At 48.0% G+C, this 57671-nt stretch carries 59 protein-coding genes and 1 pseudogene (1 of these 60 running past the window's edge); 30 read left to right on the top strand and 30 right to left on the bottom strand.

Translation table 11 applies throughout. The features are described from left to right. From P8O70_09850 to P8O70_09800, 11 genes and pseudogenes are all read left to right on the top strand, one after another. Positions 1-1422, top strand: the 3' portion of a protein-coding gene (locus P8O70_09850; GenBank protein ID MDG2197174.1) for a penicillin-binding protein activator. The gene continues 876 nt to the left of window position 1, outside the view; only the last 1422 of its 2298 coding nucleotides appear in the window; its start codon lies off the left edge, out of view; the stop codon is at positions 1420-1422. Continuing rightward, a complete protein-coding gene (aroB, locus tag P8O70_09845) occupies positions 1422-2531 on the top strand; it encodes a 3-dehydroquinate synthase (protein ID MDG2197173.1) in 1110 nt (369 codons plus the stop codon). The genes P8O70_09850 and aroB overlap by 1 nt, the downstream gene beginning before the upstream one ends. Positions 2532-2563: 32 nt before the next feature. Further along, on the top strand, positions 2564-3418 hold the full coding sequence (locus P8O70_09840) for an Hsp33 family molecular chaperone HslO (GenBank protein ID MDG2197172.1): 855 nt from the start codon (positions 2564-2566) through the stop codon (positions 3416-3418). A gap of 6 nt (positions 3419-3424) precedes the next feature. Then, the gene (locus tag P8O70_09835) at positions 3425-3694 is read left to right on the top strand and encodes an MFS transporter (GenBank protein MDG2197171.1); all 270 of its coding nucleotides are present in this window, start codon (positions 3425-3427) and stop codon (positions 3692-3694) included. 171 nt (positions 3695-3865) lie between these two features. Beyond that, positions 3866-4717: pseudogene (locus tag P8O70_09830) on the top strand (MFS transporter). Between the two features lie 371 nt (positions 4718-5088). Next, positions 5089-6360: an ABC transporter substrate-binding protein gene (locus tag P8O70_09825; protein MDG2197170.1), complete on the top strand. Its 1272-nt coding sequence runs from the start codon at positions 5089-5091 to the stop codon at positions 6358-6360. 41 nt (positions 6361-6401) lie between these two features. Next, positions 6402-7307: a sugar ABC transporter permease gene (locus tag P8O70_09820; GenBank protein MDG2197169.1), complete on the top strand. Its 906-nt coding sequence runs from the start codon at positions 6402-6404 to the stop codon at positions 7305-7307. A gap of 131 nt (positions 7308-7438) precedes the next feature. After that, on the top strand, positions 7439-8167 hold the full coding sequence (locus P8O70_09815; protein ID MDG2197168.1) for a carbohydrate ABC transporter permease: 729 nt from the start codon (positions 7439-7441) through the stop codon (positions 8165-8167). A gap of 12 nt (positions 8168-8179) precedes the next feature. Beyond that, on the top strand, positions 8180-9286 hold the full coding sequence (locus tag P8O70_09810) for an exo-alpha-sialidase (GenBank protein ID MDG2197167.1): 1107 nt from the start codon (positions 8180-8182) through the stop codon (positions 9284-9286). A 60-nt stretch (positions 9287-9346) separates the two neighbouring features. Then, positions 9347-10081, top strand: coding sequence for an SDR family NAD(P)-dependent oxidoreductase (locus P8O70_09805; protein ID MDG2197166.1), 735 nt, complete (start codon positions 9347-9349; stop codon positions 10079-10081). Positions 10082-10377: 296 nt separating this feature from the next. Then, positions 10378-11574, top strand: coding sequence for a phosphoribosylaminoimidazolecarboxamide formyltransferase (locus P8O70_09800; protein MDG2197165.1), 1197 nt, complete (start codon positions 10378-10380; stop codon positions 11572-11574). 12 nt (positions 11575-11586) lie between these two features. Here the strand turns inward: P8O70_09800 and P8O70_09795 are convergent, their stop codons facing one another. The 6 genes from P8O70_09795 to folB form a co-directional block, all read right to left on the bottom strand. Further along, positions 11587-12993, bottom strand: coding sequence for a UvrD-helicase domain-containing protein (locus P8O70_09795; GenBank protein ID MDG2197164.1), 1407 nt, complete (start codon positions 12991-12993; stop codon positions 11587-11589). A gap of 114 nt (positions 12994-13107) precedes the next feature. Next, the gene (locus P8O70_09790) at positions 13108-13755 is read right to left on the bottom strand and encodes a flagellar motor protein MotB (GenBank protein MDG2197163.1); all 648 of its coding nucleotides are present in this window, start codon (positions 13753-13755) and stop codon (positions 13108-13110) included. Between the two features lie 27 nt (positions 13756-13782). Beyond that, the gene (locus P8O70_09785; protein ID MDG2197162.1) at positions 13783-14439 is read right to left on the bottom strand and encodes an OmpA family protein; all 657 of its coding nucleotides are present in this window, start codon (positions 14437-14439) and stop codon (positions 13783-13785) included. A 30-nt stretch (positions 14440-14469) separates the two neighbouring features. Continuing rightward, complete coding sequence (locus P8O70_09780) at positions 14470-15291, bottom strand: MotA/TolQ/ExbB proton channel family protein (protein MDG2197161.1); 822 nt, start codon at positions 15289-15291, stop codon at positions 14470-14472. Positions 15292-15303: 12 nt separating this feature from the next. Then, on the bottom strand, positions 15304-17301 hold the full coding sequence (gene nadE / locus P8O70_09775; GenBank protein ID MDG2197160.1) for an NAD(+) synthase: 1998 nt from the start codon (positions 17299-17301) through the stop codon (positions 15304-15306). A 118-nt stretch (positions 17302-17419) separates the two neighbouring features. Next, entirely contained in the window at positions 17420-17833 is a 414-nt protein-coding gene (gene folB, locus P8O70_09770) for a dihydroneopterin aldolase (GenBank protein ID MDG2197159.1), read from the bottom strand. Positions 17834-17924: 91 nt separating this feature from the next. On the opposite strand from folB, the gene P8O70_09765 reads away from it, so the two are divergent. Genes P8O70_09765 through prmC form a run of 4 tightly spaced genes read left to right on the top strand, consistent with a single transcriptional unit; the run spans position 17925 to position 21007 of the window. Beyond that, positions 17925-19136, top strand: a complete 1212-nt coding sequence (locus tag P8O70_09765; protein ID MDG2197158.1) for a glycosyltransferase — start codon at positions 17925-17927, stop codon at positions 19134-19136. 35 nt (positions 19137-19171) lie between these two features. Continuing rightward, positions 19172-19468, top strand: a complete 297-nt coding sequence (locus P8O70_09760; protein ID MDG2197157.1) for a hypothetical protein — start codon at positions 19172-19174, stop codon at positions 19466-19468. 14 nt (positions 19469-19482) lie between these two features. Further along, on the top strand, positions 19483-20124 hold the full coding sequence (locus P8O70_09755) for a hypothetical protein (GenBank protein ID MDG2197156.1): 642 nt from the start codon (positions 19483-19485) through the stop codon (positions 20122-20124). Further along, entirely contained in the window at positions 20117-21007 is an 891-nt protein-coding gene (prmC, locus tag P8O70_09750) for a peptide chain release factor N(5)-glutamine methyltransferase (GenBank protein MDG2197155.1), read from the top strand. The genes P8O70_09755 and prmC overlap by 8 nt, the downstream gene beginning before the upstream one ends. A gap of 51 nt (positions 21008-21058) precedes the next feature. Here the strand turns inward: prmC and P8O70_09745 are convergent, their stop codons facing one another. The 6 genes from P8O70_09745 to P8O70_09720 all read right to left on the bottom strand — a co-directional run bounded on the left by P8O70_09745 (position 21059) and on the right by P8O70_09720 (position 25316). Beyond that, a complete protein-coding gene (locus P8O70_09745; GenBank protein MDG2197154.1) occupies positions 21059-22339 on the bottom strand; it encodes a citrate synthase in 1281 nt (426 codons plus the stop codon). A gap of 55 nt (positions 22340-22394) precedes the next feature. Beyond that, positions 22395-22622 (bottom strand): hypothetical protein, encoded by a 228-nt coding sequence (locus P8O70_09740; protein ID MDG2197153.1) that lies wholly within the window; start codon positions 22620-22622, stop codon positions 22395-22397. A gap of 104 nt (positions 22623-22726) precedes the next feature. Then, positions 22727-23134 (bottom strand): hypothetical protein, encoded by a 408-nt coding sequence (locus P8O70_09735; protein ID MDG2197152.1) that lies wholly within the window; start codon positions 23132-23134, stop codon positions 22727-22729. Between the two features lie 3 nt (positions 23135-23137). Beyond that, positions 23138-23695, bottom strand: coding sequence for a winged helix-turn-helix transcriptional regulator (locus P8O70_09730; protein MDG2197151.1), 558 nt, complete (start codon positions 23693-23695; stop codon positions 23138-23140). 57 nt (positions 23696-23752) lie between these two features. Further along, complete coding sequence (locus P8O70_09725) at positions 23753-24223, bottom strand: DUF2452 domain-containing protein (protein ID MDG2197150.1); 471 nt, start codon at positions 24221-24223, stop codon at positions 23753-23755. Between the two features lies 1 nt (position 24224). Further along, entirely contained in the window at positions 24225-25316 is a 1092-nt protein-coding gene (locus P8O70_09720) for a phosphotransferase (GenBank protein MDG2197149.1), read from the bottom strand. Positions 25317-25432: 116 nt separating this feature from the next. On the opposite strand from P8O70_09720, the gene P8O70_09715 reads away from it, so the two are divergent. The 6 genes from P8O70_09715 to P8O70_09690 all read left to right on the top strand — a co-directional run bounded on the left by P8O70_09715 (position 25433) and on the right by P8O70_09690 (position 32181). Then, complete coding sequence (locus P8O70_09715; protein MDG2197148.1) at positions 25433-27289, top strand: ABC transporter ATP-binding protein; 1857 nt, start codon at positions 25433-25435, stop codon at positions 27287-27289. 225 nt (positions 27290-27514) lie between these two features. Then, on the top strand, positions 27515-27745 hold the full coding sequence (gene infA / locus P8O70_09710) for a translation initiation factor IF-1 (GenBank protein MDG2197147.1): 231 nt from the start codon (positions 27515-27517) through the stop codon (positions 27743-27745). A gap of 54 nt (positions 27746-27799) precedes the next feature. Then, a complete protein-coding gene (locus P8O70_09705) occupies positions 27800-28843 on the top strand; it encodes a rod shape-determining protein (GenBank protein MDG2197146.1) in 1044 nt (347 codons plus the stop codon). 41 nt (positions 28844-28884) lie between these two features. Further along, complete coding sequence (locus P8O70_09700) at positions 28885-29874, top strand: hypothetical protein (protein MDG2197145.1); 990 nt, start codon at positions 28885-28887, stop codon at positions 29872-29874. A gap of 31 nt (positions 29875-29905) precedes the next feature. Continuing rightward, positions 29906-30901 (top strand): phosphotransferase, encoded by a 996-nt coding sequence (locus P8O70_09695; protein MDG2197144.1) that lies wholly within the window; start codon positions 29906-29908, stop codon positions 30899-30901. After that, entirely contained in the window at positions 30892-32181 is a 1290-nt protein-coding gene (locus P8O70_09690) for a phosphopyruvate hydratase (GenBank protein MDG2197143.1), read from the top strand. Before P8O70_09695 ends, P8O70_09690 begins: the two co-directional genes overlap by 10 nt. Before the next feature lie 45 nt (positions 32182-32226). On the opposite strand, the gene P8O70_09685 is transcribed toward P8O70_09690, so the two are convergent. The 12 genes from P8O70_09685 to P8O70_09630 all read right to left on the bottom strand — a co-directional run bounded on the left by P8O70_09685 (position 32227) and on the right by P8O70_09630 (position 42501). After that, the gene (locus P8O70_09685) at positions 32227-32757 is read right to left on the bottom strand and encodes a hypothetical protein (GenBank protein MDG2197142.1); all 531 of its coding nucleotides are present in this window, start codon (positions 32755-32757) and stop codon (positions 32227-32229) included. 356 nt (positions 32758-33113) lie between these two features. Beyond that, positions 33114-34019 (bottom strand): polyphosphate kinase 2, encoded by a 906-nt coding sequence (ppk2, locus tag P8O70_09680; GenBank protein MDG2197141.1) that lies wholly within the window; start codon positions 34017-34019, stop codon positions 33114-33116. Between the two features lie 12 nt (positions 34020-34031). Continuing rightward, positions 34032-34952 carry a hypothetical protein gene (locus tag P8O70_09675; protein ID MDG2197140.1) on the bottom strand — a complete coding sequence of 307 codons (921 nt, stop codon included), beginning with the start codon at positions 34950-34952 and terminating at the stop codon, positions 34032-34034. Positions 34953-34962: 10 nt separating this feature from the next. Next, positions 34963-35865 (bottom strand): succinylglutamate desuccinylase/aspartoacylase family protein, encoded by a 903-nt coding sequence (locus P8O70_09670; protein MDG2197139.1) that lies wholly within the window; start codon positions 35863-35865, stop codon positions 34963-34965. Next, positions 35865-36290 (bottom strand): DUF1499 domain-containing protein, encoded by a 426-nt coding sequence (locus P8O70_09665; protein ID MDG2197138.1) that lies wholly within the window; start codon positions 36288-36290, stop codon positions 35865-35867. The genes P8O70_09670 and P8O70_09665 overlap by 1 nt, the downstream gene beginning before the upstream one ends. Before the next feature lie 48 nt (positions 36291-36338). Continuing rightward, positions 36339-37511 (bottom strand): phosphoserine phosphatase SerB, encoded by a 1173-nt coding sequence (serB, locus tag P8O70_09660; protein MDG2197137.1) that lies wholly within the window; start codon positions 37509-37511, stop codon positions 36339-36341. A gap of 6 nt (positions 37512-37517) precedes the next feature. Further along, entirely contained in the window at positions 37518-38267 is a 750-nt protein-coding gene (locus P8O70_09655) for a uroporphyrinogen-III synthase (protein ID MDG2197136.1), read from the bottom strand. A 46-nt stretch (positions 38268-38313) separates the two neighbouring features. Then, positions 38314-38652: a PspC domain-containing protein gene (locus P8O70_09650; GenBank protein MDG2197135.1), complete on the bottom strand. Its 339-nt coding sequence runs from the start codon at positions 38650-38652 to the stop codon at positions 38314-38316. Between the two features lie 27 nt (positions 38653-38679). Next, positions 38680-38877 carry a hypothetical protein gene (locus P8O70_09645; protein ID MDG2197134.1) on the bottom strand — a complete coding sequence of 66 codons (198 nt, stop codon included), beginning with the start codon at positions 38875-38877 and terminating at the stop codon, positions 38680-38682. Positions 38878-38893: 16 nt separating this feature from the next. After that, positions 38894-39895, bottom strand: coding sequence for an aspartate-semialdehyde dehydrogenase (locus tag P8O70_09640; GenBank protein MDG2197133.1), 1002 nt, complete (start codon positions 39893-39895; stop codon positions 38894-38896). 114 nt (positions 39896-40009) lie between these two features. Beyond that, the gene (locus P8O70_09635) at positions 40010-41671 is read right to left on the bottom strand and encodes a glycosyltransferase family 39 protein (GenBank protein ID MDG2197132.1); all 1662 of its coding nucleotides are present in this window, start codon (positions 41669-41671) and stop codon (positions 40010-40012) included. Positions 41672-41796: 125 nt separating this feature from the next. Further along, on the bottom strand, positions 41797-42501 hold the full coding sequence (locus P8O70_09630) for a FadR/GntR family transcriptional regulator (GenBank protein ID MDG2197131.1): 705 nt from the start codon (positions 42499-42501) through the stop codon (positions 41797-41799). 221 nt (positions 42502-42722) lie between these two features. On the opposite strand from P8O70_09630, the gene P8O70_09625 reads away from it, so the two are divergent. The 5 genes from P8O70_09625 to P8O70_09605 all read left to right on the top strand — a co-directional run bounded on the left by P8O70_09625 (position 42723) and on the right by P8O70_09605 (position 48621). After that, complete coding sequence (locus P8O70_09625; protein ID MDG2197130.1) at positions 42723-44198, top strand: FAD-linked oxidase C-terminal domain-containing protein; 1476 nt, start codon at positions 42723-42725, stop codon at positions 44196-44198. Continuing rightward, complete coding sequence (locus P8O70_09620; protein ID MDG2197129.1) at positions 44195-45421, top strand: FAD-binding oxidoreductase; 1227 nt, start codon at positions 44195-44197, stop codon at positions 45419-45421. The genes P8O70_09625 and P8O70_09620 overlap by 4 nt, the downstream gene beginning before the upstream one ends. Next, positions 45418-46782: a (Fe-S)-binding protein gene (locus P8O70_09615; GenBank protein ID MDG2197128.1), complete on the top strand. Its 1365-nt coding sequence runs from the start codon at positions 45418-45420 to the stop codon at positions 46780-46782. Before P8O70_09620 ends, P8O70_09615 begins: the two co-directional genes overlap by 4 nt. Before the next feature lie 195 nt (positions 46783-46977). Next, on the top strand, positions 46978-48216 hold the full coding sequence (locus P8O70_09610; GenBank protein MDG2197127.1) for a PQQ-dependent sugar dehydrogenase: 1239 nt from the start codon (positions 46978-46980) through the stop codon (positions 48214-48216). A gap of 21 nt (positions 48217-48237) precedes the next feature. Next, positions 48238-48621 (top strand): c-type cytochrome, encoded by a 384-nt coding sequence (locus tag P8O70_09605; GenBank protein MDG2197126.1) that lies wholly within the window; start codon positions 48238-48240, stop codon positions 48619-48621. A 57-nt stretch (positions 48622-48678) separates the two neighbouring features. Here the strand turns inward: P8O70_09605 and P8O70_09600 are convergent, their stop codons facing one another. Beyond that, complete coding sequence (locus P8O70_09600) at positions 48679-49218, bottom strand: hypothetical protein (protein ID MDG2197125.1); 540 nt, start codon at positions 49216-49218, stop codon at positions 48679-48681. Positions 49219-49403: 185 nt separating this feature from the next. Beyond that, positions 49404-49562: a hypothetical protein gene (locus tag P8O70_09595; GenBank protein MDG2197124.1), complete on the bottom strand. Its 159-nt coding sequence runs from the start codon at positions 49560-49562 to the stop codon at positions 49404-49406. 376 nt (positions 49563-49938) lie between these two features. Between P8O70_09595 and P8O70_09590 the strand changes: the two genes are divergently transcribed. The 4 genes from P8O70_09590 to P8O70_09575 all read left to right on the top strand — a co-directional run bounded on the left by P8O70_09590 (position 49939) and on the right by P8O70_09575 (position 54066). Further along, a complete protein-coding gene (locus P8O70_09590; protein ID MDG2197123.1) occupies positions 49939-51795 on the top strand; it encodes an ABC transporter ATP-binding protein in 1857 nt (618 codons plus the stop codon). A 163-nt stretch (positions 51796-51958) separates the two neighbouring features. Continuing rightward, positions 51959-52474 (top strand): phosphoribosyltransferase family protein, encoded by a 516-nt coding sequence (locus P8O70_09585; protein MDG2197122.1) that lies wholly within the window; start codon positions 51959-51961, stop codon positions 52472-52474. Positions 52475-52645: 171 nt separating this feature from the next. Beyond that, entirely contained in the window at positions 52646-53071 is a 426-nt protein-coding gene (locus P8O70_09580; protein ID MDG2197121.1) for a hypothetical protein, read from the top strand. Positions 53072-53625: 554 nt separating this feature from the next. Further along, positions 53626-54066, top strand: a complete 441-nt coding sequence (locus tag P8O70_09575; protein ID MDG2197120.1) for a hypothetical protein — start codon at positions 53626-53628, stop codon at positions 54064-54066. Between the two features lie 164 nt (positions 54067-54230). Here the strand turns inward: P8O70_09575 and P8O70_09570 are convergent, their stop codons facing one another. From P8O70_09570 to P8O70_09555, 4 genes are all read right to left on the bottom strand, one after another. Next, a complete protein-coding gene (locus P8O70_09570; protein MDG2197119.1) occupies positions 54231-55454 on the bottom strand; it encodes an MORN motif precursor in 1224 nt (407 codons plus the stop codon). Between the two features lie 525 nt (positions 55455-55979). Beyond that, the gene (locus P8O70_09565; GenBank protein MDG2197118.1) at positions 55980-56216 is read right to left on the bottom strand and encodes a hypothetical protein; all 237 of its coding nucleotides are present in this window, start codon (positions 56214-56216) and stop codon (positions 55980-55982) included. 2 nt (positions 56217-56218) lie between these two features. Beyond that, complete coding sequence (locus P8O70_09560) at positions 56219-56506, bottom strand: type II toxin-antitoxin system HigB family toxin (protein ID MDG2197117.1); 288 nt, start codon at positions 56504-56506, stop codon at positions 56219-56221. Positions 56507-56636: 130 nt separating this feature from the next. Continuing rightward, positions 56637-57671 (bottom strand): site-specific integrase (locus tag P8O70_09555; GenBank protein ID MDG2197116.1); only part of this gene is annotated, 1035 nt, incomplete at its 5' end.

Here is a 57671-nt window from a genome sequence, read left to right as displayed (position 1 = left end):
AACTTACAGGAGTTCCTGCGACGTCGTGCTCAACTCAAACCCCATCGAGTTGGTGTGCTGCTGCCATTGACGACGACCATTCCTACCGCAGCACGCTTGACACAGCAGACGATTGAAGGGTTGCGGCTGGCTTTACAAGAAGCTCCTCCCCTCCCCAAGGACAACCACACTGTAGAGCCTTTGGTTGACAACCTCACGAAATCAACTCCAGCCGACAATACCAGCGTGACCACGGAAGCAGAAATGGTGGTCACCACTTCGACAGACAATATCACTTCTGTAGGTGATTTCGCAGATCCAGTGACATTTTCTCGGATAGATAACCAGACTACTCCTCAGCCAGACAATCAAACTGAGATCATCAAGGCAGAACCCCTACAACTACCCCTACCACCTCGGTGGGAATTTGTGTTCCGTGACACGAAACTAGATTCCGATACCGCTCGGCAGGGCTTCCGTGAATTGGTAGAAGATGAACACGTGATGGCTGTCATTGGCCCACTGGCTCGTAGAACTTCTGAAGCAGCAGCGGTGGAAGCGGAAGCATTAAAAGTACCGATGATTTCACTCTCGGTGACCACCAGTATCGCTGATCTGGGGGACTATGTTTTCCGCAACAACATCAGCTGGGAACAAGAAGTAGAGGCGCTACTGGATTACGCTACCGAGTACCTACAGGCACGCCGCTTTGTTGTACTCTATCCGGACAGTCGGGAGGGACGTGAGAAACTAAGAGTCTTCTGGGAACAAGCCAGAGCGATTGGTGCCCAAATTCAGAATATTCAGCGCTACGAAAACAGCCAGAACAGCTTCGTGGATGAGTTTGAGTCTTTCACCGGCATCCGTCGCTATCGAACTGATGAAGAAGATGCCCTGATTGAAAAACAAAAAGATCGGGGAGTGCCGGAGCAGAACTTTGATGCGATCTTCCTGATTGCTGGTGACCAGACCCAGGACCTGGAGATTATCTTCCCCTATCTCGAAGTCTACGGTCTCGAAGATTCTCTGATTTTGGGAGACAGCGGCTGGAACAATCCTCTGCTACTCTTTGCCCCCAAACGGGAAACCATCCGTCACGCTGTCTTCACTGATAGTTTCTTTCCTCGCAGTGAAGCCCAAGAGGTACAGCACTTTGTCGCAGAGCACGAGCGGTTCTTCTATCGCTACCAAGGATATATTGGCCCAACTGCTTACACGGCCTATGCGTACGATACTGCCAAGCTGTTGTTGCAACTGCTAACACAATCGGGGAATCAGGATCCGGATGCTCTGAGGGAGGCCTTGCTGAACCAACCACCCACTCAAGGTGTCACTGGGCGCTTTGAATTCCAGCCTAATGGTGAGGTCTGGCACCAAATGAACTTCTGGACGATGGGTCGAGACCGTTTCGTCCCAATTTCTCTGCCTACTGCGGAAGACTGATGCAAGAATTGACTGTAAATCTGCCTGGTCGAAGCTACCAAATCACCATTGGAATCAACCACTGGTCTCAATCTTTGACCAAAATACTCCAGGAGCGTAACACTCATAAGGTAGTTGTGGTGACCAATGATGCTTTACAACGGCTGTATCCAGACCTGCTTGCTACGGAACTTCAGCAAAATGGCTTCGAGACTGCGACCTGTGTAATCCCTGATGGGGAGCAGCATAAAACCCTCACTGACCTGACAAGAATTTATGACTTCCTGCTGGAGCGCTCTGCCAACCGAAAGACCTGGTTGATCGCCTTTGGAGGTGGGGTGATTGGAGACATGACTGGTTTTGCCGCTGGAACTTTCATGCGTGGTATTCCCTTCGTACAGGTTCCTACTACCCTGCTTGCCAATGTAGACAGCAGTGTTGGGGGTAAAACTGCTGTCAATCATCCGCTAGGCAAAAACATGATTGGTGTCTTCAAGCAACCAGAATACGTCTGTATTGATCTAGAATTTCTCAAGACGTTGCCGATTCGAGAGCTCCGAGCGGGTTACTTTGAACTCACCAAACATGGACTGATCCACGACCGTTCACTCTTCGAATTCCTACAACAGCAAACGCTGGAGCCACTGGATTTTGAATTTCTAGAAGAAGCCGTCACCCGATCCTGTGACGTCAAGCGCAGAGTTGTCGAAGAGGATGAGCAAGAAACCGGACTACGGGCTACGCTAAACTTTGGCCACACCCTGGGACACCTGATTGAAACCCACGCTGGCTACGGACAGTGGCTGCACGGGGAGGCCGTTGGTACTGGAATGCTCTTTGCGACCTATGTTTCCTGGCAGGAAGGCCATTTGACTGAAGAGAATTATCAACGCATCCGCGACTTTCTGTTGCCCCTGCTTCCCAAGGTCACCCTACCACAGCTGGATGCTATAGCATTTCGAGCCTTGTTACTTCACGACAAGAAAGCCGAGAACCAGGCTGTCAATTTCATCCTGTTACACAGTTTGGGGGAATGTTTCATTCAGCGCCAAATGTCTGTTGAAACGCTTTGGAAGCACTTTGGCTGCTTCCTGGAAACCTTTCCTCGGGCCTGCCACCTTGCTGCTTGAGTTGACCACTTCACATTGACTAGAGATTCTGCATGGAGCTGCTCGAAAGCCGCATCTACACCTTCGTTGATTCGACCAAACGCTTTGCCTTTTATTTCCTCGAAGGACAGCAACTGATCCAGGAACTGGCCTTGATCCATCCTCTACAGGGGGGGGGCTTTGCTTACTTTCGGGATGTTGTGCTGAGTTTCATGCCCATGCTGGCCTTGCTCAAGCACGGAGAACAGCTTGGCCTGTACCTCGACGCTGAAGATCCGTATCTTCGGGTTAAACTCGAAATCACAGCAGGAGGACATGTTCGTTGCTTGCTGATGCCAGAAGACCTCAAAGAGTTTCCAGAACGCATCACTGGCATTGTCCGAGTGCGCAAGAGTTTCCAGAACGCCAAGGAGCCCTACAATTCAATCATTGAAGTCAACGGAGTTTCTTTACGTAGCATCATCAATCAGGTGCTAGAGCGCTCCTACCAGTTCAATAGCCTGGTACGGGTTTCCCAAAATAGTGATCAGAGCTATCTAGTTCTGCAGCTGCCTGGGCTGCCTGGAGATACCGAGATTGATCATACCAGCGAAGCCTTGCTGCACTTTGATGAACTCTACGGACCACGCCTAGCGGACCTGATGAATCGTGGACTACAGCAACCAGAAGAACTCGCCGTCTACTTTCAGGAATTACAGTTCCAGCCAATGGGAGCACGCACGGTTCAGTATCACTGTAATTGCTCACAGGAACGCATGCTAGCAAACCTCCAATCGCTCTATATCAACGAAGGAAAAGCCCTCTTTGAACCGGGTCAGGCACACCTGGAAGTTACCTGCGAATACTGCAAGAGCCGCTTTGAAATTGCCCGAACAGAGATTGAAGCCATCCCACCGCTCTACAACTGAGCCCCGATGCTGCTAGCTTTGATCGAATGCTGGCAGAAAAATCCGATCCACCAGGCACTGGCCCAGTATCCCTACCGCAAATACGCACTCAGCAACATCCCCAACCTGCTGGGACTCTGGATACAACGTACTAAGGTTGGTTGGCTCACCTGGGAAATGACCCATTCCGGTTTCTGGCTGGGGGCGATTTCAATGGCTGAACTGGCTCCCTCCCTGCTGCTGGCTCCTGTAGCAGGAGTCTTTGCAGACCGGTACAGCCGCATCAAGGTACTTTGAATTACCCAGGGACTGATTTTTCTCCAGGCCTTGCTGTTCTGCCTACTGTTGCTGAATAATTTGCTAATCCTCCCTGTTTTACTTGGTCTGGTTTTGATGCAGGGGGTAGTCACGAGCTTCGCTCAGCCTTCACGGATGGCGCTGGTCTCTTCAATGGTACCTCACTAGCACCTGACATCCGCCGTTTCACTCAACACAATCATCTTCAACCTGGCAAGATTTCTTGGACCCATGCTGGCGGGAATTGGGCTGGTATGGCTGAGCCCAACCATTTTATTGGGCTTCAGCGCAACCGGCTACTGCTGGTTCTGGGGAGTACTGTGGTATTTAAAGATTCAGGAAGAGCACGTAGAGCAAGTTCGTCAAACTGCACCAACAAGCCTAATTCAAAGCATCCGCACAGGCTTGCACTATGCTCGTTAACATCCCTTGCTCGGACCCTGGTTAGCCATCTTTATCATACTCTGCCTTGGCGTTCGACAACTTGCAGAACTACTACCGGGGGTCTCAGATCTGTTGTTTCACCAAGTAGTAGAGGGATTGGCTTTGCTCTCTTCTGGGCTGGGACTTGGAGCCGTTGCTGGTAGCCTCTGGATGAGTCAGCAACCTCACGAAGCGCTGCCAAGAATTTTCCACTTTTCTGCCTGGGGCTTGTGTTTACTGCTAGCCATTCTCTCCTGGAGTCCATCGTTTGCGCTTGCTGTGATCGTTGTAGCGGGGTGTGGTTTGTTGCTGATGGTGAGTGGGATCTCAACCCAAACCATGCTGCAGTTGGAGGTGGAGTCACAGTTCCGGGGACGCCAGCTCGGTCTTTGTGGTCTGGTTCTTCGGGGAGGGCCAGCTACCGGTGCTTTGTTGGTCGGGACCACAGCTGACTGGATCGGGTTGGAATGGCCCCTGACGATTGCTGCGGCCTTAACAGGCTTAGTACTCTGGCGCATGCAGGCTCAGATTCCCAATGATACTACTCAGCCTCCTGGAAAAATGCCTTTTATAACAGCACCACCCTCATCACCCACTTGATCCTTCTTCTGAGCCAACGTTAAAACTTAAGAGTTGTTGGAGCCTATTTGTAGTGTCTGGAACATTCATCAACACACCTGGTAGCAATAGCGTTGGGGCACTCCAATTCATAATCCCAAAGAAAATATAGACTGGCTGATAACAGTAAGGACATTACATCCTTAGATCTCGAAATCTCAGAGATAGATTCATTTGTCTAAACTACCCAATTGCTCCAACTAGTGAATTCATAACTCAACTGAATATTAGCACTTTTATTTGCAAATAAAATAACTTGACATCAAAAAGAGTAAATAATAGAAAGTATTTTTTCAGTTTAATTTTCTAAGAGATTTTAAACTAAATTATCCAAATGATTATATGAGGTCAAAATGAGAATGATTAAATTATTCACAATATTCTTTTTAGTATTTCAATATGCTTCAATAGCATTCAGTGCAGAGACAGAAATAACAATATCAATTGGACCAAGAGGTTTTGGTGAAATGACACCAAGACTAATTGAAGAATTTATGAAAGAAAATCCTCAAATAAAAGTAAATTGGCAAAAGATTTCTGACGTACCTAATGAATCAAGAAAGTTATATGTTACAAATTTTACGGCTGAAAGCGAAAAGCCTGACATCATTTCAGTTGATGTTATTTGGCCAGGTGATTTTGCAAAAAGAGGATGGATAGCACCGTTAAATGATCTATTCACACAGGCAGAGCTAAGCAAGTACAATCAAAGTTTTGCTGAAGCAGCAACAGTAGATGGAAAACTGTATGCAATTCCACTTTATATAGATGGTACACATTTATTTTATCGCAGCGATTTATTGAAAAAATACGGATTTAAAGCGCCCAAAACCTGGGAAGAGTTGATAAGCCAATCGAAAACAATCCTAGAAGGGGAGAAAAATCCTGAATTAGTTGGATTTGTAAATATGTGGGCGAAGATTGAAGGTCTATTTATGAATTGGCTAACATTCTTCTATGGAGCTGGTGGAAAGTTCTTTGACGAGCAAGGCAAAATTGCGGTAAATAGTCCTGAAGGTGTAAAAGCAATGCAAGCAATGGTTGATATATTACACAAGCATAAAATCGCAAATGAAAGCATACTTACATTTAAGCCAAATGATGCAAGGGTTCTATTTCAACAGGAGAGAGCAGTATTTTTGATGGTACAAGATTTTGTAATAAGTCCTCTGAGTGCTGATGATTCTCCAGTCAAGAACAAATTCAAAATAACAAGAAATCCATATTTTGAAGGAAATGAGAATAGTCATTCTACTACGATAGGTGGATATTTATTAGCAATAAATCAGTTCTCAGAGCACAAGGAGGCCGCTGCAAAGCTAATCAAATATTTCACAAAGTATGAATCGCAATTAGAATCTGCAAAAGTTTCAAATAAAGCACCAACAATCAATGCAGTATACCAAGATCCTTCTCTGAAAGGTTCAGTTCTGCAAATTCTTGGAGCAAACTATAAGGTTGGAGTCGTCAGGCCATCAGCTGAAACTGGTGAACGCTATAGTAGAGTCTCCCAAATTATGCAGGCAGAAATTACAGAAGCACTGCATCAACGGAAAACACCAGCAAAAGCAATGGAGGATGCAGAAAACCAGATTAAACGATTCCTTCCTAGTGAAAGAAAATAACCATATGAATTCCGGGCACTGCTTACTACTCAAAGCAGTGCTTGGCACTGAAAAAAAGATCTTACTTGCAACTAGACTACATTAAATTACATCGTAATACTCGAATTGGTTATCTGTTTGTTCTTCCATCACTGCTAGTCGTTATCTTCGTTCTTGTATACCCTGTAATACAAGCTTTCCTCTATAGCCTTAAGCCAGAATATAGTGAAAATAGTGAATGGTCTTTTGAGAATTATGCCAATTTAATCAGCGATGATCGATTTGTTGAGTCGTTCAATAATACATTGATTTTCACTTTTTTCACCATACCAGCAGAATTAATTTTTGGGTTAGTCATTGCAGTTTTATTAAATAAAGAATTCAAATTTAGAGGTATTGTTAGAGTTGCCATCTTATTTCCGTGGGCATTACCAACTGCGTTAAATGCGATAATGTGGAGATGGATGTTTAACACTGAGTTTGGAATAATTAACTACGGATTAATAAGTATTGGATTAATTGAAAATCAGCTAAACTGGCTTGGCAAAGAACCACTGGCTATGATCGCAATGATGTCTGTTTCTACATGGAAGACCAGCTCATTCATGGCACTTTTACTCCTAGCTGGATTACAAACAATCCCCAAAGATTTATATGAAAGTGCAAAAACTGATGGAGCCAGTGATCTTAAATCCTTTTTTTACATTACACTACCCTTGTTAACTCCAGCAATTATTGTTTCTCTATTACTGAGAACTATGGATGCACTTAGAGTTTTTGAACTCCCATTTAATTTTACTGATGGTGGACCACTAAATACGACAGAAACTATTTCATTATATTCATATCGTGTCCTTTTTGAATTTGTTGAATTTAATTATGGATCTAGTATGGTAATTGTTCAATTTATTCTGATTATGATCATGAGTTTGATATATATTAAATCAATAAAAAATATTGATTATTAAGTTTTAATCTAATTCAACTAATAATTTTGATGAAATCAAAATTAAGAATAAAATTTTTGATATATTTCATATCAATTGTAGTTGTATTGATTTCTTTTTTTCCTATCATTTGGTTATTTTTTACGTCTCTGATGCCGGCTAAAGATATTTATGCTTGGCCACCGAAATTATTCCCTTCCCCTGGTACAATTAATAATTATATAAAGATTTTTAATAGTTCCCCTGAACTACTAAGATATATCCTAAATAGTACCATTATTGCTGTATTTACTACAGTCACAATTATTTTATTTGGTGGCCTAGCTGCTTACGCACTTGTAAGAATAAAATTTAGAGGTAGTTTTTCGATTATGCTCGGTATGCTAGGTGTTTCAATGTTTCCGAACATTGCAATACTACCAGCAATTTTTATAGTCTTTAAAAATTTGAATCTTATTAATTCCTATCCATCTTTAATTATAGCTCATACTGGTTTATTTATCACTATGGCCATATGGATTTTAGCAAATTATATTCGTACCATACCTTTTGAAATTGAAGATGCTGCCAAGATTGATGGATGTGGTCCATTTGATATATTTTGGAGAATAATACTCCCTTTATCTAAACCAGGTATTTTTGCTACTAGTCTGATTGTATTTATTTTTTCTTGGAATGAGTTTCCACTTTCATTAGTTCTTCTCCATGACAACGATATGCGAACAGCACCTGTCGGCATATCTCTTTATCCTGGCGAGTACTCATTCCCTTGGGAGACCATTAGTACGGCAACGTTTCTATCTATTATTCCTGTTTTGATCATTACAGGAATTTTTCAAAAGCAAATTATTGGTGGACTTACTTCAGGATCTAACAAATAAAAACATAGTTATATGAAACAAATTAATTCGATTATTATTGAAAAATTAATTCAATTTTCTTCTCAATTAGTTAATCAAGAAAAAGCTAAAATAATTGTACCATCAAATGATCAAAAAAAAGGCTATTGGTTTGGTGGTGGAAATATGATTTCAGATGAGCTTGGCCATTTGTGGTTGATAGGCAGGTACAGAGATCATGGAGATTCTCGAACAGGAGTGGGTGCTGGGCCTCGAGGTCTTGAACTCTCACTGTTTAAGTCCGAAGATAACGCAAGTACCTTTCGGAAAGTAATGAGTTGGTCTAAATCTGCTCTTGAAAATGATCACCTTAGAGTACTTTCGATTGAAGGATCAGCGCTTAATAGGCTTGCTAACGGCACTTGGGAAATATTCTTTTCTGTTGAGAAGTCACGTGAATATCCCGAAAGCCTAAATGATTATCAGAAGCCGGGTACTGGGGTCTGGTCTGTTGGTAGAATCACGTCTAATTCACTTTCTGATTTTCATGAATCATTGATCGATGAAATCTTCATATGTAATGAAAAGTTTGAACACTTGCATGTCAAAGACCCTGTAGTTTGGGGTTCAAAATCTGATCATATTCTCTTTTGTACTCATCCGTTCACTTGGGCTTCTGGTAGTACTGGTTATGCGAGAAGGAACACCTCCAATGGTTTTGACATTGCTGATTGGTGTATTATTGAGAAGGGTCATTCCTGGGATATTGCCACTACTCGTATCACCTCCAGACTTCCTTTACCTCAAATAGGTCCTTTCACAGATTTAGCACCGTGTTCCATTTACTTTTTTGATGGTGCTGAATGCATGAATGAACTACCCCAAAATACTTCTGGACATCAAAGGCCCCGGGGTTATTCCTGTGAAGAACTCGGTGGTATTTATTTTGGTTTTGATCAAGATTTCCCGGCTTTACAGAAGATTTCTATTCTCCATCCCCACTTTATCTCGCCGTGGGGTACTGGCTGTAGCCGTTATGTAGATGCACTTGTAACTAATGAGGGTATTCACGTCTCTTGGCAACAATCTCAGAAAGATCAATCCCAACCATTAGTTCATAACTTCCTTTCTAATAAAGAGATTTCTAACTTGCTCTCATGATCGCTGCTTTGTCTTATCTGACAGTTTTGGCTCTTCCTTGCTTTTTCGTTAAGTCAAGTGATGTTTGAATCTAAGAACATATTAATTACAGGTGCTGGGCGTGGAATTGGACGCGCTCTGGCAATTGCATTCGCCAAAGAAGGTGCATTTGTTGGGTGCCTCGCGCGTACCCATGAGGAGGTCTTCTCAACTGTCAAAGATATAGAAATTTCTGGTGGCAGTGCAGAAGCATTGATTGCAGATGTAAGTGATTTTGATTCAGTTTCTAAATCCATTTCTTCTTTCGGTTCTTCTCATCAATGCATAGACATTCTATTCCTAAACGCTGGGATTTCAGTAGATCGTGAGAGACTTGAAAATAGTAATCCAGCTAACTGGAAAAAAGTTATTGATGTTAATTTAATCGGAGCCTATTACTGTTCTTTTGCAGCTTTGCCTTACCTCAAAAAAGCTAATCATGCTAAAATTATCACGATTGGTTCGGGACTTGGCCACTCTGGTGAGGTAGGCAATTCAGCATATTGTGTTTCGAAAGCTGGTCTCTGGATGTTAACAAAGGTGCTTGGTGAAGAATTAAAACCTCATCAAATCTCAGTCAATGAGTTGATCCCAGGCCCTGTCAAAACATATCAAAGTAGTCAGAGATCTAATGACCCCAATGACTCACTTTTTGATCCAAACAAGGAGTGGATCAAAGAACCTGATGATGTTATCCCCCTAGCTTTTTTTCTAGCCTCCCAACCTCCGCAAGGCCCTTCATCCCAAACCTTTAGTTTGACTCGCCGAAAAATCTAAGTTCTTTTTTATAATCACTCCCATATCAATTCCGCCGCTCCTCTTATCAGTCATAGTTCACGTCAATGTAACTCTGAGTTGTCTGAATGGCCGCATTCCCTGAAAAGTTGAGCTAGATTGAATTTGAGTGTGCGTAATGCCAGTGATAGCAGTTGCACATTAAAAACTTAGCAGATAGATGTTCACAAAATTATTTTCCTGCATACTTAGAAATAGCTTCGTTTGACTGTTTTTACGCACATCTGTTTTACAATATAAATTGCTGAATTTATTATTTTAAAATCTGAAAATTTGTTATGACCATACAACGTTCATATCACCCCCTGTTTCCTCTCAAGTATGGCTGTAATCCACATCAGCAACCAGCAGCCCTGCTATCAACGGGGCAATCTCCGTTACCGTTTGAGGTGCTCAATGGCCGACCAGGCTACATCAACCTCCTGGATGCCCTGAACGCCTGGCAGTTGGTTTGGGAGTTGGATCAGTCCCTGAACCTGCCCACTGCAGCTTCCTTCAAGCACGTTAGCCCAGCAGGAGCCGCTGTCGGCACTCCACTTAGTGAAGTTCTTGAAGAAGTCTATGACTGCCAGGATAAGGACCTGAGTGAGTTGGCTGTGGCCTATCTACGGGCACGGGGTGCCGATCCCTTATCGTCCTTTGGTGACTTCATCGCACTGAGTCGCAAGGTCGACCTTTCGACGGCAAAGATCATTCGTACCCAGGTTTCTGATGGCCTGATTGCGCCAGCGTTTGAACCAGAGGCTCTAGAAATCCTGAAAGCTAAAAAAGGGGGCAGTTATGTGGTCTTACAGGCTGATCCTGAATATACAGCCCCGGATGAGGAATTTCGTGAAATCTATGGAGTGGTCTTTCAACAACAGCGAAATAATCTGCTGCTGAACGCTGAGAACTTACTGGGGGAGCTTGTTACTGAGAACAAGAACCTACCCACCAACGCTCAACGTGATCTGGTACTCGCTGCGATCACGCTGAAGTACACACAGTCCAATTCGGTCGGTTATGCACTGGATGGACAGATGATTGGTATTGCAGCAGGCCAGCAGAGCCGTATTGACTGTACGAAGCTCGCTGGAAGCAAGGCTGATCTATGGTTCCTACGACAACACCCCAAGGTACGATCCCTACCCTTTGCGGATGGAGTGAAAGCAGTGGACCGTACAAATGCGCAGGTAGGGTATATTGAAGGGGAAATGACTCCACTAGAAAAACAAGCGTGGCTCCAGCTCTTCAATCAACCCCCTCTCTTGCTGGATTCTGAGCAAAAACAGGAATGGCTTACTCAACTCCAGGGGGTGGCTCTAGCTTCTGATGCTTTCTTCCCTTTCCGAGACAACCTAGATCAGGCCTCTCGGCATGGTGTGAAATATGTGGTACAGCCTGGAGGAAGCAACCGGGATGAGCAGGTCATTACAGCCGCCAATGAGTATGGAATGACCATGGCCTTCTCCAAGATTCGGCTCTTCCATCATTGAGTTGTAGCGTATTCAGCAAATATCTAGAAAGCTCTGGAGGCGAGAGTTGGGCTGCAAACGGTCGATTGCTCGGGTAGCTGCCACATAGATCATATTGACCTCTTCAGTGGCGAGTTCTTCTCGTGGCAAGGGACGTCCTTCACGTACCAGAACTGGGAAATCATCTGCCAGAAACACTTGGGCAAACTCTAATCCTTTAGCCTTGTGCACTGTAGAGAAAAGAACTTCGGCCTCCTCCTGAGCCACTGACTGTTCCAACATTTCCTTGACCAACTCTGGAATCATTCCCTGATGTTTTTCTACCAACCGGCAGCGTCCAAGCCACTCAAAGTCCTCCACTTGAGTGGCATAATCCCTTAGAGCTTCATAGGAACTAAAAGTCTTCAGATAAGAGTCTCGTACTTCTTTCTTGCGTCCTTCAAACAACTTCCAGGTTTCCGTGATCACAGGCAGCTGATAGCCCTGTACTCCCCCGACAAAGCCAAACTTACGTAGTCCCAGATATTGAGTGGCCTGGTCGAAAAGAGCTGCATTCGTGCGTGCCAGGTAGGCAAAAGGGCTGCCTTGCACTCTACCAAGTTGATCAGTTTTCTCTGCACCTCGGATGGCATTAGATTCTGCTTTGAACTGACGCAGTACACTTGTTGCTGCTTGGGCGATGATAGGGCCGAAGCGAAAGGACTGGGTCAGGTATCGCGTGGCGTTCACTGGTACTTTAGAGAGCACATCGATAGCTCCCCGAAACTGATAGATGGCCTGATGCGGATCTCCCACCATGATCTTGGCACAAGCCTGTTGCAGCAGTAGTTGAGCTGTTACAGGGTTCGTGTCCTGCGCTTCATCCAGTAGAATGATGTGATAGGGCAGCTCGGGTTTTGAAAGCTGAAAAAGCTTGAGGTAGCCATCATGCAGCATCGGTACTTCGTGCTGTGGATCACTCATGTGCACCCATAACTCACGTGCTTGTTGCACGAAATCTGGCAAATGCTTAGGACCAAAGTGAGTCCGAGCGATGGTTGGCACATGGGCGCTATGGAGTCGAGGGTCGGCAGACACAAGAAAATTCTGCAAAGTATCAATCACAAAGCGGGCAACCTCGTGCTGGTCCAGATTCAACCAGTCCATCACTTGATTGGCGCGTATCTGATTAACGAGCTTGTGCCGAAATCGAAGCCCTTCACTACGCCAGGCCAACGAGTGGATCGTGCGACAATGTACGTTTGTAGGAAAACACTGCTCAGCCTCCTGCTGGACAGACTTGTTGAAGGCCACGTAAAGTAGCCTGAGGCTCGGGCGGGCTCGGGCAAATTGTTCAAGGACAGTGGTTTTGCCGGTTCCCGCAAAGGCCACCACTTTAAGGATTTCTCCGTGGCGTAATGGAAAATCGACAATGTCCCGCTGTTCGGCGGTGAGTTCCATGCAGATTGAGCTTAGGAAGGCGTGACTGACAGAGGAAACTTTGAAAAGCTTTATAGGCTAGCAGAAGAGAGCGGAGGTGCGAGTGAAAAAAGACAGGAGTGGATTAGATAGAATTCACTCTTCGACTGGCAGGATGATCAATTCTACTCGATTGTTGAGAACACGCTGAATTTCAGAGTCGTTGCGGAAACGCGGACGATTGGCCCCATAGGCCTTAGCCGTCACTTTATCAGCTTCCAGGCCCGTTTCGATCAAGAATCTTGCAACTCGAGCCGCGCGAGCACCAGACAACTCCCAGCCTGAAGACCATTTCGTCAGTGGGGTGTTGTCGGTGTGGCCTTCAATCTGGATTGGATTGGGCAGTAGAAAGAGCAATTGGGCAAAGCGTTGAAGTTCTTTACGAGCATCTGCTGTCAATTCGCTGGATTCTGGTTCGAAAAAGGCCTGGGCACTGAAGGAAACAACTACTCCACGAGCTTCTGTAGTTACATTAGTACTGTCACCCAACTCAGTATTTTCAACATTCTTGGAGATTTGTTCCACCACGGAGTCATTACCCTCCTCCATGAATGGAGTGCCCGCTGGCAAGGGCTTAAAGCTCTCGGCAACACTCTTAAACTTCTCAATCTCGTATTTGCACATTGAGAAGAGCAGAATGAAGAAGCACAACAGTAGTGTGACCAGATCACCATACGTAAAGATCCAACCATCCTTGAACTCTACACAGACTGGACAATCTTCTTCGTCAATTGGAATACCCATGCAGTTCGTATCAGTTAGTTTGGGGAATCAGCGCTGCATATCTTCAGGCATCAGCAAGATCTCAACACGGCGATTAAGCGAGCGCTTGTAGGCTGTATCAGCGAAAAAGCGTGGTCGGGAATCTCCGAAGCCAGCCACTTGAATCCGCTTGGTTGGAATTTCCTTCGATTCCAAATAGGTCGCAATTGCGCTGGCTCGGGCTATCGACATTTCCCAATTGGAGGGAAAACGGTCATTGACATCCGTTGAATCCGTGTGCCCTGAAATCAATATATCATTGGTCAGTGGACCAATCGTCGGCAGCATTTTGTCGATCGTTTCCTTAACTGCTTTGCTCAGTTCAACTGATCCCTGAGCAAAAGCCACATTACGGCTGAAGGAGACTTCGACACCTTCTTTCCCTGCACTGACATTCACACTATCTGGCATATCCATCTTTTCTAACTCCTGAGCTGCATGCTCCATACTGGCAGAGCGACCACTGAAAAGAAATGGGCTGCCTGGAGGCAGTGAGCGGAAACTGTCAGAGATTTGCTTGAGCTTATGATCATCGATCTTACAGAGTGAAAAGAGCAGGATGAAGAAGCACAGCAGCAGTGTAACCAGATCTCCATACGTAAAAATCCAGCCGTCCTTGAATTCCTCACATATCGGGCAATCGTCGGAATCGATGATTTGTCCCATGCATTCTCCAACTTGGGGTAGTCAGCGAGATCAGCCTTCGCCACCACCACCTTGGTTTTCAAACTTCAGCGCTTCGTACATTGCCTTCTTGTCGGGTGGGAGGTAGTTCATCAAGTCAGACTCGATGAAATCCGGTCGCTCACCACGCTCAATGTACAGCACACCATCCTTGATCATTTCCATCAATGTCTTGTACTCGGCGTTGTAGATGTCGAGTTTACCCTTACACGGATTGAAAATAACATTGGCGAAGAGAGACCCGTAGAACGTTGTGATCAAGGCAACCGCCATCGCAGGACCAATCGCAGAAGGATCGTCCAGGTTCTGGAGTAGAAGGACCAAGCCAACGAGTGTTCCCAACATCCCCCAGGCAGGGCAGAGAGAACCCATTGTTCCAAGTACTTCTGCCTCACTGTCCTTGCCAGCCATTGTGAATTTCATTTCATGACTCATCATGTCAACGATTGCCTGTCGATCAACTCGGTCTACCACCAATCGTAACCCACTACGGAGAAATAGGTTTTCAATACTGGGCAGTGCGTCTTCAATAGCAAGGATGTTCTTTCTGGCAATTTTGGCAACATCTACAATTAAGGTCAGGGTTTCCACCAACTGCACGTTATTGGGCTTCCAAGTTTTTCCAATGCTCTTACCGAAGGTTTTCGCTTCATCCATCGGATGGAGAATAAAGGTAGAGGCGATAGTTCCTCCAAAAACGATCATCAAAGAGGGGACATCAACGAAGTAGCCCAGCTTACCAATATCTAGGCTAAAGTTGACAAAGTCGAAGGTCATTGCGACCACCAGTAACACCCAAGCAAGGATGTTACCGATTAGGGTTCCCTGTTCCATGAAGCAATACTCCTACGAGTCTAGGGAGGTTGGGTGTGCGGCAGCCCTGAGGGCTTCCAACTCAGTCTCAAAGTTTCCCGAAAGGATCGGAAAGCGACACCATGTTTTTGGATCCAGATTTTCTTCGTCCAAATGAAAGGACGGTGCCAGACGCTCTCGTTTCCATTGGTTGCGACACCAGAGACGAAAAAAGCGTTCTGTGTAATGTGCTAGCTGAACTGGTGAAAGCTCTGAAAAACGCTCCTGCAGGTCATGCCAAATTTCTAGTGGCCAGCGATGTTCTCGAATTGCCACACGCTCAATTGTGTCCAACACATGATAGGGCATCAGATCATCTTCGTCAGACTGTGCGGCGGCAAGCGGTCGTAATTCCGCCGTCGGTTCCTGTGCGTTCACGCAATGCAAAAAAGGCAGCGGACCGATCGTTGGCAATCCTTCTTTTTCTAACCAACGCAACCATTCGCGCAGGTAGGCTTTGTCTATTCCCCCAAGCGGGCTCAATCCTCCTGCCGTATCCCCATCCATGGTTGCGTAACCCACAGCAGCCTCACTCCGATTACTAGTGGATAACAGCAGTGCACCGTGAAGATTCGTCAGAAACCAAGCTCCTGGAGCCCGGACCCGAGCCTGAATGTTCTGCAAGGCCAAATCGTCTTGTTGCCAATCCAGTGGTCGTTCTAGTTGCTGCTCCATCCAGCCATGGTGTTGATCCAGCAAGGGCTGAATATCGTATTCGAAGTGTCGGGCACCGACCGATTCACAAACTGTGCGTGCAGCAAACCTTGTAGTTGCTGAAGAATTCTCACTTGACTGGTAGATGGTTAGCAATAAGCGTGACATCAACTCCGTGAGTGAAATATCGGTTGGCAGGTCCATTGACCAGAGCCTTGTTAGGCATTCGACCAACTTGGTACGGCCCATTTCCTCATCAGCAAGACGCAACATTAGGTAAACCAGCGCCACCAGACTAGAAGAATCCGCACCACCACTAGCTGAAACTACAAAACCACGACTGCGACTTTTGCACAGATAGTCCCACAGTCCGAGGCTCACTGCGTGAGTAAATTCCTCATGCTTGCTCGGAGGTGGAGCCAATGATCTCGCTGTGGATTTCAGAGAAATGGGTAAAGATTTCCAGGAAAACGGGCAGAAAATGCAGTGAGGTGAAGGTTCTGATGTAGCCCGAACGGGTAGCTTGCTACGATCCAGACGTGTCAGGCGCAGATCCACAATTGCTGTCGTCATCTGAAATTCTGTAAAGGAAAAGTAACGACCGGATGCTACCATTCCCTGCCGACCGTGAGCAATCAAAGTGCTGCCTTCGTAGATGATTCTTCCAGCCTCATTTCCCAGCAGATTGGCATAGAGGTAAGTCGTAGCCGTTGAACGGGCAGACTCGGTGACCAGTTGTTGCCGCAACTGGATCTTACCAAAACTGAATGGACTGGCGCTTGGATTGAGGATCAGATCCACATCCTGAGAAGCCAAGCGTTGCGCCGGACGGGAGGTGCCCCAAGCGTCTTCACAGATTTCCATCCCAACTCGTACACCCCCCAGATCAAAGCAGATATCTCCAAACAGAACTTGCAGGCCATCCCGCTTCAGCAGGTCCTGCTTGCCTGGCATCCAAGGCTGAAACCAGCGTGGTTCATAAAACAGATCGTGCTGAGGCAACGTCTGCTTGCAGACTAGCCCCACCAACTGCTGGTGCGCCAGTAGTGCTGCCGCATTGTAAGTCTGCTTGCGAATACGCAACGGCACCCCAAGTACAACGACCATCTCGTTGGTGAGCGGTAGCAGCGACAACAGTTGACCCCAAGCATAATCATGCAGTTGTTCCGCATGAAAAACATCTTCGCAGCCATATCCGGTCAAACAAAGCTCTGGCAGCAGTAGCAGTTGCACTTCTTGCTGACGTGCCTGTTCAATTGCCTGACGAATGCGGCGAAGATTACCGGGCCAGTCCAGTGGGGTTTGATTTAGTGTTGCAGCAGCAACTCGGAGTTTCATGACTGCTTCCAAGCGAGAAGATAGTAGGTAAACAAAATCAGTAGATCAGATCTCGATTGGGTCAGCAAGTATCACCTTTTCATAGGCACTAGATCGAGCAAGTTGGGATTTGAAGAAATCAGGAAGAAGCCAGGGAGTTTGGCCATGTCTCACTACACCAGCGAAGTTCTACAGCAGCCTCATCCAATAAGGCTGCTAGAGGAACAGAGGGCTTGTGTAGGCAGACTCGGATGTACTCAATCTTTGGGAATTCTCCGCGGAGACGTTCAACAATCGCATCGGCTAGTGACTCCAGCAACTTGAATCTACGCTGTTCACAAAGCTCACGGATTTGTTCACAAAGCTCTGCATAAGATACTGTGTGCGACAATTCATCAGTCCAAGGCTCTGATGGCGGATGGAATGCACACTCCAAGTCCAGTACAAAGCGCTGTCCCAAAGTGGCTTCTTCTGGTAGTACCCCATGATGGGCATGGAAGCGTAGTTGTTGAAGACGAATCCAGAAGCACTTGGAAGCGGTCAGAGATGGCATAGTTAGAGGGACGATTCTGGTTGCAGATTTGGGCAGGGACGGTTACCTTTCACCGGTTTACAAACTCCAATAATCTTCAGAAAGAAACAGGATGGCGTTACTGGAAGGTCGAAGGATTGCCCTGGTTCACGATTGGTTGACCGGTATGCGTGGCGGAGAAAAGTGCCTAGAGGTGTTCTGTGAACTTTTTCCCCAGGCTGACCTCTACACGCTTGTGCATCAGACAGACAGCGTCTCACCTGCAATTGCAGAGATGCCGATCTACACATCTTTTCTGCAGCACATTCCTGGGGGCATCAAGCACTATCGCTACTTTTTGCCGCTCTTTCCAACAGCGATTGAAGCTTTTGACCTCAGTGACTATGACGTCATCATCAGTTCAAGTCATTGTGCTGCCAAGGGTGTTCGCGTGGGACCCAACACCTATCACTTGTCCTACGTACACGCACCCATGCGCTACATCTGGGACTCTTTCGATCTCTACTTCCGGCGAATGCAGACCTCTCGCCTACAGCGCCTCGGTGGAGAAGCAATGCGGCCTTATCTGCGAGAATGGGACAAGTCCAGCGCCAAGCGAGTACACACTTTCCTCTGCAACAGTCGTAACATTCGTCAAAAAATTCTGGAATATTATGACCGTGAGTCTCAAGTCGTCTATCCACCTGTTGATCTAGAAGCCTTTGTACCACAAGGGCCGGTGAGCAAGCAGGACTATTACCTGATGGTTGGGGCCTTCGCACCAAATAAGCGGGTTGACTTGGCAATCGAAGCCTTCAACCGTCTGGGGCTACCCTTGAAAATTGTTGGTACGGGTCAGGATCAGGAATATTGCCAATCCATTGCGGAACCGAATATCGAATTCCTGGGAGACCGGGCCTCTCACGAACTTCCAGTGCTTTATCAGCAGGCTCGGGCCTTTGTTTTTCCAGGGATTGATGACTTTGGCATCACACCTTTGGAAGCCCAGGCAGCGGGTACTCCAGTGCTAGCTTTTGCAGGTGGCGGTGTACTGGAAACCGTTAACGAACAGACTGGTATTTTTTTCAAGGAAGCCCGTGTTGATGCCCTCTGTGCTGCAATCGAGCAAATGGAGCAGATGTGGGAGGACTTCGATCCAGTTCAGCTGCGCAAGCAGACCCAACGCTTTGGTCGTGACCGCTTCGCCCGCCAGATTGCCAATGCTGTGCAATATGGCTATCGTCAGTGGCGCGTTGACCCTGGCCCTGAATCATCAGGTCCCGTAGACATTCCTGAAGACGAAGAGCTTCCATCAACAACAGCTGTGCAGGAAGCTTCTTCCTGATTTCTCGCCGTTGTTTCTGAGCACAGGCAACGTTCATGTCTTTTCTAAAAGCCCCTTGGCTGGCCATCCTGATTCTTCTCGCTATCGGCGCTTGTCAGCAATCCCCTCGTTCCCTACTCTATCCCACCATGCAACAGCAGCAAATTGATTATCTCTGCCGAGTTGTCTATGAAAGGGAGTTTCGACGCAATGCTGGCTGGGAAGAAAGTGCTCCAGAGTTTCTGTTCATTTCTGAAGAGCGAGTCACTTACCATTTTACAACAGGACAGTCGACAACCATTGTTCGGCATCCCGAATTGATTGTTCCTCCCGGCACCTATCCTTGCCCATAAAATCTAAATCAACCATGACTGATCCTGCCGCTTCCCCCGAGCTATCTCAACAATACTATCGTGAAGGATTCGAACTGTTGAAGCTAGAGCATTTTGTCGAATCTCTCGAAAAATTTGGAAAATCTGCCGAATTACGCAACAAGACCACACCCGATATGTATCGTAACCAGGGTTGGTGCCTATTTCGCCTAGCTGAACAGGATGCCTTTGTGCTGGAGTGGAAAAGTACAGAAGAGAAATTTCAGCAGGCAAAGCGCTTTTACGAGAGGGCTATCGCAGGCTTTCTGCAGATGAAACAACAAGATCAGTCAGAATCTTTCAGCCAACGCCTTAAGCTACGTATGTCCGATTGTCGACGCCGGATTGCTCAGATCTGTGGCTATTTAGAATTTTTTACACGCCGGAAAGTCTGGGTTGCTGTCAATGGGGATATTTCTGTCAAGGAATCTTCGATTACGATTGAAGCCAAACGAACTTCGGATCGGCTGGTGGGGCAGTCCATGGAGCAAGTAAAGCGAGTTCAAGACGCCATGAATAGCCTGATGGGGCGCTTCCTCAAGGAAACCACCCCTAACAAAGCTGCTGCAGAAGAATCCTCAGAAACATCTGAAGAAGCCGACGAGTCAGTTGGAGCAACCGAATCCCAGCGTGCCTGAAACTCCAGACACCTGGACGATTGAAGCCGTTTTGCGTTGGACAACGGACTACTTCCGTGAAAAACAACTGGCTACTGCACGATTAGATGCAGAGATGCTACTAGCTCATGCACTGGGTTATGAGCGCCTGCAACTGTATTTGCAAGCCGATCGGCCCCTGACAGAACCAGAACGAGCGGACTATCGACAAATAGTTCGTGAGCGTGGCCAAGGATGCCCTGTCGCCTATCTCTTGGGCTACCGAGATTTTTGGTCTCTTCGATTGCGTGTTGCACCAGGCGTTCTCATTCCACGTCCTGACACCGAAACGCTGATCGAGGCCGCGCTCAATCAACTTCCCAAACACCCTCTACGGCTACTGGAACTTGGCACAGGTACTGGAGCTATCCCGTTGTCACTCTGTGCAGAACGCACACAACTGGATTGGCTTTGTCTGGAACAAAGTACGACAGCACTCCAAGTGGCTCAGCAAAATTGTAAGGTGCACTCACTGCTCCTTGAACCACGTCAGAATCGGTTACAATTACTCCAGTCCAACGGTTTCGCAACTCTATCTGCGAACCATCAGTTTGACGCACTCCTGAGTAACCCTCCCTACATTCGAACTATAGAGATTACGAGTTTGAGTCCTGAAGTCAGCCAATTTGAACCACATCTGGCGCTGGATGGCGGTGAAGACGGTCTTTTCTGGTATCAGGAATTTCTCCAGCAAGGTCCTCGTCTACTACGACCCGGAGGTTGGCTGATTGTCGAGATTGGGTACGATCAACAACCAGCTTTGACCAGGCTCATTCAAGAAACTGAGGCGTGGAACTTGGTTGAATTTTGTAAGGACCTGCAAGGTCATCCACGAGTTCTCGTAGCACAACTGCGAGTGAAATGAGGGAAAGATAGGATGGAGCCACACAATTGTGTGACTCCTGAAAAGGTAGAATCAGCGCTGGCTGATCTGTTGATACGAACGCTGTGTTGGACCTGTGTAGATCTGTCGAGGGCGCCCAATCTTGGCATCACTGTTGTGCATTTCGATCCAGTGTGCGATCCAGCCCGGCATTCGTCCCATCGCAAATAGGACGGTGAACATGTCAATCGGGAAGCCCATCGCCTTGTAGATGATCCCGCTATAGAAGTCGACGTTTGGATAGAGTTTGCGCTCAACGAAATATTCGTCTTGCAGCGCAGCCTCCTCCAGTTGCTTGGCGATATCCAGCAAAGGATCCTGCACCCCAACAACTTTGAGGATCTCATCGGCATAGCGCTTGATGATCTTGGCCCGTGGATCAAAATTGCGATAGACTCGGTGGCCAAAACCCATCAGGCGGAAATTTGAATTCTTGTCCTTGGCAAGATTCACAAATTTCTGCACATCACCGCCATCATTCTGAATCTGCATTAGCATTTCCAGTACAGCCTGATTTGCCCCGCCATGCAGTGGCCCCCAGAGCGCTGCAATCCCTGATGAAATCGAAGCAAACAGGTTGGCTTGGCTACTACCCACCAGGCGTACTGTTGATGTGGAGCAGTTCTGTTCGTGATCAGCGTGTAAAATGAAGAGCACGTTGAGCGCCTTGGCAAACACTTCAGGAACTTCATAAGGTCCAGCCGGTACGCTGAACATCATGTTCAGGAAGTTGGCACAGTAATCGAGGTGGTTCTTTGGATAAACAAAGGGTTGGCCACTATTTTTCTTGTATGACCAAGCCGCAATCGTGGGCAGTTTGCCAACGAGTCGCCACACTGCGAGATCGACCGCACTCTGGTCACGGTGGCTGAAATCATCGTAGAACGTAGAGAGAGCGCAAACAATGCATGAGAGAATCGCCATTGGATGGGCGTCCTTTGGAAATGCCTCATAGATGTGGCGCAAATCCTCGTGAAGCATCGTGTGCATCGTGACGTTACACCGGAACTCTTCCAATTGTTCCACTGTTGGTAAATCACCATAAATCAAGAGGTAGCTCACTTCCAGAAAGTTGGAATGCTCTGCCAATTCCTCTATGGAATAACCTCGATAACGTAGAATTCCCTCTTCACCGTCCAGAAAGGTAATCGCACTGGTGCACGCACCTGTGTTCACATAGCCTGGATCCAGCGTGATTGCCTTGGACTGCGCACGCAGTTTGCTGATGTCCAGTCCCAATTCACCCTCACTGCCTTCCACAATCGGTAAATCCACTGACTTACCTCTGATATCAATCCGTGCATTGTCACTCATGCGAATCCTTTCATTCGATGAATTCGGTTGAAAATAAGTTTACAGTACAACCCTGTTAGGAGTCGGTTGGCTCCTCATCCCGCCAGTAGGGCAATCGATGACGCAGTCGATAGAGCAGCAGGAAATAGGCGCAAAGCAATCCGAGAAAGGACCAACCGTGATACTCTGCTGGAAAGGTCACCTTAGCCAGTTCACCTAGCGCCAAAGTAGGTACGAACAGTACAATCAGAGCAAAAAGCCCACGGTAGATCCCATCAACTAGTTCGTCCAACCAAGCTTTCATAATTATTTCTTACAGAAAGTAACAAGCAACTATTTGAAAAATAGAAGGGAACGGTAAGGAAGATACCAACAACAGTCAATTCTTCCTCATCAAGCTGGCAGGGATTATTTTGATTCGTCAGACGAAGACAAGCGGCTTGAGAAGGCGAACTTGCGTTGAGAACGTGAACCTTTCCAGGCAGTCAGGAAGAGGGAGTCTTGGGAACCCTTGGGGCTCCCTTGCAGAACAAACTGGCGGCTCATTACCTCAGCGACTTCAGTACTACCTCTTTCGATGCCGAGCACCCTCAACTGTCGTTCCAGCTTGGTCAGCCCAACTGTAGTCAGCCACTGCTTAAGAGCAACCAAATCCTCTGGCTGTACCACAAACGTCGCTTGCTCTGCTGAGAAGGGATCTGCCATCTTGCCACCCCAAAACGGGGTCACACAACCCCAGCCAGCCAGTGCTTCAGTGGGAAGTTTCTTCAGTAGCCCCAAGTGGAGGGAAGGTGAGGTAGAGGTGTCTGAATCCAATGCTCAGTAGAGACAGACAAAATGTTGACCTGCCTTCCAGCCGTTTTGATGCAGATGCAGGATCAAAGGCCCTTGATCTTGTAGAACAGCCAGAAAAATCCGCTCATCCCGAGCCAGAATTGGTAGTGGTCGCTTGAGCAACTCATCAGGACCCGTGGAGGCAGACAATTCCAGTTTGGAAAGTGGCAGGCAAAGACGAATGATTTCTCGTAGATCTCCTTCACTGCACAAGTGAATGCGCTGGCAGCCTTGCAACTCGAGTGCAGTGAAATGCTGGAGGATAAGGGTTTTGAGTTCCTGAAATGAATGCATCGTTCGCCGCAGGTAATTCATCGTCAAACGGCTTTTCTCTCGGAAGCCTTCTGGTGTCAGGAAGTAAGCCCAGCGCCGTGCACTGACCTGACGAGCGCGAACCCAACCCTTGTGAAGCACTATTTGCAGGAAGGCGTTGGTCAATCCCAAGGAAAGCCCAAGCTCTTGGGCCAATTGGCGCTGGCTGATGCGCTCATTGCCATCAACAGCCTCAAAGAGCGAGAGCGTGCGTTGTTCTTCTTGATTCATTTATCCGTGTATTTATAGCTGGTTCAATCTCTGAACAACATAGATGCAAGGGCTAGGCTAAGGTGCGGGCAGTGTCTGGAAAGTTTCGAATGAATCACTCTGCTCCAGAGGTTCCCAGGTTCCATCTCCCAACTGACGCACACAAGCCAGATAGGAGCTATAAGGACAGGAGTTACTCCACTCCTCAGGGCCAATTAGGCTGAGAACATGGCTATTGGATTGGGCAGCTTCGTAGAGATGGTAGGGTTGCAGCAACACTGGTGTGAACCGATACTGCGCCTTGGCGATCTGTTCTGCGAGTCGCACACGTGCTTCAATCTCCTGGGCCTGCCGAAGCAATAATTGGGCTTGTTCCTGAAGTCGATCAATCTGCTCCTGTGCATGATGATTCATCGCCTCCAGTGCTTCACTGCGATCCACAGACAGGGGATCTGGCCGGAAGGCGGGAGCGTTAGTTTCTGTCGGATGCTCTCGCAGGTTGCGATTCTCGACAAAAGAGAGCGGCTTGTCGTTTTCAGCTGGAGGCATGCTAGGGTTTTTCCTTTAGGTTTTGGGAGGTGATCATTTGTGCTTGTTGTTGTAGCCAGTCGCGATCTTGCAGTTCATCGCGATTCTGCCATTCCTCAAACAAGGTACGCAGGGCAGTCCATTGATGTAGTGCCGGACGTTCGTGCAGCATTCTGTGAACATCTCGAATAGTCCCAGGGATGGAATCAAGAAAGTACCACTTACCCTTGATAGCTGAAAGGTATCCATAAGTACCCAAGGAGCGCAATCGACGTAGCAGAACAAACTGCTCCAGTTCGCTGGTAAAATACTTCGGATCAATTAGGCGATGCTGTACACCAAGTTCCTGGTAGTCGTCTCGGAGTTGCTCACGTAGCGCTTCATTCAATCCAGCCTTGGAAGCGTGAAGTAGGGCAGCTAGGTCATAATGTGGTGCTCCAATTCCACCCGACTGGTAATCGATCATATATAATTGATCACAATGCCACATCAAGTTACGGGATTGAAAGTCACGTGAGACAAACACCGTTCTTGGCAGCCTACCCACAGTTTCAGCCAGCGTCGATAGTTCTTCGCTCAGAGTTACAGTAACAGGACTATTGGGTACAAAGGCTTCCCAGAATCTTTGACGAAAGTATTGGAGGTCCGCTTGGAAGAGTGCTGTGTTCGATTCAGGAGCAGCGTGGCACCAGCTGCGATCAAAGCCAACTATTCCCTTGGTTTGCATTTGGATTAGCACCTCGAGCGCCTCTTGGTAGACCTCTCGGATGCGCACGGCAGCTTCGGACACACTCGGATCCAGATTCGTCAGCCAGTCGGCTAGTGTCTGATCACCCAGGTCCTCAAGCAGGTAGACCAGTTGCTGCCGATCTTCCGCATAAATTTCAGGGACAGAGATGCCCTGCTTTCGAAAGTGACGGGACATTGTCAAAAAAGCTCGGTTTTCGTCCTGGGCTGGATTGGTAACACCAATCCATGAACGTCCGTTTCCCGCAGAGAATCGATAAATCTGTCGATCTGACCCATCACCACGCAGGGCAACAGGCGGAGCAAATAATGAAGGTAAGTGGTGAGCCGCCAATTGTTCCAAAAGAGGGAGCAGAGGGTCAGTCATAAGGCTTGGTGCAACGAGTTCTGGCTGGTTTTTACAATCTTTCCGATGTTAGCCTTTTTAAACTAAAAGGTAAAATTGCTTCCAACTGACTCTTTCCCATCTCTAAAAGAAACTTGATGCAAGCAACCCTTGGACGCCTGGTCCGCACGCTAATTCCCTCCAACACACTCAATGAGCGTGGAGGCACTTCCACCGCTTCCGTGCTGGACAGCGACTGGGTGCACAACAAGTACCTTCTGCTGGTCCATTACCTCCGACAGCACTGGGCTTCCTACACAATCGGCATCTTCACCACTTTCCTCACCAATTGGCTGGCGGTCAGCATTCCAGAATATGTTCAACTTAGTATCGACCTGCTTTCAAGCGATCTAAATGGGCAATACGATCTACTCAATGAATACCTTTGGATCATGCTCATACTTGCGGTCAGCATGGTTTTCATTCGCACACTGTCACGCCTACTCTTCTTCAATCCCGGGCGTGCGATTGAGTGCCAGGTGAAGAACGACATGTTCACCAAGCTGATGCAACTACAACGGGACTACTACGATAAGAATCCCAGCGGTACGATCATTTCTCGAGTCAACAACGATATCCATGGAATTCGTATGATCTGTGGCTTTGGTTTCATGCAGGTCTTCAATATTGCCAGCGCACTCTCGCTGACTCCTCTGATGATGTTCCAGCTTTCACCACGACTAACGCTCTACTGCGTCATTCCGATCCTGATTGTCTTCTCCATCGTCCGGATTGGTATGCGCTTTTTGGTTAACAACATGCGGACACGGCAAACGGATCTTCAGAATCTCTCTGGCTTCACAGTAGCTTCCTTGAATGGAATTGATGTGATCCGTAGCAATAATCTTGGGGCTTGGAGCCAGGAGCGCTTTGACAAAGATAATCGAAACCTGACGGAGCGCTCCTTGAACATCGCCTGGATTCGCTCTTTCATCATGCCCGTACTGATGAACCTAGCCAATATCCTCCAAGTGGTGGTGCTGCTCTTTGGGGGAATGATGGTGCTGGAAGAGGAGTTCACAGTTGGTGAATTAACCGCATTCATTGCTTACACCACACTGCTGACATTGCCACTGATGGGGCTGGGTTGGGTTACCACCATGTTCCAACAAGGAATGGTTGGGCTCGCCAGTGTCCAGTCCGTGCTTCAACAACCAGAGCCTTTTGCAGGTCGCCAGTCTCTTCCGGAAGTACAACAAAAGAGCCTATTTCAGGACGGGCTCACTGTGCGTAATCTCCGATTCCGCTACGCCGAGGATCGACCCTGGGTTTTGCAGGACATCAACTTCCACCTAAAGCCTGGTCAAACGCTTGGTGTCCTGGGCCGGATTGGTTCCGGTAAATCAACTCTCGTCAACTGCATTAATCGCTATCTAGTCGCTGAAGACGGACAAATTCGTCTCAATAGCATCGACATCAATCACTTGACCTACCAGGACTTACGTCACGGCATCCGGACAGTGACTCAGGAGCCATTCCTCTTTTCCGATACAGTAGAGAACAATATTGCGTTTGCGATTGAGGATCAGCCTGACGACTGGCAGGAACATTTTCCCAGTTTGCTCCAACAAGCTGCACTCCAGGAGGAAGTCGATAAATTCCCGCTGCAGGAACAGACCATTGTCGGTGAGAAGGGTATCCTACTTTCTGGTGGCCAGAAACAACGAATCAGCTTGGCCCGAGCAATGGCCACATCCTGTGATCTACTGATTCTGGACAATGTCCTCTCGGCAGTGGACTACGAGACTGAGCGCTACCTACTTCAGCAAATCTTTGCTCGCAGACAAGCAAAGAGCTTACTGATTGTCTCCCATCGGGTCAAAGCAGTGGAAAAAGCAGATTGGATCCTCGTTCTGGATGAGGGGCGGATTGTAGCCCAGGGAACCCATGCGGAACTACTTCAACAACCCGGCTACTACCAGGAGATGTGGGCACTACAGCATGAAACATCCTGAAGAACTAAGCACCTTATATTGATCTAAAATTCTCTCCTCAACCAACGACTTTGCCCAAAGTGCGGAGAATCTTGCAGTGCACGCTTGAAGGAAGTGCAAAATCGCTGTAAACTTGTTGGTTTACTGTCAAAGAACCTGCTTTGTTGTCAGAAATTGCCGTCTATTTATACTCAGGTCGGCATGCACTACCCTGACAAACAGGTTTTCCCCTAACAATGGAGGCATTTGAGCGACGACAAACTGGAACTGAAGGGCATCGTGGTTGACTCCTCCAACGGCATTTTTCGTGTGCAGTTGGAAAACGAGCATGTGGTGATTGGTCATCTCTCTGGCAAGATGAAGATGCACAAGATCCGTGTTTTGCCTGGAGACGAGGTTACCATTGAACTGTCTGCCTATGACCTGAGCCGAGGACGCATTGTCCGTCGGGAAAAAATCGTACAAAAATCCAGCTAGCCCTCCCTATCTACCTTTCCTGTCCCTGCCACTTCTGCCCCTGACGAGAAACGCATGTTTGGACGGAAAAAGCTCTCAAATTGGTTTGCAGAAGATCTCACTATTGATCTTGGTACTGCCAATACCTTGGTTTTTTTGCGTGAAGCTGGGATTGTCATTCGTGAGCCCTCGGTAGTTGCTGTCAAGCGAGATCAACGAGGGGCTCTCAAGGTGTTGGCCGTTGGACGTGAAGCCAAGGAAATGGTTGGTAAGACACCAGACACGATCATGGCGATCCGGCCGCTGAAAGACGGGGTCATCTCCGACTTTGATGTGGCTGAGCAGATGCTGCGTCATTTTATTCAACATGTGCAGCAGCGCCAGGGATTCCTGCGCTTCAAACCACGTATTGTTATCGCAGTCCCTTCTGGCATCACCCAAGTCGAAAAACGGGCTGTGCGTGAATCTGCTCTCTCTGCAGGAGCCCGTGAGGTATTCCTGATTGAGGAGCCAATGGCAGCGGCTATCGGTGCAGGACTGCCGATTGCTGAACCTAGCGGGAACTTCGTTGTTGACATTGGTGGTGGTACGACTGAAGTTGCCGTTCTCTCGATGGCCGGAATCGTTTACAGTAGTTCGCTACGCATGGCTGGTGACAAGATGGATGAGGCTATTGTTCAGTACCTGAAACAGAAGTACAATCTACTGATTGGTGAACGAACCGCAGAAGAACTCAAGCTCAACATTGGCTCTGCTGCTCCACGTTCCCAACCGCTACAGTTAGAAGTCAAGGGACGGGATCAAGTTGGTGGCAACCCGAAGGTTCTGCTGGTCAATGACGAAGAAATCCGCTTCTGTCTCAAAGAAATCTGCGATAGCATCGTCCATGCAATCCGGGTTGCGCTGGAGCAGACACCACCAGAATTGGCGGCTGACATCATCGAAAAAGGCATCGTGCTAGCTGGTGGAGGTTCACTGCTTCATGGCATGGATGTCCTGCTCCGCGAACGAACAGGATTGCCCGTCTTCTATGCTGAGGATCCTTTGGATGCAGTGGTCAAGGGAACCGGTGCAATGCTTGATCAGATGGAACTGCTGGCCTCCATCGCTCTCGACTGAATGAATCCTGGCGTTGTCCGCTCTTTCTGCAAGGAGATTTTGTGAGCACACCCGATACCTCCATCTACATTGTCGGTACCAACCGAACCTGGCAGATTCGCGCAAAGACACTCAAGCTGATCCTCACCTCGACTGTCCTATTGCTGATCGGGCTGGCAGCAGCTCTGCTCTACCAAAGCATCTGGCATCTGCAGGTCGTTGGAGGCTGGGAGGAACGTTATGCCACAGAGAATGAGCGCAACGAAAAAATGCGGAGCGTGATTGAAGATCTGCGGGAGCGTGTGGTGGATCGGGGAACTCTGGAGATGCGACAAGCGATTTACAGCAATGGCCCTGATCCCGAAGAACTGCTCCAGAAAAACCAGCGACAGCAGGAAACCATCGAAGCTCAGCAATTGCGTATCGAGCAACTGCAGTCAGAAACCAATGATCAGCAGGTCCAGCTGATTGAGTTGGACGTTCAACTCACAGATGAAATCGCTCGTTATGCCTCACTGCAAGAGAGCCATCAACAACTGGAGATTCAGCGTACTATTTTGCAGGACAACCTGACTTCCCTAAATGAAGAGCTAGTACAGCAGCAGACACAGGGTGCTGTACTACAGAAGCAGATCCTCAGTTTACAAAAGCAACTGGCAGCCATTCCCAAGATTGTTGAAAAACCAACACAAACCTTGGTCTCAACTCCAACTACCCGTTCACCAGCACTTGCTGGCCCAAGTCCCATAGCTATAGAGAAAATACAACTCAACAACCGCAACGGACAGCTCAATATTCGCTTCCAACTGAGCAACCGTGATCGCAAGCGTCAGACTGGGTTCCTACAGACCTTCCTAGTGTCTGCTGATGATGCAGTTACTCCAGTAAAAATCACAGACCATTTTGCTGATCCTTTTGCCATCCGGAATTTCAAGAACGTTCGGGCAGAGTTTAAAAATTGGGACAAGAGTTCCCTACTACGAGTGGTGGCTTGGAATGCGAAAAAGCAGCGAGTTTACGACAAAACCTTCCCTTTGAACAAAGTCAACTAAAGCCCTCCTAACCAACGCCCCCAGAGTGGAGATGCTACCAACGGACTTGAGAAGTTCCCTTGAAATTTTGGGGCTACTCCAAATTGGGCAAGATTTCCAGGCCACACCCCTGACCGGTGGTGTTTCTTCAGACATCTGGCTCCTGGAAACGAAACAACGACGCTTCTGCGTCAAACGGGCCTTGCCCAAGCTGAAGGTAGCTCAAGATTGGTTTGCACCACTGGATCGTAATCGATACGAACACCACTGGTATCAACTAGCTCATCAGATTGTTCCTGGCAGTGCTCCTCAAGTTTTGGCGGCAGACGATGCTGCTCTCCTGTTCGCCATGGAATATCTGGATCCTGAACAGCATCCCCTTTGGAAAACCGAATTACTGGAAGGGCGGATCAAACCTACGTTTGCAGCCCAAGTAGGAGAACGGCTTGGAAAAATTCATTCAGCCACAGCTCACCGTTCAGACCTTGCTGATGCTTTTGCAACAGGTTCCAATTTTGAACAACTCCGACTGGAACCCTACCTGCGAGCAACAGCCCTTCGTCATTCCGAATTCACTACTATTCTACAGAGCCTTGCAGACAAAACTGCTCATCAAAAACTCACACTTGTTCATGGAGATGTCAGCCCCAAAAATATTCTGGAGGGACCTCAAGGACCTGTCTTTCTGGATGCAGAATGTGCTTGGTACGGCGATCCAGCTTTTGACTTGGCGTTCTGTCTGAATCACCTGCTGCTGAAAACCATTGTCCAGCCTGATCGTCTGCCGATTCTGCAGGAAAGCTTTACAATGTTGCAACAAACCTATCTAGAGCAAGTGGACTGGGAATCACCCGCAGAGCTTGAGACCCGAACTGCCGCATTGCTACCTGGCTTACTGTTAGCTAGGGTTGATGGTAAATCGCCTGTCGAGTATCTACAAACAGAGGCACATCGAGAGTTAGTTCACAGTGTTGCTTTTCCTCTCCTTCGAAAAGCTCCCAGAAATTTAGCTGACATTTGTAACGCTTGGAGAAACGTATGGGCCTAGACACCACTATCGCCAAATTGCACGGTCGCCAAGTATGGGATTCCCGCGGTAGACCGACAGTCGAAGTGGATTTGTGGTTGTCAGACGGTTCTTTTGGTCGAGGCGTTGCCCCAGCTGGAGCATCTAGGGGTTCGGCTGAAGCTGTTGACTTGCGTGATGGAGGTTCAGCACTAGGTGGCTTTGGTGTGCGTAACGCACTCAGTCTACTAAACGGAGAAATTGCCGAAAATCTGCAGGGGAAGTACTTCACTAGCCAGGCCAAACTAGATCAAGAATTAATTGAGCTTGATGGAACCCCTAACAAATCGCGACTTGGTGGAAATAGTCTCATAGCCACTTCCTTAGCATTCGCCCAAGCTCAAGCAGCCCATCAGCAGCAACCACTCTGGCAGTCACTCTGTACAGGCATCCCAGCCTACCTACCTTTACCTGAAATTCAGCTGTTTGGTGGTGGTGCACATGCAGCTGGACGAATTGACATTCAGGATTTCATGCTGATTGCGGTAGGTGCCCAAACTTTTGGCGAAGCATTGGAATGGACGGCCGAAGTATACCGTACAGCTGGTGAGCTATTACGTGAAAGTGGGCTCTTGGCTGGTGTAGCTGATGAAGGTGGTTGGTGGCCCCAGTTTTCTAGCAATGAAGAAGCACTGGCGTGGAGTGTCAGAGCCATTGAAGTTGCAGGCTTCAAACCAGGTCAAGACTTAGCGATTTCTCTGGATGTGGCTGCTTCTGAATTTGGGCAATCAGGCAGCTATCGTCTCAGCCGAGATCAACGTGTGCTGAATCGTATAGAGATGCTGGAGCTCCTGAAGAACTGGCTGAAACACTACCCGATCATCTCCTTGGAAGATCCCCTTGCTGAAGATGATGACTGGAAAGCGGTACTTCCGGCTCTGGGACGTCCTGTTCAAGTCATTGGTGATGACTTTCTGGTGACCAATGCCAGCCGGGTTCAGCAAGCTGCAACCCATCAATCCTGTAATGCCTTGCTGGTCAAGCCGAATCAAGCTGGAACTCTGACTGAAACCAAGGCCGCCTTGGATGCTGCGCATGCTGCAGGATGGCAAGCCGTTGTCTCGGCTCGTTCTGGAGAGACCGAAGATGTAGCGATTGTGCACCTGGCTGTAGGTTGGGGAGCCGCTCAATTGAAGGTCGGTTCATTCTCACGCTCAGAACGGATGGCGAAGTGGAATGAGGCTTTGAGGATTGGGGAGGCTTTAGGATCTACTCAACTGCCACCAAAGAATTGGTTTCCTTGGTATCAGCAGAATTTCTGAATGGAATAACAATGTGACACTTAGTGCATCGAATGCACTATAAACTCATTGGGGAGGGAGTAGAAAATCTTCTTTCTTTTCAAGTTCGGTAATCAGTTTGCTCAGTGAAACGACTAATTCTCGCATAATCGCTGCTTGGTCCTGATCACTGCTGGGCGCTCCGGAGTTGGTGATCTGTCTGCTCAACTGCTGAAATTCCTCGTTTCTTTTACTCATCTCAGACTGTAATTTTCTAACCTTCGACAAGTAGTGGTCGTTCAACTCCTTGTACTTGTCATTGTAGAGTTCATAGGCGTCCAGAGAGTTATCCAGATCCGCTCTCATGCGCTCCAATTCCTCTTCCTTGTTTTGAATTTTCTCCTCGCGCTGCACTAGACGATTTTCCATCTCATGGATTTCATGGTGTTGGGCATCCAGTTCTTGTTGCTGCTGCTGCAACCGTTCTGCCCAGATTTTCAAGTCCTCAACACTGAGTTTCAACAAGCTCTCAATTTGTCCCTTGCCTTCGCAAATCCGACATTCCAGATCATCTAATGTCAGGCCATCGCAGACGAAGCACTTAATCTTTATAACCATGTTACCTCTCATTGATCCTGAATATTTGTTTTAAAGCTCTGCTAGACTCCGAGCCCATTCCATCAACAGACTTTTCGCAGATCACCTTTCCCTTGGTTTTGTGACTGATTTTTTAGAATGTGTTAAAATCAACTTGATCTGAATTACGTAGCTTTTTTCAAAGAAATATTTTTGTCTCAATCTCATCAGACAAAATTGCTCTGACCTATGGGTTAGCACTTTTTCTATTTTGTCGACTGGCGACTTAATTGTACTAACTGTTCTATATTCCCACAGTATTCCTAGCAGACAGCAATGTGAAGGTCAGGAACATCTCTGTCCCCGACCAACAAACCCAACAGAGGTCCAACAGGACCCTAGTACACCTCTGGTACATGAAATTGCTCCTCTCGTGGAGGACGCTGATAATCCTTCGGTAGCGGCGGTCTCTCTGGAACCTTGATTACAGATGGCAGGACATCTTTGTAATCCACTTTGCTCAGGACATGATGAATACAATTGAGTCGAGCACGGCGTTTATCATCACCCTCTACTCCAAACCAAGGAGCTTCTGGAATATTTGAGAAGTTGAGCATCGTATCCTTGGCCTTGGAATACTCGACCCAGCGAGAGATTGACTCCATATCCATTGGGCTCAGTTTCCAGCGCTTGCCCGGATCTTTGGCTCGATCATGAAAGCGTCGCTCTTGTTCTTCATCACTGACTGAGAACCAATACTTGAGCAGAGTAATTCCAGAGCGGATCAGCATTCGCTCAAACTCTGGACAACTGCGCTGAAACTCTTCGTACTGCTCATCGGTACAAAAGCCCATTACCCGCTCAACACCAGCCCGGTTATACCAACTGCGATCAAAGATAACAATCTCTCCTGCAGCCGGTAACTCACGCACATAGCGCTGAAAGTACCATTGTGTCTTTTCCTTCTCCGTCGGTGTTCCCAACGCTACCACCCGACAGCCCCGTGGATTCAGTGGTTCGGTAATGCGCTTGATCACACCACCTTTACCAGCTGCATCACGCCCCTCAAATAACATGACAACCTTGAGTCCCTTCTGCTTGATCCAAGTCTGCCACTTAACCAACTCAAGTTGTAGTCTCACCAACTCTGACTCGTAGAAAGACTTGTTTAATCTCTCATGCTTAATATGTACATCCATACGAGGAACTTCTTCTACCGTAGGGGGTGTATCTGCCTTCTTAACCACCTTTGCAACGTCTTGTTGTCCCCGTTGTTCCTTCTTCTTGTCAGCTTTCTTGCCCATTGCTGGTCTCCCTTAGTAGACAGGTTGCGGATCATACGCCGGACGCTTGCGCCAACGACGGTGCATCCAGAAGTACTGCTCTGGATGACGACGAATCGCCGCCTCCATTGCGGTGGTGAAGGCCTGCGACGTCTGTTGCAGGTCTCTTTCCTTATCGCCGCTGTGTGGACATTCCAACCGTTGGAACTCAAGCAAACAGCGATCACCTTGGTAGGTACAGGTAGTGAAAAGAACCGGACTTTGTTTAAGATAATGGAAGCTTCCGAGCCCTTTGCTCATCGAGGCTGCCTTACCAAAAAAATCGACAAAGAGATCGGATTTGTTGTCATTCTGGTCAACAATGATAGTGATGGCCCGATTGTTCTCTAGTGCACGACGGATGCGCAATGGCGCCTGACGGCTACGACCAATCGTCTCCACTCCAAAACTAGCACGCAACGTGTTCTGGTTGTCATCGGAGCTTGGATTGGTCTGAGCACCAACATAGAGTGACACTGGAAAGCCAGCTTCAGCCAACCGAGGGCAGATGATCTCCCAGTTACCAAAATGACCTGACGCTAGAATTACACCTCGCTCCTCTGCCAATGCCTCGCACAAAATCTCTGGATTGCGCACCTCACAGATGCTCTCTGTCCGTCCAATCCAGTCGGACATACGCAACAAGTCCAGCGTAAATCGTGCAAACCATCGATAGTTGTCATAAGCAAGTTGAACACGGTCCTCTTCAGCCCAATTCGCAAAGGCAATACGCAGATTCGGTTCAACCACCTTCCGATAAATCTTCAGTCGTTGGTAGGTCAGCTTGGCAAAACCATGTTCCCACCATCCCAATTGAGGTTTTCGGGTGAGTACGGCCAATCGTTGGGCTAAAACAAGGGCTCCATACTCTACACGCTGTCGGATCTCCCGCTTGGAAGGTATCAACTCACTCATTGAATCCAGCCTACTCCAACAAGAACTTAGCTAACTCCTGACGCTCATGAGGTGCATGAGTTGGATTCTTCAACAATAACAAACCACTGTAGGGTGAGGCTAGTTCCTGCTTACCCTGTCGAGTGTATAATGTAGCCAGTGGTTCTCCTTGTTGGATGTACTCTCCAGCTCGCCGATGCCAGGTCAGCACACCCCCACTCGGTGACAGCCAGCGTTTGAGGTGTCCACGAATCGACCAGACTCGAGCTGCTGGGGCCTTGGGTAACATACCGAAATATCGCTGCAAGGCTTGAATTCCACGCTCTATGTCTTCACCATTAATCGCACGGCTTGCAGACAATTCCAAGGTAAGTGCAACCTTGCCAAGTTGCTGACAGGTATCACAGAAGCTGGTGGAATGCTGTTCCCAAGCCAAAATATGTGGCAATCCCAAGCACTGAGCCTGCTTGACCTGGCTTACATGGGCATAAACATGTGGCGCTGTCTCAGCACCCGCAGTATGCAGATCCAGAACAGTATCTGCTGGCTCGGTCAGGTTCAGCAATAGTTCTACCCATTCTCCTTCCTGGCTACCATCACCTCGTAATTGTCCAATTCTGTTCCAGTTCCAACAGTTTTGCTGATTGGTGTGCAGGTTATTATAGCCTGTCTGTACCCCCATGACCTGACTATCCAGTCCCATTGGATTCGACTGCGGTACACAGATGATCCGATGAGGCAACTGAGCCTCTTCAACCAGCTTCATGAACTCGTAAAGAACAGGGATGCCCGTCAGTTCAATACCATGCAAGCCACCCTGCAGATATACGGTCTCTGTAGGGTTGGGGGGACCATAGCGATACACATCGATTTCATAGCATGCACCACTTGCAGTTTGGTGAACCGGTACGGTCTCCTTTTCAAAACGAACCATCACTTGCCTCCCAACAGCTTCATGCGCAATCCTTCCACCCGACGACGGTTGGCTCCCAAATCAGAGCGACCCAAGCGCGAAGCCGAACGTACATGAATCACCTGTTCCTCTGCAACTGAAAAGAACTCCACATCGTCAACGAATCTCATGATGAGGCTCGTGAATTCCACATGCAGATAGTTTTCACGATCTGTTACGATTTCGACACGCTCCTCGTTCTGAAGTAGTTCTCGTAATTCCGCAAGCGAAACACCACGAAAAGGTTCGATTCGGTGTGTTTCATCTTCATTACCCATGCTGTTGACACAGTTCAGAGAAGATGGACAAGGGCGTAGATAGCCATCTTTCAAACCTAAATCAGTAGGCCGGTTCCCTGTACAGCCAATGATCGAGAAACCTAGTAGCAGAGAGAAAGAAGCGTACATAATTCGTCCTGAGAACCACATGAAGAATCCTGAAGTTGGAAAAGCTTTTCAGCAATTCGCCAGCTCCTGTCCAGAGAGGCCAAGGAAGTAGAGTAGTGCATCCAGATTAGGCTGATTGAGCTGGCCACTGGCCTGTTCCTGCAATACTGGCTTAGCATTGAAGGCGATTCCCAGACCGGCTATCGCCAACATCTGCACATCATTCGCACCGTCACCAATCGCTACAACCTGCTCAGGGACAATGCCTTCACACGCAGCAATTTCCTGCAGCAACTGCGCCTTGCGCTGACCATCGACAATCTCCCCCAGCAGTTCTCCAGTCAACCGACCATCCTGCCATTCCAATGAGTTGGCGAAACCATAATCGAGGTGAAACTCCTCACAAATATAATCAACAAACAGTTGGAATCCACCACTGAGCAGCGCTAGCTTGTAGCCAAGTTGCTTCAGTACATGCACTAGACGCCGTACGCCTGGAGTATAGGGTAGCTGACGAAGCAAGGACTGCAAATCGTCTCGATGAAGGCCTTTCAGCAGCCGCACCCGGGCCCGCAAGGCCTCCTCAAAATCCAACTCACCACGCATGGCTGCCTCGGTCAGCACTTTTACTTCTGCCTCACAACCAACTAGCTGACTCATCTCATTGATAATCTCACACTGGATGAACGTCATGTCTGCATCAAATACAATCAGCCGCTTATGCCGCCGAAACAGCGATTCAGGTTGCAGGGCAAAATCCACGTGATGTTGCTGATGCAACGGCAGTAAATCCCGGAGCAGGCGTGGTCGATCCAGCGGCTGATGTGTCCATAATTGTAGCTCCAGAACACGCAGATGCTGACTCTCCAGTGGCTGAAGCCCATGGACGAGCAACTCTTCCTGCTGAAGGCGTTGTAGAAGTTGCGCCAATAAGCTCGTACTCAGGTGCTCACCAAGTAGAGTCAGGATGAATTTCTGTTCTCTTTTGGGCTGAGACTCGCTTTGGCTGAGCCGGAACTGCATGTCAAATTCCTGCATCAGGGAGCACAAACTCTTTTCCATCAGTTGTGGATCTTGTTCACTGATCCACTCCAGCTGCCATAAGCCAGAGAAAATCTGATCCTGTTCCAGACCATGTAGATCCAGCAACCGCACAGGCCAGCTATCGAGCAGTACACCGAGACGCGACAGAATTTCAGGGTGATGAGGTCCTTGAAAACTCAACAGTAATTGTCGATTCATGCTCTTTCAGCTAACTGGGGTGTTTTGATCTTTGGGAAAGTGCACAATCGCATCAGCCAGACCAGCGAAATTATGCGAAGTAGCGGTCACATCTACTGACAGAGACAGTTCGCGGACAGCCACTGCGGTCGATGGGCCGATGCAAGCAATTCTTGGACGTTGCATCAACTGTAACCACTCTCTCGGGGGTAGCCGGTCAAACCAGTGTTCTACTGCAGAAGGGCTAGCGAAGGTGATCCAATCAACACCCTGTTCAAGGATTTCTCTCCAGGCTCGTGAAGCTGCAGAGGGAGCCGGAAGAATCTGATATGTTGGCGTTGCTAGTACCTTGATGCCAGCTTCTCGGAGAAGTACCCCTAGGACTTCACGGACCTGCAGTGCCTGCGGTAACCAACAACAATGACCGGAGGCTATACCTGTTTGTAGTATCGCTGCTCCCAGGGCCTCAGCGTGGAAAACCTCTGGAACCAACGGCGGCTGACCTCCCAAAGCTACCCAAGCCTCTGCTGTTGAGGGTCCTATGCAAGCAATTTTGCAGTGAGACAGTTCAGCTAAATTCCCACCAAGTGTTGCCAAGCGCTGAGAAAACCCTCGAACAGCCCGCTGGCTGGTGAAACCAACCCAATCCACCTGCTGCCGCTGATGCCAAGCAGCATCAAATACTTTCCAAGAAGGAGGGGGCGCTGTAACCAAGACTGGGTGGTGGCAAACTCGAATTCCTACTGATTGCAGAGCCTGAGACAATGGTCCATTCATGGGTTCTTCACGGGTGACCAGAGCCAGGGCTGATCGAAAATGAGACTCAGTCGTAGTGGATGCTATCAATCTTGGTGATCGTGGCAGGAGGACGTTCTGGCTGCTGGTCAGCTACTTCAGCTTCCCGCTGCCGTCGTCGCTTTAGGAGTATGGAGTAAACTATATAGAAGAGGAGTCCAACAACAAAGGGAGTGTAGATGATGACCAACAGTCGCACCAGGGCAACGTGGACCCTCAAGATTCTAGCAACGTCTGCGCACACTCCAACAAACCAACGTTTGGGAATGTACTCCTCGTCTTCTGAGTCACTGCGCATTATTGCGAACACTCCGAGGAAACCAACGAAGAGTGAGAACCCTCCGATAATCACTAGAAGCAAATTCATGGGCACAGCGCTCTCCAACTCAAAATCTCAAACACCCTCCACCAACTGGCGATATGCTCTGCGAAAGCCATGACGAAGTAACTCCTCTTCAGTAGAATTCAAATGTTCCTGAAGTTCCTGAAGTAGGTGACAGAAATCACATTCCTCCAATGGTCGGCGCTCAAATTCATTCGTCAACCAAGCCAGGATTTGGTTGTAGTGTGGTCGTTTACCATCTTGGTTCAAGTAGCCTATTCTAGATTCAGCTTTCCAGCAGAACCTCAGCGATCTGAATTGCGTTCAAAGCTGCTCCTTTGTAGAGTTGGTCCGCTACACACCAGAAGGTCAATCCGCGTGGGTGTGATAGATCTTCTCGCACTCGGCCAACGTAAGTGTCAAATGTTTCGCTGGCTTCCCATGGCACAGGGTACCCCCCAGGCTTTCGTTCGTCTACCAACTGAATTCCTGGCGCTTGGACAAATAGTTCCCTTGCTCGTATCTCTGAAATCTTGGTCTCCGTCTCAACCCAAATGGACTCCGAGTGGGCTCGCAGCACCGGAACTCGAACACAGGTCGCTGAAATCGGGAGCTCAGGGATTGACATGATCTTGCGCGTCTCCAATACCATCTTCATCTCTTCCTTAGTGTAGCCATTTTCCTGGAAGACATCGATGTGAGGGATCAGGTTGAAGAGAATTTGCTTGGGAAAGGCTTGGGGTGCTAGAGGTTTGCCTTGGGTGTAGTCGCGGACTTGGTCCAACAGCTCCTGCATGCCACTGGCACCCGCTCCAGAGACGGCTTGATAGGTGGAGACGACAACTCGCTGTAAAGGTGACTCCTGATGCAGTGGGTTCAAAGCTACTACCATCTGGATCGTTGAACAGTTCGGATTGGCAATCAACCCCTTGTGTCTTCGGGCTGCCTCTGCATTGATCTCTGGCACGACCAGGGGCACTCCTTCCTCCATACGAAAGGCACTGCTGTTATCAATGACCAGTGCACCCGCTTCTACCGCTGCTGGAGCAAATTCTTTGCTGCGGCCCCCGCCTGCTGAAAAAAATGCAACGTCAACATCTTGAAAAGCCTCTGGTCGCAACTCTTCGACCGTCAGAGTCTGGTCTCGAAAGCGCAATTGCTTGCCCACCGAACGTGCTGATGCCAGCAATTTGAGTTTCTGAAGCGGATAGTTGCGCTGTTCCAGCAGCTTTATGAACTCTGTACCTACGGCGCCAGTTGCACCAGCAATTGCCACGACCTGCGACATCGAACCTTTTCTGATCTGTTGGGGGAGAGCAATCCTGCTAATGACGAAGCAGGAATTACAAAATCAATCTTATCGAAAAGAGGTCAGAAGCTCAAACCGAAAGCGAGGGAGGACTTAAGGGGAATCAACTGGGATGTGATAAAACGCAAAATTACCGGAGTGCTTGACGAACTGGACCCGTGGGTGATCCTTACGCAGGCTATCCTCCATGCGGCGCTCTGTGATAATCACCAGCTCTGTGGAATTTGGAAGATTGAGAATCTCTGGATCATTTGGAAATTTGTAGGTGTGCAACATTTCAATGGGTTTTCCTCCATAGAACAGAGCAGCAAAGGAGACAACGCGATAGAGCACAACCTTAGCCTGCTGCTGACGGGCTTCCCGTACAAGTTCGACCAATGGAGTTTGGATATAACTCTGGATCATCGGCACCTGATAGCGCCAGAGACCTTGAACGCAAAAAATCATGCTTAGTCCAACGACTCCAAGCCCATACCAGAAACGTTGGCGCCAGAGCAGTAGGGATCCCAGCAACATGGTCAACAGCATTCCACCGCTGGTCCAATAGATACCGCTAGACCATTCCAGGTTAAACTCAGGGCTGACTTCAGCCAAGTACCTCTCTGCCAAAAAAGGCACTGCACAAAGCCCCACAGCCAGCAGCACTCCCCAGAGTCCAAGGACAATGCAAGACCAGCGAGGCAATTCAAACTTACGGTCATGCAGTTGAAGGGAAATTAGGAGCGTCAGGGGAAGATACATCGAGGCTGAGTAGTGAGGTAGCTTCGTACTGACCAGAGAAAACAAAACTAGCACAAAGAGAATCCATACCACGGAAAGACGCACTACCGATCGTACATGTACTTCTCCTGATTTCCACAGAAGTCTTGGCTGAAGAAACAGGAAGGGGGTCCAGGGGAATAGTCCAATCAAAGCAACCAACCAATGGTAGAAGAAGGGCCCCTCATGACCTTCCAACGGACGGCTGAAGAGGCTCAACTGGAACCAAATGAAGCCCTGAAGAAACTCTGTTCCGTAAAAGATCCAGTTGAGCAAATACCAGGAGAGAGCAACACCTAGTGAGATGAGCCCACAACTGAAGAAATGTATGAGTGGAACTGTCCGACGAGGAGCCACCAGAAGCTTGTAGCCTGCAAAAGCAATCAACGGAATAACTCCCCCCAAAGGCCCCTTGGTCAGTACCGCAATCCCCATGCAGAGACTGGCAATCAGTAGAGAAAGTCGATGTTGTGGGGTTCTTGTTCCAGGCTGCTGACACCACGCCTCATATTGGCGGTCGTAGCGATATAGAAAAAAGACTGCGATTGCAATGAAGGCGTTGAAGGTGTGGTCGATGACTGCACTACGAGCGAAGACTCCCGGAAGTAGTGATGTCAGATAGACCAGTGACCAGATGGTCCCAAGATACTGATCCTGAATGCGTCGACCCACTTCGAAGCAGAAGATCACCATCACCAGACCAGCCAATACTGATGGGAAACGAGCCGCAAACTCGTTGATTCCCCAAAGATGATAAGAGGCTGCCTGCTCCCAGAAAAAGAAAGGAGGCTTTTCCGCGAAGGGATAGTCGTTGATGTAGATATTCAGATAGTTGTCCCGCTCCACCATCTGTCGGCTGGCTTCTGCGTAGATGTTCTCATCCCAGTCCACCAATGGGGTTTCACCAAGCCCGGGCAGGAGCATGACAATCCCAAAATAGAGCAGGACCAGTTTGAGTCGGATCGGGTTTTGTAGAAAGCGCGGCAGGGCGTCCATGCCTCCGTTCAGATGCAGGGGGAAAGACCACCCTCAGGTGGCCTTTTCAGGGATGGGTAAGTGATATTCTTCGGGGTGCCTTCATTCAAGTCCTATACCCGCTACTAACTAGTGGAAAAAGGCGTTCACCGGTCACTGTTGGGTAGTTGGAAGTAGAGTTCACGCACTTGGCGTAGGTGTTCACCCATGACAGCTTTTGCAAGTGGTGCGTCACGCTGCTCCAAGGCCGAAAGTAAACGGCGATGATCATTCAGAAAGGTTTCAGACATTCCAGCACTCCAGGCTTTCTCCTGAAGACACCGCCACATGGGTGAGTGCTGCATCTGATTCCAGAGGTACTCGGTCATTGCAACCATCGCACGATTCCCCGTTGCTTCTGCAATCAACAAGTGAAAGCGGCGATCTCCATTGGCACCAGCCATATCTTCCACTTCCATCTCTCGAATGGTCTGCTCGAGTTCCTCCAGCAAGTCAGCAGGCATTCGCTGGGCAGCCAATTCTGCGTTGTTACGCTCCAGTTCAAAGCGAGCCTCAATCAATTCAGAAGGACTTGGGCCAGCAGTTGCCTGGCTACCCGGGAGTGGTCCCTCTTCCGTACGGTCAGAAATCACGAAGATACCAGCCCCTACACGCACCTCAACCAGACCAGCTAACTCTAGGGCAATCATCGCTTCACGCACAGTGGGCCGACTCACTCCAAGCTGCTTTGCCAGATCACGCTCCGGTGGTAATCGGCTACCCACCGTGAACTCTCCAGAGCGAATCAATGCGCCCAGTTGGCGAGCCACCTGCTCAAATAAACGCTGCGACTGTACAAGCTTCAGGGGCATTCAGGTCCTTCAGATGATATTGTGAATTGGTCAGGCCATTTTTTCATTTGACAGTACAACCTTTCCTTACTAAGTTTTTGGTTGTGCCTGATAAAAGACTAATTTAGCACAATGATTTCGTAATTGGTCAGGCCCCTTTTTCGTTTGACAACCTGAACACAGCATCCCAAGATAGGGAGCTTTAGACCAATAATCAACCACCTTTGCACGCAGGGAAAGCCATGGCATTCGCACCACGTATTCGGGAAGAGCTAACGCAGATTTGCGGCAGCAAGTGGGTTAAGGATGACGAGGTCACGCTCTACACCTACCGCAGCGACGGACTGACACTTTACACAAAGTTGCCAATGGGCATCGTCTATCCGGCCAATTCAGAGGAATTGGTTCGAGTCGTCAAAGTCTTGTATCGTGAGAAGCTGACCTTCCTGGCAAGAGGAGCTGGCACCGGCCTTTCTGGAGGAGCTGTACCTCAGGAAGATACCGTAATCATCGAAATGGATCGGTTCAAAGAGATTCACAATATTGACTACATCAACCGAACTATCACAGTGGGGCCGGGCGTGGTCAATCTGCGCATCTCCGAAAAGGTCCGCCCAAACGGCTATCATTTTGTTCCAGACCCATCCTCACAGAAAGCCTGCACTATCGGTGGTAACGTCGCTGAAAACTCTGGTGGCCCACACACTCTAAAGTACGGAGTGACCGTCAATCACGTTCTCGGTATGGAGGTTGTCTTGCCCGACGGCGAACTGATTCAGGTCGGTGGAGATTTTCACAATCAGCCCGGTCCAGACTTGCTTGGACTGATCAACGGTTCAGAAGGCACCTTCGGCATTGTGACCAAGGTAGTCTGTAGACTGACACCAAATCCAGAGAAAGCGGTAACTCTATTGGGGATTTTTGATTCCGTCCGTTGCGCCTGCGATGCTGTCTCAGCCGTGATTCGGAGTGGAACAGTACCAGCAGCTCTGGAATTGATTGACAAAACCGTGATTTATGCGGTGGAACAGACCCTTAAACCTGGTTTTCCTCAAGATGCTGAGGCTGTACTGATTGTTGAACTGGAAGACTTAACCGACGGAATCGGCAACGATGCCGCGAAAGTAGAAGAATTGTTGATGCAAAACGGAGCTCAGAAGGTTGAGCGGGCCAAGGATGATGCTGAACGTGCGAGAATCTGGCGCGCACGCAAAGAGAGTTTCGGAGCAATTGGGCGCATTTCCCCAAGCTACTATGTGCAGGATGGGGTAATTCCTCGCAGTAAGCTGCCCGAAGTCATTGAGCAGGTTGAAGCAATTGGCAAGAAGTACAACCTGACAGTAGCCAACGTCTTCCACGCAGGTGATGGCAATCTACATCCGCTGATTCTTTACAACTACAAGGATGCAGACGAAGTGGAGCGCACTCATCATGCTGGAGAAGAGATCCTCAAGGTTTGTCTGTCTTGTGGCGGGGCTCTCTCTGGAGAACACGGAATTGGTCTGGAAAAGCGCAAGTTGATGACCGATCTCTACAGCGAAAATGACCTAGAGAACATGAATTGGGTGAGGGAGTGCTTCAACCCCGAAAGCTTGCTCAATCCCTCCAAGGCCATTCCCACTCCGAGTCGCTGCGGTGAATCCAAACGGCTAGTGCACATTTCTGACGATATAGCCGCATCCAAAATGGTAGCCCGCAAATCCGGAGTGGCCGTATGACAACCCTTACCCCTGCCTCGATTGAAGAAGCCCAAACATGGCTTCAGCAAAGACTAGAGCAACCCAAACCCTTTCAAATTCGTGGCAACCAAACCCACTTCCAAGCCAAAGCGATCCCTTCGTCTGTTGAAAGTGAGGATGTGCTCTCACTCAGCAAGCTAACAGCAACCAACTTCTTTGATCCTGATGACATGGTCGTTGGTGTCGAGGCTGGAATGAACATCTCCAAATTGCAGGAAATCCTGGCTGAAAAGAAGATGGTCCTGCCAGTTAACCCCTGGTTCGGCAACTCCACACTTGGTGGCTTGCTGGCCTGTAACGATATTGGGCCAAATCGGCTGATGATGGGTGGTCTGCGTGACTGCATTATTGGGATCGAATACCTCAACGGCCGCGCAGAGCGTGTTCATGCTGGAGGCAAGGTAGTTAAGAATGTCACAGGCTATGACCTCTGTCGAATGATGCTGGGTAGCTTGGGTGGCCTGGGTGTAATCACTGCTGCTAACTTCAAAGTTATTCCCCAGCCTGTTGAGCCACACAGTCTTTACAATCGTTTTCGTGACACTTCCTGGTTGTTGGGAGTTGCTGCCTTGCAGGAAGCACGGTTGCCCATCGACTGGATTCAGGCTCTCGCACCAGCCACCACCGGAGAGCCAGACTGGATTCTGGGTATTGGCATCTCGGGTAACCCAGAACGACAAGCACGTCTAGAAAAAGAGCTCCAGAGCCTCTTCCAAAATCAACTGAAATCCATCGCCGATGGCAAAACCAATCGCAGCTTGGGCTATCTTCCGGGTACAGACCGCTATACTGGTTGGCTAGAAGGATTGCAGAAGAGGTGGAAGTTGCTGCCTAACCACCTACATGTGATGGTTCTGTTGAACACTCGCGATGCGCTACAACCAATACGGTTGGAAGCCTTGCAACATAGCGATTTGCATCAGGTAATTCATCCTATCGGAGCTGACCTGCACTTCCTGCTGGATGTCGAAGATCCAAATGAACAACTGGATTTCCTAAAAGAGCTCAAGAATCGTTTCCGACGTACAGATGCGAAGATGATCTTTGGCAACGCATATCCTGATCTAAGCCTGCAAGATCTTGGTGAATTTGGACGCTCCACAGCCTACAGCTTTACACAGCGACTGCAACAACATCTGGACCCAGCTGGTGTCTTCCACGCACCCTTTTATCAACTTCCGCAAGCCATGAATGCCTCATGACCACCACGACCATTCAAAAGCCTCTGGGCAATTCTGGTCAGACTATCCAGCAGTTGCTTCGAGGAACCGATTTCGACAACATCCTGACCTGTGTTCACTGCGGTTTATGTCTGGATAACTGCCCGACCTATCGTGAGTTACATGATGAGAAAGAGTCCCCTCGCGGGCGACTCTACCTGATGCGTGGCTTGTACGATGGGGAACTAGACCTGACAGAAGAAATCAAGGGATCCCTGGATCGCTGTCTGGGTTGCCGTGCCTGTGAGACGGCTTGCCCTTCTGGAGTGCCATATGGAGAGCTACTGGAGAAAGCTCGAGGTGTAATCCATGAAACCTCTTCACAGGGTGTGATTGAGCAGACTCTACGAACTGTTTTGCTCAAGGGACTCTTCCGTTCTACCTTTCTACTCTCCACAGCCAGTAAGCTTCTCAAGCTCTATGCACTGACCGGACTACCCAAGCTGATCACCAATACTGCTTTGGGCAAGATCCTACCCAAGTCCTTCGTTTTCCAGCAGCATCTGCTTCCTGACTGCTCCGGACGCTCCTTCAAACAACAGCACACCCACGACGATCTACAAGCCGTAGCAGGAACCAAGTCACTGGGTAGGGCAGGGCTTTTCACCGGATGTGTAATGGATGTCTCCGAGGCTGCAGTGCACAAATCCACTGTGCGTCTGCTGCGTGCCATTGGCTACGATGTCGTTGTTCCAGAAGAGCAAGGTTGCTGTGGGGCACTGCATGTTCACAGTGGAGACCGCATCACTGCAAGAGAACTGGCAGAAACCAACCGCCAGGCCTTTGCTGAGCACAACTTTGATCTAGTCGTTACCAACGCCGCTGGATGTAGCGCTCAACTCAAGGACTATCACCATCTATTCTCGAAGAGTGATCCCGGGCACAACAAAGACTGGAAGGGCCTGAGCAGTAAGATTGTTGACATTCTTGAACTACTTTCTCGGCACCCTGAAGAAGTTACTCAACTCTCCTGGCGACAAGACGAAGACGTCGTACTTTACGATGCTCCATGCCACCTGATGCACGCTCAGAAGATCGACACCAACCCACGTCAACTGGTCAATAGTCTACCTGGAGTGAAACTCGTGCCATTGACGGAGTCCAACTGGTGTTGCGGTTCTGCAGGCATCTACAATTTGCTTCAGCCCGAGTTGGCTGGAGACATACTCCAGCGCAAGATTGACTCAGTCTGTGAAACCCTAGCGGCTAATCCCAAAGCGACTACCCTGGTCACTGGAAATCCTGGCTGCCTCTACCAGATCCGAGCCGGTATTCGTGAAGCCAAGCTCCCCTTGCGAGTGATCCATCCTGCAGTCTATCTCGCTGAACGTCTACAGGGCTAAATCCCTTCTGGGGGCAACCTTCTTTTGTCCCCCATCCACTCCTCGACTGCGCTCTCGGCTGCCAAGTCCTCAAGAATCACGATTCTTCGCCTTGCAACTCCTGACCGACGTTCTCAACTTATCAAAGCTTTACCAAATCACTGATCAAACTAATCATGTACATACGCCAACCTTAATTTGCGGTTACCATTCACCATGACCATCGTCTGGAAAACAACTCGTACTTTGCTAGGCATCTTCTTTTTACTGATATTGGTGCTAGTTCTAACCCACGCATTACTACTTCGTCCCCGTGTAGATTTACAATTATTGGCCCCGGAAGAAAGCTTTGAATTACCTACATCAATGACATTCTTTCCGGGTTCCACCACAGAATTTGTTGTCACTGAAAAAGCTGGACGGGTTAAATGGTTCACCGAGGGGGCCCTTCAGAGTAGTGGTATCATGCTTGACTTGACCGATGCAGTTTATTCCGCAGGTTGGGAAGAAGGGCTCCTCTCACTAGCTTTTGATCCTGATTATGTCAACAACCGCTATGTCTACGTATTTTATTCACTAGACAGTCCCAAACGCTCCCGGCTATCTCGTTTTACAGTGAATTCAGATAATATAGTAGGCCGTTCGAGTGAGCTGACACTGCTGGAGATTCCTAAGACTTCCGACAGCCACAATGGTGGAATGCTTCAATTTGGTACTGATGGGTTCTTATATGTTTCCGTGGGTGATGGATATCGGGGTGATGATGCTCAAGATCTCAGTGACCTAAAAGGTAGTCTACTGCGATTAGACATACGTAACGCCAGTAAAGAGGCTCCTTATAACATTCCGCCAGACAATCCTTTCGCTGATAACAGTGAAGGGATTCGGCCAGAAATCCTAGCATGGGGATTTCGCAATCCTTGGCGATTCAGTATTGATGAATTGACTGGGCACATTTTTGTTGGAGATGTCGGCGACAACCACCAAGAAGAAATCAGCCGTATTGAGGTAGGGAAAAACCACGGGTGGCCGATCGTGGAAGGTGATCAGTGTTATCCTCCAGGTGCAGAAAATTGTGACAAGGAAAGTACTGTTTTGCCGATTGCTTCCTTCGAACACACCTTTATTCGTGCTGTAATTGGAGGTTATGTCTACCGAGGAGAAGATATTCCCTGGCTCCGTGGTCAGTATGTTTACGGTGACTACTTTCGTGGACTCTTTCAACTGGATCCTACCGAACCAGGCATTCAGCATTTCCCTCAGGTTCTAGTCTACAAGCCTCGAATCCAGCATGGTGAAGAACTGGGAGAGGTAATGTTCTTCTCGTCACTGACGGAAGATGCAGTTGGTGAGTTGTACGCAACTAGTCTGAGTGGTGCTGTCTACAAACTCCAGCATTTGTCCCCCAGCAAAGAATTGAAAGGATTTTTCAGGGCTTTTGGAGACTTCCGTTAACTCTGCCACGAGTAGTAATTGATGCCTATACTGATTGCAAAAGTTTGGTCATGGGTAATGAGAGGTTCTTTCTTACTGACCTTGCTTTTGGGAGCTGGTGTGCTTTATGTCAGGCTATTGGATGAAGACACGATCGGCAAATACCAGATTGACACGACTGCAGGGGCTGCTCTCTATCTGCAATACAATTGTCAGACTTGTCACGGTACAGATGGTCTAAACTCTCCCGTGGAAGGCTACCCACACCTTGCTAGACAACCAGCCTCCTACTTAATCAATCAAATGCTCGACATCAAGTACAAACGTCGCAGCAACGGCATGACCACCATCATGTGGCCCACGATCAATCGGGTCAGTGATTCTGAAATTCGTCAGATTGGACAATACCTGGCAAGGATTCAATAAAGATAGGATAACAACACTGAGGGAAAATTTTTGGAATCGACAAGATAAAGAATAGAATTAGCGGCCACTGCGTACGGAACTTTTGAACTGGCTGATGATTTGATTTCGCTTGTGTAGCATTTGCTTGAGTTGAAGATTCTCTTGCTCCAGCATGACAACCCTTGACTTCAATTGACCGACCTCGCTCTCGTCATATTCCACTTCTGCAACCGGATCTTCATACTGACGATCTGTCGGGAACAATTCACCCTGCTCTTCCTCCTTAGGCGCTACCTGAAAAAAGGAAACCTCCTTGTCTAAATCATATACTTCTTGAAACTCATCATCTTTCTCAAGATCGTAGTAGCGTAGATGATCGACCACCTGATCCTCCCTGCGATCCAACAGCAGCCAAATAAGCAGAGCAGGCATGGCGATGATCAAATAGAGCAGCAGCCCTGCGAAAATCGCGACAATCACGTTAATTTCGAGATCTTCTCCACCAATCCCAGAGACAACCTTCTCCGACGAGCCAGAAAACTCAGTAAAGCCGAAATAAACACCGATCAAACACAATAGGGACCAAACGATCAGTAGCCATTTGGCAAAATTTCTCATGCCTTTGTATCCAGATTTTTGAAGGAAGAACGGTGGGGTTTTGAGAGATTGAACATACCAAGATGGAAGTATCGGTTCAAATGATTTCCAGTTTGAACCAAACTTCTATTGAGTGGTTGCTAGCAAGAATCTTGGGGTGTGAAAAAAGGATTTGTATCAGGTGAATTCCCACCCTGTTGTTAAGTTCAGTGCAGGTTATGCTTGGTTCCAAGTTCAGGCTCACTGTCATCAACGACTGTACAGATAACCCACTCAAGGGTCGTGATTCGCTGTTCTAGCTGCTTGATCTTATGGTCCTGCACTTCTAGCAATGCTTGCAGTTCACAGTTAGTTTTACCTTCCATTTACTCCCTCAGTGGTCAGCACTCTTAATGAAGCACTATGGCGCGCCCATCTGCGTAAATTGTGATTTATCTATCGTGTATGCGGCACAATCTGGGCCACTAATCACTCAAAACAAAAGATTTAAAAAAATTTGAATCTCACAACGCCCTAACTGAGAAACTCCAAACTGTTTCTTTCCATAAACAAACTCAGCAACTTTGGCATTCTTGAAAGAAAGTTTTTTTCTGGTTGTCTCTTCACAAACCGAAGTTCATTCTGGAAAATCATCTTTTCACAGCAGATTTCGTTACTCTTTCCACAAAGTTCCAAATCATCTGATCCAAGAATAGTCTCGACAACTCTGCACACTACTACAACCTCACCTCCTGCTTGCCCATGTTTTCCTGGTTTGAAGATCGTCTGAACCCATTTCCTAATGAAGAACCAACTCAGCCACCCCAAGGACTAGTGGCCTTCTGTTGGCACTACGCCAAGCCTGCAGGCCCCTGGTTATTCCTAATGTCGGCTGTCACTGCACTAATTTCCATTGGAGAGGTCTACCTGTTTGGATTTCTGGGCAACATCGTGGATTGGCTAGCGGCAAGTGGACAGGAAGGATTTCTGGAACGTGAGGGAGGCAAGTTGATCTGGATGGGAGTCGTTCTACTAATCGGTCTACCAACAATCGTCCTATTACAATCTCTGCTGATTCACCAGACGTTGCTCGGTAATTTCCCGATGATCGCCCGTTGGCAGATGCATCGCTACCTACTCCAGCAAAGCATGGGCTTCTTCGCTAATGAATTCGCTGGCCGAGTAGCCACTAAGGTAATGCAGACCTCGCTCTCCATTCGTGAAAGCGTGATGAAGCTGCTCGACGTCTTTGTCTACGTGAGTGTCTACTTCATTTCAATGATGGTACTGGTCGCTTCAGCAGACTGGGTACTGGCGTTACCGCTGCTGCTGTGGGTAATTGTTTACACCACACTCATTCGCTACTTCGTACCTAGGCTCAAGAAAGTCTCCAGTGACCAAGCAGACGCTCGTTCGTTAATGACCGGACGAGTTGTTGATAGCTACACAAACATCACCACGGTCAAGCTGTTCTCCCATGCAGGCAGGGAAGCCACTTATGCCAGAGAGAGCATGGAAGGTTTTCTGGGAACCGTGCATCAGCAGATGCGACTGGTGACCCAGTTTCAGTTTGTAGTTTACTTCAACAACGCCTTCCTGGTGTTTGCTGTATCTGCTCTAGCTATTTGGCTCTGGCTTGGATCTGCGGTGTCCGTTGGTTCAATTGCCATTTCGATTGCGCTGTGCCTGCGTATCAATGGGATGTCACAATGGATCATGTGGGAGGTCTCTGGCCTATTTGAAAACATCGGGGTCGTGCATGACGGCATGACGATGATGGTCAAGCCTCATGAAGTCGTAGATCAGCCGAAGGCCCAACCACTCGATGTGCCACGAGGGCAGATTGAGTTCGAACATATCGGCTTTCACTATGGAAAGGCCAGTGGCGTAATTGATAACTTCTCTCTGAAAATCACCTCCGGTGAAAAAATTGGTCTGGTAGGGCGCTCCGGAGCCGGTAAGACTACGCTGATGAACCTACTCCTGCGCTTCTATGACCTGGAACGAGGACGGATTTTGATTGATGAACAAGACATCGTCCAAATGACGCAAGAAAGTCTACGTAGCCGCATTGGTGTGGTCACTCAGGACACTTCGCTGCTGCACCGCTCCATTCGCGAAAACATCGCCTACTCAGCTCCCGAAGCAACTGATGAGCAAGTGATTGAAGCTGCTCACAAGGCCAATGCCTGGGACTTTATTCAAGAGCTGGAAGATTCAGGAGGTCGGAAAGGTCTGGATGCCCATGTCGGTGAGAGAGGCGTGAAGCTCTCTGGGGGACAGCGTCAACGGATTGCGATCGCTCGAGTCTTTCTAAAAGATGCTCCAATTCTTGTACTGGATGAAGCAACCTCTGCGCTGGATTCAGAAGTAGAGGCTGCCATCCAGGAAAACTTATTTCAATTGATGGAGGGCAAAACCGTGATTGCCATCGCGCATCGACTCTCCACGATCGCCCAGCTGGACCGTTTGGTTGTGATTGATACAGGCAACCTGATCGAGTCTGGTAGCCACGACGAGCTGGTCCAGAATTCCCGTATCTACGCCGATCTTTGGGCTCGCCAATCTGGTGGGTTTCTAGCTCCGGAAGAATACGAAGAGAAAACCCAGGCAGCTTGAGGCATTTTATCTGGCTCTTTCAGTTAGTTTATGGGCCCACTCACTTGCGAATTCATCACTTCTCCGTTGATATTGTTTGATTGTCTCCGCTCTCTAGACTGGAGACCTCAACCAAGCTTAGCACATTCAATCCGCAGCGAATTTCAAACGAGGTAGTGAGGAAATGACAGCAGAGAAACAAACTGATCTGTACGTCTCTTGGGACGAATACCACAAAAAGATCGAAGAGTTGGCCATCAAGGTTTATCAAGACGGATATGACTTCAGTCAGATCGTTTGTATTGCAAAGGGTGGATTGCGGGTAGGAGATATTTTTGCACGGTTATTCGACAAACCCCTCGCCATTCTTTCCGTAGAATCATATCGGGGCGATGGTGTGAAGAACGAGCAGGGTTCAATGACATTCTCCAGAGATCTCGCTCAAACCACCCCAAACCTTGGAAGCAGGGTGATCCTTGTGGATGATCTGGCAGACTCAGGCATCACTCTGGAAAAAAGCCTGAAGTGGTTGAATCATTTCTACGGATTCTATCTAGACGAAGTCCGCACCGCCGTGCTCTGGATGAAAGGGGTCTCACAGTACAAGCCAGACTATTACGTAGACTATCTTGAGGACTCTCCCTGGATTCATCAACCGATGGAAAAGTATGAGACGATGAGCGTGACGGATTTGCTTTAAATCTTCCATCGCATACACTGGTAGTTCGGATAGACCAAGGTAAGATTGATCGAAAGTGACTGGAACCTAATAGAACTGCTGGCTAGCATCAAGTTTGTGGTTTCAGTTGCCCTACTGGGCAAAGTTATACTGACTCTCAGTGTTGTTGCTACTTAACCCCAAAGGCGCCTTATGTTCACAAAAAACATCCGATTACAGTATCAAAATCATCTTATAAATAACAAATTTGTTACATATTTTGGGATCACAGCAGGTATTCTTTTACTGAGTTCTGCTGCTGCCTTTAGTAATCAAGCTTCACCAGACTTGAAATCAGACACATGCAGTCGGTTGGGAGGCTTTGCACGGATGGTGATGCAGACGCACCAGGCAGGTGGTTCGTTGGGTGAGTTCAGAACTTCCTTGCAGGCGATGAAGGTAGGTAAGAGCGGAGAGAAAGCAATTTGGGAATCTCGTACAAAATCACTGGGTAACTCTGTAGTTGATGCGGCTCCCAACTACTATCAGAAATGGAAGGATCGCAAAAGAAACTCAGAGATTGCCGTTGCCTTTGGACAGTTCATCCAACAGGGTTGCTTGGAGCGGTTTGTGGAATAGAATTTCAAAGGCTCAGAATAATTCGCCCACCTCCCCTTCTTCGGGAGTTGGATCATTGCAATTAATCTAGGCAAGTGATCTCTTAGCCAATCGCCCTCCTGTTCATAGCCAGAAACACATCAAAAGAGCTTGCTTCATTAGCAGGCTCTTCTGTTCTTTTGACTCGTCCATCTGAATCTCCAAAGAGGGGCTTGTTTAAGGATCGAATCCACTTCTTTTCTGGGTGCGGAGAAATTCTTGCCACGTCCTACTCCTTTCGTTTGCTGAGGTTAAAGAAAACGCCCCACATTACACACTCCATGCCGTTTTCTCAACAAACAACACAAGAAATTCCATTACACACAGACCACCCTGAATAAAAGGATAATGACGTCTAGTCTAACCATCATCATTATCCACATATCTCTATCTTCCCCACAAAAAATCGTAAAACCTAGGTATCATGCTTTTGCCTGAAAAACCTTTTTCAGAAGGGCGCCACCGAGTGTGATCAAAAAAATTCATACCTTTAGAGGGTAAAGCTTATGGAGGCATCACTGATAGAAGTCTTGATCATGTTTGTTGACTCACTCTTCAACGAAGATGGAGTTCGTGAAATCATCCTCGGAATTATAACTGACCTTATTCTAATCATTTTCACCTTTCGAACTTACACTCCCGCTACCTGGAGAGAGATTCGTCAAAGAAAATCCTCATGTGGTTGCTACACCTACCATCTCTATGTTTACGCAGGAAAGATTCTGGGGATCAATATGATCAGTGAATCGTATATCTACAGGAAGTGGTTTGCACATTCTGAATGCATTGATGAAAGCCTTGAGATGACTGCAACTCACTGGAATAACGATGCACGAATGAAGTTTTCTCTGCTTGGTGGTTTGTTTTGGGAACAATACACCGTTAGATGGATTTGGAGTAACCGAGAATCTCTGAACTATTCGCACTGGGATCATTATCATCAAAACGAGTTTCGATACCTAGACATCAGAGACTGAATTCAAAGGCGAGTGGCATCCTCATGAAAACTCAGAACGTTGAGGCAGTGCACAGACTGTTGGGGCATTAGTCAGTTACCAATACCTCTGGATATCTTGGAGCAGAGAATAAGGATGCTTTGAAGTTAGCAATGGGAATTCGGGTTTGAGATTAGGGCCTGCACTTACTGATTGTCCAAAAACTGGTTTTCTCTCCAGAGTCCGCTTTCCACTCGTCCGTCTGGATAAGTCATTGTTCCCCAACCATCTATCTTGCCATACTTGTATTCCCCTACGTATTTCTGACCCGATGGATGAGTCAGAGTACCCTGACCGTGTTCTTTACCGTTCTTGACATCCCCAACGTACTTTATACCACTTGGCAAAGTGAACATCCCTTTTCCGTCTGGTTTACCTTTTTTAAAGTCTCCTACGTATTTCAAGCCATCTGGACGAGTTAATGTACCCTGACCATGCATCCAATCGTCTTGAAATTCTCCAACGTATTTCTGACCTGATTGATGAGTCAATGTACCCTGACCGTTCATCTCGCCGCTCTTGAATGCACCTATGTATACCTGACCGTTTGGGAATGTCTTGGTGCCCTGACCATTGAATTTACCATCCTTAAAAGAACCCTCGTACTTCAAACCATCTGAATCAGCATAACTCCCTTCTCCATCAGGTAACCCATTCTTGAAGGAACCTATGTATTTTGCTCCACTTGGCAAAGCCAAAGTTCCCTCTCCATGCTCTTTGCCATCCTTGAAAGAACCCTCATACTTCAAACCATCTGGTAAGGTCGAGATTCCTTGGCCGCTGAATCTACCATCCTTGAAAGAGCCCTCGTATTTCAAGCCGTCTGGATCAGAATAACTTCCCACTCCGTTCGGCAATCCGTTACGGATTTCTCCAACATACTCATGGTCGCTTTCTGAATTTCTACTTGTTTTCCAGCTGGCTGGATCGGATTCCTGCCCACTCTTGGTATTTTCCTCACCAATGTAGAGCGTTGCTGATGTGATTTTTGGCGGCTTTTGCTCCAATGGTTCTTTACCGATGAACTTTCCATCGCGCCAGAAGCCACTAAACACTCGTCCTTCGGGTAAAGTCATGGTCCCCTGGCCGTTCCTTTTACCGTCCTTGAAAGAACCTACGTATTCAACTCCACTTGGAAATGTCTCGGTTCCCTGTCTGCTCGGCAATCCGTTGCTGACTTCTCCAACATACTCATGGTCACTCACCAGATTTCTACTTGTTTTCCAACTAGTTGGATCGGACTCTTGCCCACTCTTGCTATCATCATCACTGATGTAAAGGGTGACGGTTTTTGCTTGAGACCACAGAGTTGCGTCATTGAAGACCAGCAACACAAGAAGGATGGTCAACAGACTTTTTATTTTTCTCATAACAAATCAGTGAAATGGTTCATCCACCTCATTCTACCGTTACATTCAATTATCTGAAAAGAATATGTAACAAGACAATTTTTTATGAACAAATAGACAATTTATCAGATTTTCTGAAGATCTCTCCACATCAATCACAAAATAGCAGTGTCATAATACGATTGTTCCATCACTTCAATCAGTGCTGTGGTTACCACTGTTAGCACTAACAGCCTTTTTCTCTCAACTAACCTACTACAGACAGAACTCTCACAAGACCAAGGCAAGTGTGATTTTCAAGAAGACACAGAACATTGAAGCTGTGCGTAGACTGATGGGACATCAGTCAGTTGCCAACACATCTAGATATCTTGGGGTAGAGAATGAGGATGCTTTGGAGCTAGCGATAGGCATACGGATTTGATGTAAAAAAATGACCTGAAAAATCGCTCTAGACTATATATTTCCCAGTCTGGAGGTAGTTTACCTCGTGAAGAGTTGGAGCTTGAATTCTCTAGTAATTAAGTCACGAGGTGGTCTACTTTTTCAGGCTACAGTGTCCTCTTCCAACTCAGGGACATATTCCTCTTCGTACTTGGCAACTAGCACACCAACTACTTCCATCATGGAAGCCAAAGGGTGAGACTCATCCTCACCAACCAAGTCAATCAATCTGTCCAGTACTTCAACCAACCGCTGATAATCTTCTTCACGATGGGGCACGAAAACCATAGAAGCAAGATTTCCCCAGCTTTGCTGAACTTGAGATGCTGTGATTTCCATGATTACTCCTTCCATTTCCCTCTATTGTATTCCTCATGAGTCAGAACTGAGCGAATGTAAATTTTTTTGCTGTTGTAGTGGACTGCAGCAATCAGTCTGACCTTATTGCCTCCATTATTGAACACAGTCAATTTTCCAACTTGGTCTGCCTGTGGAAAGATTTGTCTTAATTCTACAAAGGACTCAAATCTCTGTTTTTTGAATGCTTGATACCAATGAGCCAAAGCAGATTTAGCATCAGGGTGCAGGGCAGCAAAGTCGTTGAGTCGCTTACGAGAGATGATATGCATCAGTAATGTCTACAGGATTCTTGCTAGGTGTTTTTGAGTAGATTAAGTGTGCTCCTATGGCTCCTCATCGTCAACAAGAGAACTAATTTGTTGAGGACATGCCAGTGTCAAAGTATACGATATTGCCCCTTCACTTCTTCCTCTCCACCACCAATCTCCTATCCCACCTCACTCTTAATTCCTTCACATCCAAACTCGGATACTCCACACGATTGATTCCCTTCTGCAGCATTGCTAAGTCAAACATATTCGCTGCGTAGTGCTTCTGGGTGAACTCCTGTTCATGTCCTACTAACTTCTTCAACAACGCATCCTCCACTCCATTGACCTTTGCTCTGGTGATGAAGGTATGCCTCGTACTGTAGAGAATCTTGATGTTGGGTTCATAGACTCCAACCTTCTTCAAATAACTGTCATTGAAGAACTTGCTGACTGTCTTGGAATATTTCTCGTTGATGACAGGCAAACTCCAAAACAATCGTTCCTCTCCTTGTTTGGCAACAATCTCCATGTACTTCAGCAGGCCCAGTTCTATCAACTGCTTGTGAATCGGTACTCTACGCACACTGTTCTTCGTCTTTACTCTCCCCTTGATGTCAAAGAACCAGATGCCTTCCTCTTGCTGAACTTCATCCACTCTGAGTTTGCAGATTTCTTCTGTTCGCATGCCTGAGTAGATGCCAATCAGAAAAGCCCAGTAGTAGTTCACTCCATGTTTGATGTAGAAGCGGCTCTCCTTGTCAACACGATGCACTGTGCTGCTCAGATAGTCCTTACCTAATATTCTCTGTAAGTCTCTGTCTGTGAAGTGACCTCGCTCAACCACTTGGGCTTTGTTCGCTAAGTTCATTCCATCAAAGGGATTGCTGCCAATCTCATCAAAGCGATAGACCAACCATTTGAAGAACTGCTTGAGGTAGCTCACCTTCTTGTTGATGTTGGTGATGCTCTGCGGCTCTACACTCTTCATCTTGAGAATCTGCTCTATCGTCTTCTTGGCATAGCGTGGATTCTTCTTGCGCTGTGCTGGCAGCTGCTTCTGCATCTCCAAGTACTTGCGCACCACAGCTTTGGTCACCTCAGTGACGGGCATATCCCTAACCCACCCCACAAAATCCTCACAGCAGACTTGATGAAACAACACTGTGCTCTTGGTGATGTTGGA

Source organism: SAR324 cluster bacterium, assembly GCA_029245725.1.
Taxonomy (GTDB): Bacteria; SAR324; SAR324; order SAR324; family NAC60-12; genus JCVI-SCAAA005.
This window is presented reverse-complemented; position numbering and strand designations above follow the sequence as displayed.

What these genes read in the sequence shown, in the direction of transcription:
- aroB (MDG2197173.1), top strand. Translation starts at nt 1,422, where the DNA reads ATGCAAGAATTGACTGTAAATCTGCCTGGTCGAAGCTACCAAATCACC.
- P8O70_09840 (MDG2197172.1), top strand. Translation starts at nt 2,564, where the DNA reads ATGGAGCTGCTCGAAAGCCGCATCTACACCTTCGTTGATTCGACCAAA.
- P8O70_09835 (MDG2197171.1), top strand. Translation starts at nt 3,425, where the DNA reads ATGCTGCTAGCTTTGATCGAATGCTGGCAGAAAAATCCGATCCACCAG.
- P8O70_09825 (MDG2197170.1), top strand. Translation starts at nt 5,089, where the DNA reads ATGAGAATGATTAAATTATTCACAATATTCTTTTTAGTATTTCAATAT.
- P8O70_09815 (MDG2197168.1), top strand. Translation starts at nt 7,439, where the DNA reads ATGCCGGCTAAAGATATTTATGCTTGGCCACCGAAATTATTCCCTTCC.
- P8O70_09810 (MDG2197167.1), top strand. Translation starts at nt 8,180, where the DNA reads ATGAAACAAATTAATTCGATTATTATTGAAAAATTAATTCAATTTTCT.
- P8O70_09805 (MDG2197166.1), top strand. Translation starts at nt 9,347, where the DNA reads ATGTTTGAATCTAAGAACATATTAATTACAGGTGCTGGGCGTGGAATT.
- P8O70_09800 (MDG2197165.1), top strand. Translation starts at nt 10,378, where the DNA reads ATGACCATACAACGTTCATATCACCCCCTGTTTCCTCTCAAGTATGGC.
- P8O70_09795 (MDG2197164.1), bottom strand. Translation starts at nt 12,993, where the DNA reads ATGGAACTCACCGCCGAACAGCGGGACATTGTCGATTTTCCATTACGC.
- P8O70_09790 (MDG2197163.1), bottom strand. Translation starts at nt 13,755, where the DNA reads ATGGGTATTCCAATTGACGAAGAAGATTGTCCAGTCTGTGTAGAGTTC.
- P8O70_09785 (MDG2197162.1), bottom strand. Translation starts at nt 14,439, where the DNA reads ATGGGACAAATCATCGATTCCGACGATTGCCCGATATGTGAGGAATTC.
- P8O70_09780 (MDG2197161.1), bottom strand. Translation starts at nt 15,291, where the DNA reads ATGGAACAGGGAACCCTAATCGGTAACATCCTTGCTTGGGTGTTACTG.
- nadE (MDG2197160.1), bottom strand. Translation starts at nt 17,301, where the DNA reads ATGAAACTCCGAGTTGCTGCTGCAACACTAAATCAAACCCCACTGGAC.
- folB (MDG2197159.1), bottom strand. Translation starts at nt 17,833, where the DNA reads ATGCCATCTCTGACCGCTTCCAAGTGCTTCTGGATTCGTCTTCAACAA.
- P8O70_09765 (MDG2197158.1), top strand. Translation starts at nt 17,925, where the DNA reads ATGGCGTTACTGGAAGGTCGAAGGATTGCCCTGGTTCACGATTGGTTG.
- P8O70_09760 (MDG2197157.1), top strand. Translation starts at nt 19,172, where the DNA reads ATGTCTTTTCTAAAAGCCCCTTGGCTGGCCATCCTGATTCTTCTCGCT.
- P8O70_09755 (MDG2197156.1), top strand. Translation starts at nt 19,483, where the DNA reads ATGACTGATCCTGCCGCTTCCCCCGAGCTATCTCAACAATACTATCGT.
- P8O70_09745 (MDG2197154.1), bottom strand. Translation starts at nt 22,339, where the DNA reads ATGAGTGACAATGCACGGATTGATATCAGAGGTAAGTCAGTGGATTTA.
- P8O70_09740 (MDG2197153.1), bottom strand. Translation starts at nt 22,622, where the DNA reads ATGAAAGCTTGGTTGGACGAACTAGTTGATGGGATCTACCGTGGGCTT.
- P8O70_09730 (MDG2197151.1), bottom strand. Translation starts at nt 23,695, where the DNA reads ATGAATCAAGAAGAACAACGCACGCTCTCGCTCTTTGAGGCTGTTGAT.
- P8O70_09725 (MDG2197150.1), bottom strand. Translation starts at nt 24,223, where the DNA reads ATGCCTCCAGCTGAAAACGACAAGCCGCTCTCTTTTGTCGAGAATCGC.
- P8O70_09720 (MDG2197149.1), bottom strand. Translation starts at nt 25,316, where the DNA reads ATGACTGACCCTCTGCTCCCTCTTTTGGAACAATTGGCGGCTCACCAC.
- P8O70_09715 (MDG2197148.1), top strand. Translation starts at nt 25,433, where the DNA reads ATGCAAGCAACCCTTGGACGCCTGGTCCGCACGCTAATTCCCTCCAAC.
- P8O70_09705 (MDG2197146.1), top strand. Translation starts at nt 27,800, where the DNA reads ATGTTTGGACGGAAAAAGCTCTCAAATTGGTTTGCAGAAGATCTCACT.
- P8O70_09695 (MDG2197144.1), top strand. Translation starts at nt 29,906, where the DNA reads ATGCTACCAACGGACTTGAGAAGTTCCCTTGAAATTTTGGGGCTACTC.
- P8O70_09690 (MDG2197143.1), top strand. Translation starts at nt 30,892, where the DNA reads ATGGGCCTAGACACCACTATCGCCAAATTGCACGGTCGCCAAGTATGG.
- P8O70_09685 (MDG2197142.1), bottom strand. Translation starts at nt 32,757, where the DNA reads ATGGTTATAAAGATTAAGTGCTTCGTCTGCGATGGCCTGACATTAGAT.
- ppk2 (MDG2197141.1), bottom strand. Translation starts at nt 34,019, where the DNA reads ATGGGCAAGAAAGCTGACAAGAAGAAGGAACAACGGGGACAACAAGAC.
- P8O70_09675 (MDG2197140.1), bottom strand. Translation starts at nt 34,952, where the DNA reads ATGAGTGAGTTGATACCTTCCAAGCGGGAGATCCGACAGCGTGTAGAG.
- P8O70_09670 (MDG2197139.1), bottom strand. Translation starts at nt 35,865, where the DNA reads ATGGTTCGTTTTGAAAAGGAGACCGTACCGGTTCACCAAACTGCAAGT.
- P8O70_09665 (MDG2197138.1), bottom strand. Translation starts at nt 36,290, where the DNA reads ATGTACGCTTCTTTCTCTCTGCTACTAGGTTTCTCGATCATTGGCTGT.
- serB (MDG2197137.1), bottom strand. Translation starts at nt 37,511, where the DNA reads ATGAATCGACAATTACTGTTGAGTTTTCAAGGACCTCATCACCCTGAA.
- P8O70_09655 (MDG2197136.1), bottom strand. Translation starts at nt 38,267, where the DNA reads ATGAATGGACCATTGTCTCAGGCTCTGCAATCAGTAGGAATTCGAGTT.
- P8O70_09650 (MDG2197135.1), bottom strand. Translation starts at nt 38,652, where the DNA reads ATGAATTTGCTTCTAGTGATTATCGGAGGGTTCTCACTCTTCGTTGGT.
- P8O70_09640 (MDG2197133.1), bottom strand. Translation starts at nt 39,895, where the DNA reads ATGTCGCAGGTCGTGGCAATTGCTGGTGCAACTGGCGCCGTAGGTACA.
- P8O70_09635 (MDG2197132.1), bottom strand. Translation starts at nt 41,671, where the DNA reads ATGGACGCCCTGCCGCGCTTTCTACAAAACCCGATCCGACTCAAACTG.
- P8O70_09630 (MDG2197131.1), bottom strand. Translation starts at nt 42,501, where the DNA reads ATGCCCCTGAAGCTTGTACAGTCGCAGCGTTTATTTGAGCAGGTGGCT.
- P8O70_09625 (MDG2197130.1), top strand. Translation starts at nt 42,723, where the DNA reads ATGGCATTCGCACCACGTATTCGGGAAGAGCTAACGCAGATTTGCGGC.
- P8O70_09620 (MDG2197129.1), top strand. Translation starts at nt 44,195, where the DNA reads ATGACAACCCTTACCCCTGCCTCGATTGAAGAAGCCCAAACATGGCTT.
- P8O70_09615 (MDG2197128.1), top strand. Translation starts at nt 45,418, where the DNA reads ATGACCACCACGACCATTCAAAAGCCTCTGGGCAATTCTGGTCAGACT.
- P8O70_09610 (MDG2197127.1), top strand. Translation starts at nt 46,978, where the DNA reads ATGACCATCGTCTGGAAAACAACTCGTACTTTGCTAGGCATCTTCTTT.
- P8O70_09605 (MDG2197126.1), top strand. Translation starts at nt 48,238, where the DNA reads ATGCCTATACTGATTGCAAAAGTTTGGTCATGGGTAATGAGAGGTTCT.
- P8O70_09600 (MDG2197125.1), bottom strand. Translation starts at nt 49,218, where the DNA reads ATGAGAAATTTTGCCAAATGGCTACTGATCGTTTGGTCCCTATTGTGT.
- P8O70_09595 (MDG2197124.1), bottom strand. Translation starts at nt 49,562, where the DNA reads ATGGAAGGTAAAACTAACTGTGAACTGCAAGCATTGCTAGAAGTGCAG.
- P8O70_09590 (MDG2197123.1), top strand. Translation starts at nt 49,939, where the DNA reads ATGTTTTCCTGGTTTGAAGATCGTCTGAACCCATTTCCTAATGAAGAA.
- P8O70_09585 (MDG2197122.1), top strand. Translation starts at nt 51,959, where the DNA reads ATGACAGCAGAGAAACAAACTGATCTGTACGTCTCTTGGGACGAATAC.
- P8O70_09580 (MDG2197121.1), top strand. Translation starts at nt 52,646, where the DNA reads ATGTTCACAAAAAACATCCGATTACAGTATCAAAATCATCTTATAAAT.
- P8O70_09575 (MDG2197120.1), top strand. Translation starts at nt 53,626, where the DNA reads ATGTTTGTTGACTCACTCTTCAACGAAGATGGAGTTCGTGAAATCATC.
- P8O70_09570 (MDG2197119.1), bottom strand. Translation starts at nt 55,454, where the DNA reads ATGAGAAAAATAAAAAGTCTGTTGACCATCCTTCTTGTGTTGCTGGTC.
- P8O70_09565 (MDG2197118.1), bottom strand. Translation starts at nt 56,216, where the DNA reads ATGGAAATCACAGCATCTCAAGTTCAGCAAAGCTGGGGAAATCTTGCT.
- P8O70_09560 (MDG2197117.1), bottom strand. Translation starts at nt 56,506, where the DNA reads ATGCATATCATCTCTCGTAAGCGACTCAACGACTTTGCTGCCCTGCAC.